Origin of the sequence: Gilliamella sp. B2911, assembly GCF_026536965.1 — a bacterium.
GTDB classification, from domain to species: Bacteria; Pseudomonadota; Gammaproteobacteria; order Enterobacterales; family Orbaceae; genus Gilliamella; species Gilliamella apicola_E.
The window spans coordinates 1-57,671 of sequence record NZ_JAFNNA010000014.1 but is presented as its reverse complement, the minus strand read 5'-3'; the positions used below and the strand labels follow the sequence as shown (position 1 = coordinate 57,671).

The 57,671-nt window shown below is 36.0% G+C and carries 50 protein-coding genes and 1 pseudogene (1 of these 51 running past the window's edge); 35 read left to right on the top strand and 16 right to left on the bottom strand.

What is annotated here, in order from left to right:
- The 8 genes from J3U27_RS10505 to J3U27_RS10470 form a co-directional block, all read left to right on the top strand.
- Positions 1-329, top strand: partial view of a nucleoside permease gene (locus J3U27_RS10505; RefSeq protein ID WP_267330651.1) — the end only. The gene continues 910 nt to the left of window position 1, outside the view; 329 of the gene's 1,239 nt are visible here — the last part of the coding sequence; the start codon falls outside the window, past its left edge; its stop codon occupies positions 327-329.
- Positions 330-588: 259 nt separating this feature from the next.
- On the top strand, positions 589-1,752 hold the full coding sequence (gene add, locus J3U27_RS10500) for an adenosine deaminase (protein ID WP_267330652.1): 1,164 nt from the start codon (positions 589-591) through the stop codon (positions 1,750-1,752).
- Between the two features lie 26 nt (positions 1,753-1,778).
- The gene (locus tag J3U27_RS10495) at positions 1,779-3,740 is read left to right on the top strand and encodes a bifunctional 2',3'-cyclic-nucleotide 2'-phosphodiesterase/3'-nucleotidase (RefSeq protein WP_267377422.1); all 1,962 of its coding nucleotides are present in this window, start codon (positions 1,779-1,781) and stop codon (positions 3,738-3,740) included.
- 25 nt (positions 3,741-3,765) lie between these two features.
- The gene (locus J3U27_RS10490; RefSeq protein WP_176713943.1) at positions 3,766-4,167 is read left to right on the top strand and encodes a cytidine deaminase; all 402 of its coding nucleotides are present in this window, start codon (positions 3,766-3,768) and stop codon (positions 4,165-4,167) included.
- Positions 4,168-4,322: 155 nt separating this feature from the next.
- The gene (locus J3U27_RS10485; protein ID WP_220225801.1) at positions 4,323-5,624 is read left to right on the top strand and encodes a pyrimidine-nucleoside phosphorylase; all 1,302 of its coding nucleotides are present in this window, start codon (positions 4,323-4,325) and stop codon (positions 5,622-5,624) included.
- A gap of 25 nt (positions 5,625-5,649) precedes the next feature.
- A complete protein-coding gene (gene ushA / locus J3U27_RS10480) occupies positions 5,650-7,323 on the top strand; it encodes a bifunctional UDP-sugar hydrolase/5'-nucleotidase UshA (protein ID WP_267337442.1) in 1,674 nt (557 codons plus the stop codon).
- 112 nt (positions 7,324-7,435) lie between these two features.
- Entirely contained in the window at positions 7,436-8,983 is a 1,548-nt protein-coding gene (locus J3U27_RS10475) for a YjjI family glycine radical enzyme (protein ID WP_416380564.1), read from the top strand.
- Positions 8,958-9,827, top strand: a complete 870-nt coding sequence (locus J3U27_RS10470) for a YjjW family glycine radical enzyme activase (RefSeq protein WP_267330656.1) — start codon at positions 8,958-8,960, stop codon at positions 9,825-9,827. The genes J3U27_RS10475 and J3U27_RS10470 overlap by 26 nt, the downstream gene beginning before the upstream one ends.
- A 217-nt stretch (positions 9,828-10,044) precedes the next feature.
- Here J3U27_RS10470 and J3U27_RS10465 read toward each other — a convergent pair whose 3' ends face one another.
- A complete protein-coding gene (locus tag J3U27_RS10465) occupies positions 10,045-11,496 on the bottom strand; it encodes a hypothetical protein (RefSeq protein WP_267377420.1) in 1,452 nt (483 codons plus the stop codon).
- Positions 11,497-12,252: 756 nt separating this feature from the next.
- Positions 12,253-14,421: pseudogene (locus J3U27_RS10460) on the bottom strand (Tex family protein); the annotation flags it as partial.
- Positions 14,422-14,465: 44 nt separating this feature from the next.
- Here J3U27_RS10460 and greB point away from each other — a divergent pair.
- Positions 14,466-14,948, top strand: coding sequence for a transcription elongation factor GreB (gene greB, locus J3U27_RS10455; protein WP_065733801.1), 483 nt, complete (start codon positions 14,466-14,468; stop codon positions 14,946-14,948).
- 15 nt (positions 14,949-14,963) lie between these two features.
- Here the strand turns inward: greB and J3U27_RS10450 are convergent, their stop codons facing one another.
- From J3U27_RS10450 to J3U27_RS10430, 5 genes are all read right to left on the bottom strand, one after another.
- Positions 14,964-15,404, bottom strand: a complete 441-nt coding sequence (locus tag J3U27_RS10450; protein WP_065733800.1) for a PTS sugar transporter subunit IIA — start codon at positions 15,402-15,404, stop codon at positions 14,964-14,966.
- An 87-nt stretch (positions 15,405-15,491) separates the two neighbouring features.
- Complete coding sequence (locus J3U27_RS10445) at positions 15,492-16,415, bottom strand: transketolase family protein (protein ID WP_416380566.1); 924 nt, start codon at positions 16,413-16,415, stop codon at positions 15,492-15,494.
- 5 nt (positions 16,416-16,420) lie between these two features.
- Entirely contained in the window at positions 16,421-17,218 is a 798-nt protein-coding gene (locus J3U27_RS10440; RefSeq protein WP_267377418.1) for a transketolase, read from the bottom strand.
- A gap of 33 nt (positions 17,219-17,251) precedes the next feature.
- The gene (locus tag J3U27_RS10435) at positions 17,252-18,277 is read right to left on the bottom strand and encodes a zinc-dependent alcohol dehydrogenase (protein ID WP_267330660.1); all 1,026 of its coding nucleotides are present in this window, start codon (positions 18,275-18,277) and stop codon (positions 17,252-17,254) included.
- Between the two features lie 57 nt (positions 18,278-18,334).
- Entirely contained in the window at positions 18,335-19,792 is a 1,458-nt protein-coding gene (locus J3U27_RS10430) for a PTS mannitol transporter subunit IICB (protein WP_267338963.1), read from the bottom strand.
- A gap of 345 nt (positions 19,793-20,137) precedes the next feature.
- Between J3U27_RS10430 and J3U27_RS10425 the strand changes: the two genes are divergently transcribed.
- From J3U27_RS10425 to J3U27_RS10415, 3 genes are all read left to right on the top strand, one after another.
- On the top strand, positions 20,138-20,878 hold the full coding sequence (locus J3U27_RS10425) for a GntR family transcriptional regulator (protein WP_065733796.1): 741 nt from the start codon (positions 20,138-20,140) through the stop codon (positions 20,876-20,878).
- Between the two features lie 92 nt (positions 20,879-20,970).
- On the top strand, positions 20,971-22,062 hold the full coding sequence (locus tag J3U27_RS10420; RefSeq protein ID WP_065733795.1) for a YcbX family protein: 1,092 nt from the start codon (positions 20,971-20,973) through the stop codon (positions 22,060-22,062).
- Between the two features lie 75 nt (positions 22,063-22,137).
- The gene (locus J3U27_RS10415; RefSeq protein WP_267377416.1) at positions 22,138-23,823 is read left to right on the top strand and encodes a tetratricopeptide repeat protein; all 1,686 of its coding nucleotides are present in this window, start codon (positions 22,138-22,140) and stop codon (positions 23,821-23,823) included.
- Positions 23,824-23,879: 56 nt separating this feature from the next.
- Here the strand turns inward: J3U27_RS10415 and J3U27_RS10410 are convergent, their stop codons facing one another.
- Together J3U27_RS10410 and ilvC are read right to left on the bottom strand one after the other, a co-directional pair.
- A complete protein-coding gene (locus tag J3U27_RS10410; RefSeq protein WP_141677448.1) occupies positions 23,880-24,461 on the bottom strand; it encodes a cell division protein ZapC in 582 nt (193 codons plus the stop codon).
- Positions 24,462-24,756: 295 nt separating this feature from the next.
- A complete protein-coding gene (gene ilvC / locus J3U27_RS10405; protein ID WP_065733793.1) occupies positions 24,757-26,235 on the bottom strand; it encodes a ketol-acid reductoisomerase in 1,479 nt (492 codons plus the stop codon).
- A 171-nt stretch (positions 26,236-26,406) separates the two neighbouring features.
- Here ilvC and J3U27_RS10400 point away from each other — a divergent pair, with 171 nt between their 5' ends.
- The 7 genes from J3U27_RS10400 to ruvC all read left to right on the top strand — a co-directional run bounded on the left by J3U27_RS10400 (position 26,407) and on the right by ruvC (position 31,888).
- Positions 26,407-26,634 (top strand): YhdT family protein, encoded by a 228-nt coding sequence (locus J3U27_RS10400; protein ID WP_065563416.1) that lies wholly within the window; start codon positions 26,407-26,409, stop codon positions 26,632-26,634.
- A 10-nt stretch (positions 26,635-26,644) separates the two neighbouring features.
- Positions 26,645-28,096, top strand: a complete 1,452-nt coding sequence (panF, locus tag J3U27_RS10395) for a sodium/pantothenate symporter (RefSeq protein WP_267377414.1) — start codon at positions 26,645-26,647, stop codon at positions 28,094-28,096.
- Positions 28,071-28,937: a 50S ribosomal protein L11 methyltransferase gene (gene prmA / locus J3U27_RS10390; RefSeq protein ID WP_267330665.1), complete on the top strand. Its 867-nt coding sequence runs from the start codon at positions 28,071-28,073 to the stop codon at positions 28,935-28,937. Before panF ends, prmA begins: the two co-directional genes overlap by 26 nt.
- A 36-nt stretch (positions 28,938-28,973) precedes the next feature.
- Positions 28,974-29,972, top strand: coding sequence for a tRNA dihydrouridine synthase DusB (gene dusB / locus J3U27_RS10385; protein WP_065563413.1), 999 nt, complete (start codon positions 28,974-28,976; stop codon positions 29,970-29,972).
- Positions 29,973-29,988: 16 nt separating this feature from the next.
- The gene (gene fis / locus J3U27_RS10380; RefSeq protein ID WP_034883623.1) at positions 29,989-30,285 is read left to right on the top strand and encodes a DNA-binding transcriptional regulator Fis; all 297 of its coding nucleotides are present in this window, start codon (positions 29,989-29,991) and stop codon (positions 30,283-30,285) included.
- A gap of 371 nt (positions 30,286-30,656) precedes the next feature.
- Positions 30,657-31,400 carry a YebC/PmpR family DNA-binding transcriptional regulator gene (locus J3U27_RS10375; protein ID WP_065563412.1) on the top strand — a complete coding sequence of 248 codons (744 nt, stop codon included), beginning with the start codon at positions 30,657-30,659 and terminating at the stop codon, positions 31,398-31,400.
- Complete coding sequence (ruvC, locus tag J3U27_RS10370; protein WP_065563411.1) at positions 31,400-31,888, top strand: crossover junction endodeoxyribonuclease RuvC; 489 nt, start codon at positions 31,400-31,402, stop codon at positions 31,886-31,888. The genes J3U27_RS10375 and ruvC overlap by 1 nt, the downstream gene beginning before the upstream one ends.
- A gap of 174 nt (positions 31,889-32,062) precedes the next feature.
- Here ruvC and J3U27_RS10365 read toward each other — a convergent pair whose 3' ends face one another.
- Together J3U27_RS10365 and J3U27_RS10360 are read right to left on the bottom strand one after the other, a co-directional pair.
- On the bottom strand, positions 32,063-35,275 hold the full coding sequence (locus J3U27_RS10365; RefSeq protein ID WP_267377413.1) for an efflux RND transporter permease subunit: 3,213 nt from the start codon (positions 35,273-35,275) through the stop codon (positions 32,063-32,065).
- Between the two features lie 13 nt (positions 35,276-35,288).
- The gene (locus tag J3U27_RS10360; RefSeq protein WP_220225790.1) at positions 35,289-36,479 is read right to left on the bottom strand and encodes an efflux RND transporter periplasmic adaptor subunit; all 1,191 of its coding nucleotides are present in this window, start codon (positions 36,477-36,479) and stop codon (positions 35,289-35,291) included.
- Positions 36,480-36,855: 376 nt separating this feature from the next.
- Between J3U27_RS10360 and zipA the strand changes: the two genes are divergently transcribed.
- From zipA to J3U27_RS10340, 4 genes are all read left to right on the top strand, one after another.
- Positions 36,856-37,764 (top strand): cell division protein ZipA, encoded by a 909-nt coding sequence (zipA, locus tag J3U27_RS10355; RefSeq protein ID WP_416380565.1) that lies wholly within the window; start codon positions 36,856-36,858, stop codon positions 37,762-37,764.
- A 168-nt stretch (positions 37,765-37,932) separates the two neighbouring features.
- Entirely contained in the window at positions 37,933-39,999 is a 2,067-nt protein-coding gene (ligA, locus tag J3U27_RS10350; RefSeq protein ID WP_267337450.1) for an NAD-dependent DNA ligase LigA, read from the top strand.
- Positions 40,000-40,066: 67 nt separating this feature from the next.
- Positions 40,067-40,582 (top strand): S-ribosylhomocysteine lyase, encoded by a 516-nt coding sequence (gene luxS / locus J3U27_RS10345; RefSeq protein ID WP_065563407.1) that lies wholly within the window; start codon positions 40,067-40,069, stop codon positions 40,580-40,582.
- 9 nt (positions 40,583-40,591) lie between these two features.
- Complete coding sequence (locus J3U27_RS10340; protein WP_091347325.1) at positions 40,592-40,780, top strand: 2-hydroxymuconate tautomerase; 189 nt, start codon at positions 40,592-40,594, stop codon at positions 40,778-40,780.
- Between the two features lie 74 nt (positions 40,781-40,854).
- On the opposite strand, the gene ribA is transcribed toward J3U27_RS10340, so the two are convergent.
- On the bottom strand, positions 40,855-41,454 hold the full coding sequence (gene ribA, locus J3U27_RS10335; protein WP_267377411.1) for a GTP cyclohydrolase II: 600 nt from the start codon (positions 41,452-41,454) through the stop codon (positions 40,855-40,857).
- A 102-nt stretch (positions 41,455-41,556) separates the two neighbouring features.
- Here ribA and J3U27_RS10330 point away from each other — a divergent pair, with 102 nt between their 5' ends.
- From J3U27_RS10330 to J3U27_RS10305, 6 genes are all read left to right on the top strand, one after another.
- Positions 41,557-42,270, top strand: a complete 714-nt coding sequence (locus J3U27_RS10330) for a phosphatase PAP2 family protein (protein ID WP_267337451.1) — start codon at positions 41,557-41,559, stop codon at positions 42,268-42,270.
- Between the two features lie 74 nt (positions 42,271-42,344).
- On the top strand, positions 42,345-42,641 hold the full coding sequence (locus tag J3U27_RS10325; protein WP_065563404.1) for a LapA family protein: 297 nt from the start codon (positions 42,345-42,347) through the stop codon (positions 42,639-42,641).
- A gap of 6 nt (positions 42,642-42,647) precedes the next feature.
- The gene (gene lapB, locus J3U27_RS10320) at positions 42,648-43,826 is read left to right on the top strand and encodes a lipopolysaccharide assembly protein LapB (protein WP_065563403.1); all 1,179 of its coding nucleotides are present in this window, start codon (positions 42,648-42,650) and stop codon (positions 43,824-43,826) included.
- Positions 43,827-43,838: 12 nt separating this feature from the next.
- Positions 43,839-44,621 (top strand): YchF/TatD family DNA exonuclease, encoded by a 783-nt coding sequence (locus J3U27_RS10315; protein WP_267377410.1) that lies wholly within the window; start codon positions 43,839-43,841, stop codon positions 44,619-44,621.
- The gene (locus J3U27_RS10310) at positions 44,614-45,726 is read left to right on the top strand and encodes a cupin domain-containing protein (protein ID WP_267342875.1); all 1,113 of its coding nucleotides are present in this window, start codon (positions 44,614-44,616) and stop codon (positions 45,724-45,726) included. Before J3U27_RS10315 ends, J3U27_RS10310 begins: the two co-directional genes overlap by 8 nt.
- A gap of 265 nt (positions 45,727-45,991) precedes the next feature.
- Positions 45,992-47,227, top strand: coding sequence for an MFS transporter (locus J3U27_RS10305; RefSeq protein ID WP_267330670.1), 1,236 nt, complete (start codon positions 45,992-45,994; stop codon positions 47,225-47,227).
- A gap of 54 nt (positions 47,228-47,281) precedes the next feature.
- Here the strand turns inward: J3U27_RS10305 and J3U27_RS10300 are convergent, their stop codons facing one another.
- From J3U27_RS10300 to J3U27_RS10290, 3 genes are all read right to left on the bottom strand, one after another.
- The gene (locus tag J3U27_RS10300) at positions 47,282-48,157 is read right to left on the bottom strand and encodes an SDR family oxidoreductase (RefSeq protein WP_220225784.1); all 876 of its coding nucleotides are present in this window, start codon (positions 48,155-48,157) and stop codon (positions 47,282-47,284) included.
- Positions 48,158-48,453: 296 nt separating this feature from the next.
- Positions 48,454-48,960, bottom strand: coding sequence for a hypothetical protein (locus J3U27_RS10295; RefSeq protein ID WP_267377408.1), 507 nt, complete (start codon positions 48,958-48,960; stop codon positions 48,454-48,456).
- A gap of 27 nt (positions 48,961-48,987) precedes the next feature.
- A complete protein-coding gene (locus tag J3U27_RS10290; RefSeq protein ID WP_065733778.1) occupies positions 48,988-49,431 on the bottom strand; it encodes a hypothetical protein in 444 nt (147 codons plus the stop codon).
- A gap of 34 nt (positions 49,432-49,465) precedes the next feature.
- Here J3U27_RS10290 and J3U27_RS10285 point away from each other — a divergent pair, with 34 nt between their 5' ends.
- The 6 genes from J3U27_RS10285 to ilvA all read left to right on the top strand — a co-directional run bounded on the left by J3U27_RS10285 (position 49,466) and on the right by ilvA (position 56,364).
- Positions 49,466-49,708 carry a hypothetical protein gene (locus J3U27_RS10285; RefSeq protein ID WP_267377406.1) on the top strand — a complete coding sequence of 81 codons (243 nt, stop codon included), beginning with the start codon at positions 49,466-49,468 and terminating at the stop codon, positions 49,706-49,708.
- A gap of 175 nt (positions 49,709-49,883) precedes the next feature.
- A complete protein-coding gene (gene ilvG, locus J3U27_RS10280) occupies positions 49,884-51,560 on the top strand; it encodes an acetolactate synthase 2 catalytic subunit (protein ID WP_267331725.1) in 1,677 nt (558 codons plus the stop codon).
- Positions 51,561-51,563: 3 nt separating this feature from the next.
- Entirely contained in the window at positions 51,564-51,794 is a 231-nt protein-coding gene (gene ilvM, locus J3U27_RS10275; RefSeq protein ID WP_267377404.1) for an acetolactate synthase 2 small subunit, read from the top strand.
- Positions 51,795-51,935: 141 nt separating this feature from the next.
- A complete protein-coding gene (locus tag J3U27_RS10270; protein ID WP_065733775.1) occupies positions 51,936-52,865 on the top strand; it encodes a branched-chain amino acid transaminase in 930 nt (309 codons plus the stop codon).
- Between the two features lie 114 nt (positions 52,866-52,979).
- Entirely contained in the window at positions 52,980-54,830 is a 1,851-nt protein-coding gene (ilvD, locus tag J3U27_RS10265; RefSeq protein ID WP_065733774.1) for a dihydroxy-acid dehydratase, read from the top strand.
- Position 54,831: 1 nt separating this feature from the next.
- Entirely contained in the window at positions 54,832-56,364 is a 1,533-nt protein-coding gene (gene ilvA, locus J3U27_RS10260; RefSeq protein WP_267377402.1) for a threonine ammonia-lyase, biosynthetic, read from the top strand.
- Positions 56,365-56,696: 332 nt separating this feature from the next.
- Here the strand turns inward: ilvA and J3U27_RS10255 are convergent.
- Positions 56,697-57,671 (bottom strand): hypothetical protein (locus J3U27_RS10255; protein WP_267377401.1); only part of this gene is annotated, 975 nt, incomplete at its 5' end.

Sequence of the window (57,671 nt, the reverse complement as noted above, 5' to 3'; positions counted from 1 at the left end):
CATCACCTGTAGGTTTCACGTTACTTCTTCTGTCAATGATTGTTTATGGTTGTGCATTTGATTTCTATAATATTTCGGGCTCTATGTACGTTGATAAAACAGTTTCACCAGATATCCGTAATAGTGCACAAGGTTTATTTATGATTATGACCAATGGTTTTGGGGCTTATTTAGGTTCAACTATCAGTGGTGTTGTTGTGGATCTTTACACTGTAAATGGTGTCATTGACTGGCGTACAATTTGGTTAATTTTTGCAGGATATTCTTTATTACTTGCTATTATTTTTGTCTTTATTTTCAAGAATGATACTCTTGAGAACAGAAATTAATACCAAACTCAAGGCAAGGTTAATATTAAATAGATAGACTAAATTAACCAATTTGGCCACATCAATAGACAGGCATCTAATTTGTTGCCTGTCTATTGTTGCCACTTGATTTCAAAGAAATTGATAAGTCACACAAAATGTATGGAAAATAATTGTCTTATCAAGGTAGAATAAAATGCTTGTAAAAGTTGTATCACTTTAGTCTGATGAATAATTTACAAGTGCCCTATAAGCATATACTTAAACAGATTAGAACTAGATGAATAAGCAAATAATCCCCAAAGTTATACTTCATGAGCATGTGGAAGGTAGTATTACACCATTTATGGCAAAAAAACTAGCCGATAAGAATCATCTGACTTTTCCTGATTCATTGTGCTATCGACCCGGTGAATATGATGCAACCGATTATAAAAATGGTCGATATAATTATGATGAATCCGATTTTGTTTCATTTATCCAAACTTATGATACTGTCTCTAATTTTGTTAAACATCCCGACGATTATTACCTAATTACTTACGATTTTTTAAGCAGAAATGCCAAGCAAGGGTTAATCTATTGCGAGCTATTTTTGTCTCCCTATCATATTTGTGCCATGGAAAGCGAAGGTAAAATAGTTTGGGATCAAGAAAGATTTAAACAAACGCTTAATCAAATGGATAAAGCGATTATTGATGTTCAAAAAGAACATAATATTACGGTAAGATACCATGTGATTGGCGTGCGCCATCTGGGTGCCGATGTGGTATACGATACACTGCAATTTATTGAGAATAACCCCCACCCATTTATTACCGGATTTAATATCGCAGGTAATGAAAAAGCAGGTCATTTTGATGATTTTGAAAAAGCCCATCAACTTGCTTCTAAATTGAATTTAAAAAAATCTTATCATGCTGGTGAAATTGATTCTGCTGAAAGTATTATCCAAGCGCTTAAACATGGCGCGAATCGTATTGGACATGGTATCGCCGCCATTGAAGATGATAAGTTGATTGAGAATTTAATTGATAACAAGATCACTTTAGAAATAGCGCTTACTAGTAATCGTATTTTAGTCAATAAGTTAAATGGTGATATTCTTAATCACCCAATTCGACAACTTTATGATAGAGGGGTCAGAATAACGCTTAATACCGATGACGCAGGCATATTTGGCACCGATATAGAGAAAGAATATCAGCTCGCTGAGCATTTTTTTCATTTTTCTCGATTGGAACTGTTTGATATTACACTTTGTGGAATTGATGCTGCATTTATTGAACCAACCGAAAAATCACGTTTGTTTAATGACGTTTTAGCCTTTTTTACGATTAATGATAAGCAATGTCTACAACAGGCAATCAACGATCAGCAGTATCACCCTGCTATTATTGAACGATTTAAGAATTATCTCGTTTTATTATATGTTAATGATTAACAACATCAGAGAAATAGGAGATTGATATGAATAAAACCCGATTAAGCCTACTAACCCTATTAATATCTGGTTCACTTCAAGCAGCAACAGTAGATTTAAGAATTATCGAAACTACCGATTTGCACGGTAATATGATGAATTATGACTATTTCAAAGATCAGTACATTGATACTTTTGGTTTAGCTAAAACAGCCAATTTAATTCATCAAGCACGAAAAGAGGTAAAAAACAGTGTTTTAGTTGATAACGGCGATTTGATTCAAGGCAGTCCAATGGCTGATTATGCTTTGAATAAAGGTCTAAACAAAGGTGAGACTCATCCTGTTTATAAAGCACTTAATACGCTAGATTATGTAGTTGGTAACATCGGTAATCATGAGTTTAATTTTGGTTTAGATTTTTTACAAAAAAGTCTAGCTGGTGCTAATTTTCCTTATGTTAATGCTAATGTTTTTGATGCGAAAACAAATAAACCTTACTTTAGGCAATATATTATTTTAGATAAACCGGTCGTTGATAGAGAAGGTAAACAACACACTATTAAAATCGGTTATATTGGTTTTGTGCCACCACAAATTATGCAGTGGGATAAACTTAATTTGGAAGGTAAGGTAATTGTTAAAGATATCACTGAAACCGCGAAACAATTAGTGCCTGAAATGAAAAAGCAAGGTGCAAATATCATTGTTGCAATTCCGCATTCAGGTGTTTCTGCCGAACCATATAAGGCTTTAGCTGAAAATTCAGTCTATTATTTAAGCCAAGTTGAAGGTATTAATGCTATTATGTTTGGTCATTCTCATGGGGTCTTTCCTAGCGAGGATTTTAAATCATTGCCTAATACCGATATTAGTACCGGAAATATCAATCATGTGCCCGCGGTAATGCCTGGACAATGGGGAAGTCATTTAGGTGTAGTTGATTTAGTTATTGAAGGTGATAAAGCTAATTGGAAAGTCATTTCTGGTAAATCAGAAGCTCGCCCGATCTTTGATATTAAAAATAAAAAAGCATTAGTTGAGACAGATAAAAATATTACGAATGCGTTAAGAGACGACCACGAAGGTACCCGTGAATTTGTTGGTAAACCAATTGGCAAGGTTTCAACCGATATCAATAGTTATTTAGCATTAGTCGAAGATACTTCTGCTTTGCAAATTATTAGTGATGCGCAAATTGATTATGTGAAACAGTTTGTTCAAGGTGATCCAGATCTGGATGGATTACCCATTTTATCGGCAATTGCACCGTTTAAAGCTGGTGGTCGTAAAAACGATCCTTCAGCTTATGTTGATGTCAAAAAAGGTGATTTAACTTTTAGAAATGCAGCTGATATCTATCTTTATCCTAATATTTTATCTGCGGTAAAAATAACGGGTAAAGATGTTAAAGAGTGGTTGGAATGCTCAGCAGGTGTTTATAATCAAATTGATATCAATTCGCCACAACCACAATATTTGATTAATTGGGATAAATTTAGAACTTATAATTTTGATACCATTGATGGTGTGAGTTATCAAATTGATATCACTAAACCTGCACGTTATGATGGAAATTGTCAGTTAATTAATCCTGATTCAGAACGTATCGTAAACTTAACTTATCAACAAAAACCTATTGCTTCCAATCAAGCATTTTTAATTGCTACCAATAACTATCGTGCTTATACCGGAACATTCCCTGGTACTGGTGGTAAAAATGTTAAATTTAATTCTCCGGATGATTTAAGGGTCATTCTTTCAGCCTATATTACTAATCACACTAAAAAACAAGGTGAAGTGAATGTGAAGGTTGATAATAACTGGCGAATTGCACCAATTACCAGCAAAATTAATTTGGATATTCGCTTTGAATCTTCCCCTACTGAAGAAGCCAAAGCCTATATTGAAAAACATTCATTGTACCCAATTAAGTTTATTGAAAAAGATAATTTAGGCTTTGGTGTATATCAACTTAATTTACAAGCACCAACAAAATCGCAAAACTAAAAATCTATTGATGATAACAAGGATTATGAATATGAAGATTGAAAAACTAATTGAACTAGCTAAAACAGCACGCTCAAAAGCTTATGTACCCTATTCTAAATTTCAAGTAGGTGCAGTATTAATTACCGAAGATGACGAAGCTATTTTAGGATGCAATATTGAAAATGCCTCATATGGCCTAGCCAACTGTGCTGAACGAACTGCGATTTTTAAGGCGGTATCAGAAGGTAAAACAAAATTTAAAAAATTAGTTGTGATTGGCGATACTGATGGACCAATTTCACCTTGTGGAGCTTGTCGCCAAGTCATTAGTGAATTTTGCGCCAAAGATATGCCAGTTATTTTGACAAATATGCATGGTAAAATCCAAGAAACCACTGTCGGTGAATTGTTGCCTTGGTCATTTTCACCTAGTGATTTAGATTAGTATTATTTCTGAATAAGAAAATTTTAACTATCAAAAAATTGATAGAAAATAATAAAAGAGAGTGATGAAGCTAAGATCAGAATTATCATCAATCCATATAATGGATGAAAAAATATAATCCTAATTTGATTTATTGATATTAAGAGAGAAGTGTAATGAGATTTGTAGATATTATTGAAAAAAAACGTGATGGACATGCCTTAACTACCGAAGAAATTCAATTTTTTATTACCAATTATACTAATGGTACAATTCCTGACTACCAAGTAAGTGCTTTACTTATGGCTATTTATTATCAAGGTATGACTTCGAAAGAATGTGCTGATTTAACTAGTGCTATGATGTATTCCGGTGATACTGTTGATCTATCATCAATTAAAGGTATTAAAGTAGATAAACATTCAACCGGAGGTGTGGGTGATACAACCACTTTAGTATTAGCACCATTAGTTGCTGCTTTAGATATTCCTGTTGCCAAGATGTCAGGTCGAGGATTAGGCCATACTGGTGGAACAACCGATAAATTTGAAACTATTCCCGGCTTTAAAATCGAATTAGGTAAGCAAGAGTTTATCGATCAGGTTAACCAAAAAGGTGTTGCGGTTATTGGTCAATCAGGTAACTTAACCCCAGCGGATAAAAAACTTTATTCATTACGTGATGTAACCGGCACGGTTAACTCTATTCCGCTGATTGCCAGTTCAATCATGAGTAAAAAACTGGCTGCGGGTGCTGATGCTATTGTGTTGGATGTCAAAACCGGTGACGGTGCTTTAATGAAAACGATGGAAGACTCTGAGAAATTAGCACATGAAATGGTTAATATTGGTAATCAAATTGGCCGTAGAACCATGGCGATTATCTCAGATATGTCTCAACCTTTAGGTTATGCTATTGGTAATGCCTTAGAAGTTAAAGAGGCCATTGATACATTAAATGGTCACGGTCCTGCTGATTTAACTGAATTAGTTTTAACGCTTGGTAGTCAAATGGTTGTATTAGCCAATAAAGCTAAGACATTAGAGGAAGCAAGAGAAAAACTTCAAGAAGTCATTAAAAATGGTAAAGCGATAGAGAAATTTAAAACGTTAATTGAAGCTCAAGGTGGAGATAGCTCTGTTGTTGATCATCCTGAAAAATTAGCCAATGCCCCTTACCAAATCGATCTACCTGCACAAAAATCAGGTTATGTATCACGCATTATTGCCGACCAAATTGGTATTGCGGCAATGCAATTAGGTGCTGGACGAGCAACTAAAGAAGACGTTATTGATCCAGCAGTTGGTATTGTTTTACATAAAAAAGTGGGTGATAAAGTTGAAGTGGGTGAACCATTATTAACTATTCATTCAAGTAGCGATAAGATTGATGCAATTAAACAAAAATTGTATGACAATATTACTATCAGTGATAGTGCTAAACAACCACAATTGATTTTCAAAGTAATTACGGAATAGCTCTAATAAGGATTTGGGAGATGCCATGTATTGTTTTAAATTTAAACTGTCACTAGTTATTGTTTTAGGTCTGTTCTCAGTTAATTCATTCGCAGCAGTTGCGACCAAGCAATCTACTGCACCTACTTGGGAAAAAGATAAGCCCTATTCTTTTACTATTTTGCATACTAATGACCATCATGGCCATTTTTGGCAAAATGACATTGGTGAATATGGTTTAGCTGCTCAAAAAACTGTAGTTGACCAAATTAGAAAAGAAGTATCCGAAAAAGGTGGGAAATTACTTCTGCTATCTGGCGGTGACATTAATACAGGCGTTCCTGAATCCGATGTTTTACAAGCTAAACCCGATTTTATGGGTATGAACAGTATTGGTTATGATGCAATGGCTGTTGGTAACCATGAGTTTGATCATCCTTTAGCAGTTATTCGTGAACAACAAAAATGGGCTCACTTTCCATTTTTATCAGCAAATACTTACTTCAAAAATACTGATAATCGCGTTTTCGATGCTTATAAAATGTTTGATTTAAATGGCATTAGAGTTGCGGTATTTGGTTTAACTACTGATGATACAATTTTCCTTGCTTCACCTAAAAATACTGACGGTGTCGAGTTTCGCAAAACCTTGCCTGAAGCAGAGAAGGTGATAAGTCAAATTAAAAATAATGAGCGCCCAGATATGATTATTGCGGTTACTCATATGGGACATTATGAAAATGGTGAACATGGTTCAATGGCACCGGGTGATGTTGAGTTAGCACGGGGATTGAAACCAGGTGATTTAAATATGATTGTAGGTGGTCACTCTCAAAACCCTGTATGTATGGCTAGCCCTAACAAACGTATTACTGAGTATGTTCCTGGCACACCATGTGCACCCGATCAACAAAATGGAACTTGGATTGTTCAAGCTCATGAATGGGGTAAATATGTTGGTCGTGCCGACTTTGTCTTTTTAAACGGTAAAATAACACTGGAAAATTATCAGTTAATTCCTATCAACTTGAAAAAAGAAGTCGACAATGGCAACGATACTAAACGTCTTGAATACTACACTAGTGAAATTGAACAAGATAAAAAATTGTTAGAAACGCTTAAACCTTATCAAGATCAAGGTAAACAGCAATTACTCACTAAAACAGGTGAATTAATCGGTCGTTTAGAAGGTGATCGTAGTGTAGTAAGATATCAACAAAGCAATATGGGACAGCTGTTACTCAGTGCCTTTATTGAAAAAACGAATGCTGATGTTGGCATTATGGCTGGCGGTATGATTCGTGATTCACTTATTGAAGGAAATATTACTTATCGTGATATTTTGAAAGTTGAGCCTTTTGGTAATACAGTTGTTTACTTTGAGTTAACCGGACGTGAATTGGTGGAATATCTTAAAGTTGCATTAAGTAAAAAACAAGGTTCTGGTGGTTATACCCACTTAAAAAATATCACGCTAGCAGGCAATACGATTAGCGATATTAAAATTAATAATGAGCCAATTGATTTGCAAAAATCTTATCGTATTACCACGTTAGATTATTTAGCGGCTGGTGGAGATGGTTATCCTGTTACCAACACTTCACCAACTTATGTCGATACAGGTTACCGAGACGCGGATGTGATAAGAGAATATATTGAAGCGCACTCACCAATTAATGCGGCAGATTATGAGCCGGTTAATTTCATTTTGGAAAAATAACGGCTTTAAAAAAGAAATATAGAATATAAATGGCACGGGTAAAATTGGTATTATAAATTAGCCATTAAATTTAATTTTTTGCTTTCAACATATAGGTAATATAGAGGTATTTATGAACATGACAGAATTTCAAAAAAATTGTTACGATATTGTAACCGATCCCAACCTGTCACCTAAACAAAAAGCGAACCTTCTCGCTTTAGCAGCGGAAAATAATTTACCTTATGTTGATTTGGATAGTGAAACTAAGCAAGCTTTAGATGAGCGTGTAATTTGTGACATGTACGAAGGTCATGCACCGTATAAACCTCGTTATGTGTTACCTGATTATGCAAAATTCCTTAAACAAGGATCTGAGTATTTAGAGCTTGAGCCTGCAAAAAATTTTGATGATGCCATAAATATGCTGACAATTGCTTATCATCATGTTCCTTCGGTCACTGGTATGCCCGTTTATTTAGGTTGTTTGGATAAAGTGTTACTACCTTATGTTGGCAATTTAACAGAAGAAGAGCTTTATCAGCGATTAAAACGTTTTTGGATTATGCTTGATCGCAATCTTCCTGATGCATTTATGCACGCCAATATTGGTCCTACTGACAATGTGATCTGTCGAGTAATTTTACGTGTTGATCGTGAACTCAAACAAGTTGCGCCTAATTTAACGTTTATTTATGATGAAGATATCACCCCAGAATCTTTACTAAATACAGCAATTGAGAATATCTGCCAAACAGCAAAACCACATATCGCTAATAATACGATGATCAAAAAAGATTTTGATGATAAAGGCTATGGTGTTGTAAGTTGTTATAACTCTCTCCCTGTTGCGGGTGGTGGTAGCACTTTATCAAGAATCAATTTAAAAGAAGTCGCATTAAAAAGTAACAGTATTACCGACTTTTTACAAAATACCCTGCCTTATTATTGCCAATTGCAATTGAACTTAATCAAAGCGAGATCGGAATTTCTTTATGAAAAATCGAATTTCTTTCAAAATAGTTTTTTAGTCAAAGAAGGACTAATTGACGCAACTCGATTTGCACCAATGTTTGGTATTTATGCTATGGCTGAAGCGGTTAATATTCTACAAGAAAAATCTAACTTAGCTGGTCGCTATGGTGTTGATGAAGATGCTAATGAACTAGCTACAACAATTTCTAAGCAATTAGCCGACTTTATTGATAATCATAAAATTAAACATGCATGGCAAGGTAAAGCGATGTTACATGCGCAGTCAGGTATCAGTACAGACCGCGGTGCAACACCTGGTTTACGTATCCCTTATGGACATGAACCAGATCCTGTTACCCATATAATGGCATTATTTAAACACCATAAATATTATACATCTGGCATTAGTGATATTTTAACTATTGATGAAACGATTAAAAATAATCCATTAGCCTTAGTACAAATTTGTAAAGCAGCATTTAAATTTGGTTTCCGTGAATTTACGGCTAATATCAGTGGTAATGATCTGGTACGTGTAACTGGTTATATGGTGAGATTATCAGATATCAAAAAATATAAAGAAGAAGGTTCGCGGATTAATACCACATTTTTAGGTAGTGAAGCAGCCGAAGATACAGTGAACAATAGTTACTTATGCAGGACCCCTAGGGTAATAAGCCATGAACAAGTCATGGGCAATCGTTAATAAAATTTTACCCTTTTCTTGTGTTGATGGACCGGGAAACCGGTTAGTCATCTTTTTACAAGGCTGCAATTTTAAATGTTTAAATTGCCACAATCCTTATACTATTTCACGGTGTAAGGAGTGTGGTGAATGTGTTGCTACCTGCCCCCATCAATCATTATCATTTATCAACAACAAAGTCATTTGGCAAAGTTCAACTTGCCAGCAGTGCGATACTTGTATAAACACTTGTAACTATCAGTCAACACCGATGACTTATCGATACAGTATCGAAGATATTTTAAAACTTATCCGAAAGTATCTCCCTTTTTTAAATGGAATAACCCTAAGCGGTGGAGAGGCAACACTGCAACTGGCGTTTATTGAACAGCTTTTTAGTGCGATTAAACAAGCTCAGGATTTAAAACACCTAAGCTGTTTTGTTGACAGTAATGGATATTTACCTCAATTGGGTTGGCAAAAAATAGTCAACGTAATGGATGGGGCAATGATTGATCTTAAAGCATGGGATAATCAAGTACATGAAGCATTAACCAGCAAGGGAAATTTAAGAGTTAAAAAGTCAATTGAATATCTTGCAAAAATGAATAAATTATATGAAGTCAGATTTCTAATTATTCCTAAGCATACCGATTTACAACAAAACGCTGAACATTTAGCTAATTTTTTAAAACAATTTGATGCAAATATAAAAATTAGAATCAATGCATTTCATAATCATGGTGTGAGAGGTGAAGCCAAAACATGGCAGAGCGCCTCAAAACAACATATCGAAAATTTTGCTATGGAATTAAAGCAATTTGGTCTGAAAAATATTGTTTTACCAACTGTTTATTTATCATAATAGCGTTTTTTTAATGAGTGTGTGCTTAAAAAAACATAAACAGGCTTATTATAAAAATTCCAAAATAATGGCTTAAATTTTTTACCCCATGATATTATTGAAATAAAAATGAGCAGGTTGAAAACCTGCTCATTTGATTAACAGCAAAATCAAAGATTAATATAAATCATTAATATCTGTTAAGATTTTTTAAAAAATAGCTAATTGTATATCAACGTTAATATTTAACACATAAGGTATATGCTATATCTGGTTCAACAATAATATTACCTTCTACCATCCCTACACTGTAATATCGATAATTACCTAATCCATCTTTTACCGATGATGGTTCACTGGTAAAATAGAAATCATAATTGATTAAACTTCTTAAATTTGGCGCACCAGACATCATATCTCGCCCAATATAATCAAGTGGCGAATAAAAGTAGACTTTACCCCATTCTGGCAATAATCCTTCACCGATTGCTCTTCTATATCCATTATTTTTTACATAATAGAAATCATTATTTGTTGAAACGGTAGCAAAAGGAGAATTGGATAACTCAGCTCGTATTGGTAATCTATCATTATTATTTTGACAATATGTATTTGCGCTTTGCCAATTGCCAGCCAAGTTATTTGTAAAATATAACCAATGTTTTATAGAGAAAGTGTAATAAAACTGTGCTAACGTTCGATTATTGGTAACTAATATTACAAATTTATCATCTTGAGCTGGTACATTTTCGGTAAATTTAAATTCACTTTTAGAATCAGCGCTTGAATCACGAGAAGCACTAATTAGTGAATTATTCGGATTTTTAACCAAGGTATAACTATAATCTGAAATTGGATTTACCGGCACAATTCTAAAACGTGCATCCGGGAAACCATATGTTGGGAAGTAATTGCCGTTTTGATCTTTAGCGGAGGCCTTAAAACCTTTATGCATAGTAAATTGGTCTACGTTATAAGGAACATCAAGATCTATCGTATCAGCACCATAAGGAGCATAGTTATCCCCTTCATCCCATCCATTGTGCATAATCAGAGCCAATACACCAGGCCTAATATAACAGATACCATCATCAGCACTGACTTGAAATGTTTTAGAGACTTCTCTTGGTTCTGACTGATCAGGAGCACCGTACTGGGTTTTAGCAACAAATTGAATCGTTACTTTTACTGATGATTTTGCATTAGCCGTCGATGAATTACACACATCACTACCAAGTTGGGAAGTAGAATCAGAAGGAATTATGTTATTGCTTGAGTCCCGCCATTCAGTATTAATAGACTGAATGATAAAACTGCCGGTAGTAGCTACTTTGTCACCATCTACATCATTTATATCACTATCATTCAAACTTGAAGTATCTACCCCAAATGAATAAATACTTGGTGAAGTGTTGTAAGCAACAGAAATCTTATTATCAGTACCAGGCAAAACAATCACAGGATCAATACCATCAATATTTAATTTAAATTGAATTCCATTTAAGATTTTTGTATCAGCAGATTCTAGAATTTCAGGCGGATTACCGTGAATATATTGCGTAGTGGTTGCAGCAAATGATAATGCGGCTAGAGATGTATGGCAAAAAAGGCAAAAAAAAGAAATAGCTGTAATATTAAATATTAATTGCATCAAATAAAATTTTGGGGAAACAAACATTTTACTATTCATGCTAATTCCTCTACTCATAAACTTTCCTGCAAATTAGAATAAAGTTATTGATTTAAAGTTTTAATAAACTACAGAATTATCAAATGATTGATAAAAATTGTTACCTATTTCAAATTTTAAAAACGCGGATAAGCAATAGAAACCATTAGAAAGTTATTAAATTGCATCCATGTAACGGTATATTTTTATTTAATATCTAGAGCAAAAACGACTATGTCGCTATCGAAAAAGTGTAATATTCAAATGTTGTTAATAAACTAATTTAAGAATATCAAAATAAGAAATGCTATTAAAAAGATCAGCGCAAAGTAGTTTAACTTTACTAACAGGCTGATTAAATAAGATAATTAATTGTATATGTTAAAAATAATCTACACAATTGTGCATAGTATATAATAATATATACAATATGGAATAGCTAAATATCAATTTATTGATATTTAATGGTTCTCAAATGAATATTTATTAAAATAATAATTCTAAATAAAGTGATTGAGCTCCTGATTTGATTTTTAATCACTGGATTTATCATCAATAATTTTATTAAAATATTTTGAAATTAGCGTTAAATAAAAAAGGAGGCATTAACCTCCCTTTACAAATAAAATATAACTGAATTTATTTTCCTTTTTTAAAAGCTGCAGCAAAAGCATTACCCATTGCACTATTTGTAATAGGCGCTGACTGTCCACTTTTAGAAGTACCGGTTGATTTATTCGTTCGAGCTTTGGCCCCTTCTACTTTTGGCGTTGTTGGATCATCAAGTCGCATCGATAAAGCAATACGTTTGCGGGCAATATCCACTTCAATCACTTTAACTTTAACAATATCACCAGCTTTAACTACCGTTCGTGGATCTTCAACAAATTTATCAGATAATGCTGATATATGAACTAAACCATCTTGATGTACACCAATATCAACAAAAGCACCAAAATTGGTAACATTGGTTACCGCACCTTCCATAATCATGCCTATTTTTAAATCTTCCATTGTTTCGATGTTATCAGCAAACTGGGCCGTTTTAAATTCGGGCCTTGGATCTCGTCCGGGTTTATCAAGTTCTTTAATAATGTCAGTGACAGTTGGAACACCAAAATGGTCATCAACGTAATCAACCGCTTTTAATGATTTCAGATAATGAGTATCACCTAAAATTTCTTTTAAAGATTTATGATTTTTCTCTAAAATTCGTTCAACTACCGGATAGGCTTCAGGGTGAACAGCCGATGCATCAAGTGGATTTTTACCCTCCATTATGCGTAAAAAACCAGCACATTGTTCAAACGCTTTAGGGCCTAAACGACTAACTTTTAACAACTGTTTGCGATCGGTAAATTGACCATGTTCATTACGCCAATCTACAATATTTTGGGCAATAACTTTATTCAATCCTGCAATACGGGCAAGTAACATCATTGATGCAGTGTTTAAATTTACCCCTACCGCATTTACTCCATCTTCAACCACCGCATCAAGTTTTTTAGCTAATTGGGTCTGACTAACATCATGCTGATATTGCCCCACCCCAATGGATTTTGGATCGATTTTTACTAGCTCAGCTAATGGATCTTGTAAACGACGAGCAATGGATACCGCACCACGAATTGATACATCCAGATCAGGGAACTCTTGAGCAGCAAGCTCTGATGCAGAATAAACAGAAGCCCCAGCTTCGCTGACAATAACTTTTTGCCCTTTTACTTCCGGATACTTTTTCTGAACATCAAGATAAAAACGTTCAGTTTCACGAGATGCCGTGCCATTACCAATTGCAACTAATTCCACTTGATGTTTAATGCAAAGTGCAGCAACAATCATTGCTGCTTTATCAGCTTGTCCTGTATGAGGATAAATCGTTTCGGTCGCAATAAGTTTACCTGTAGAATCCACAACAGCAATTTTTACACCTGTTCGTAAGCCTGGATCCATTCCCATGGTGACTTTCATACCTGCAGGTGCAGCCATCAACATATCGTGTAAATTTGCTGCAAATACGTTAATTGCTTCCTCTTCAGCACGTTCACGCAAAGTGGTCATAAGCTCGGTTTCCATGTGCATTAAAATCTTAATTCGCCATGTCCAATTAATAACTGCTTTACGCCATTTATCTGCAGGTTGATCATTAAAATGAATCCCTAAATGCTCTGTAATAATTTGCTCGCAATAGCTCTCTTTTGGCGTTTCTTCAAATTGTGGATCGGCATTGAGTGAAAGTTGTAAAAATCCTTCATTTCGCCCTCTAAACATCGCTAAAGCACGATGAGAAGGCACTTTTGAAATAAGTTCACTTTGTGCAAAGTAGTCTCTAAATTTAGCACCTTCTTCCTCTTTACCAGTAATAACTTGAGATACAAGATGCGCGTTATTCCAAAGATAATGACGAACTTTAGCAAGTAAAGCGGCATCTTCAGCAAAACGCTCCATTAAAATATAACGGGCACCATCTAAGGCAGATTTAGTATCAGCAATGCCTTTATCTGCATTGATATATTTTTCAGCTTCAGTTTCTGGATTGAGATCGGGATTTTGCCATAAATCGTCAGCGAGAGATTCAAGCCCTGCCTCGATTGCTATTTGACCGCGGGTACGACGTTTTGGTTTATAAGGAAGATAAAGATCTTCTAATTCCGTTTTACTAAGCGTATCAGTAATTTTTTGGCTTAATTCTGGGGTTAATTTACCCTGTTCCTCAATTGATTTTAAAATTGTTTGTTTACGATCTTCTAGTTCTCGCAAATAACTTAAACGGCTATCTAAGGTACGTAATTGGGTATCATCCAGACCTCCGGTCACCTCTTTACGATATCGAGCAATAAAGGGAACGGTACTACCATCATCTAATAACTGAATGGCAGCTAAAACTTGTTCTGGTTTTACGGTTAATTCACCCGCTATAATATGGCTAATTTGATTATTTATCATGATATCTCTGTATATCTCGTCGATTAACGGAATTTATATTCATTATGCAAAAAGCTAATTATATAACAAGAGAGGGCTACTTGGCACTCGATCGTGAATTGAAATATTTATGGAAAGAAGAAAGGCCTCGTGTTACTCAAGCTGTTTCTGATGCTGCAGCCCTTGGCGACCGTAGTGAAAATGCGGAATATATTTATGGAAAAAGACGTCTTCGAGAGATTGACAGACGTGTTCGCTTTTTAACCAAACGTTTAGAAATATTAACGATTGTCGATCCTGATCCAAGACAAGAAGGAAAAGTATTTTTTGGGGCTTGGGTCAAATTGGAAGATGATTCAGGAAAATTACATATCTACCGTATTGTTGGCAGTGATGAATTCGATCCCAAAAGAAATTGGATATCGATTAATAGCCCTGTTGCCAGAGCTTTAATTGGTCATAAAATTGATGATGAAATAGCAGTCATCACACCAAACGGTAAAACGTTTTATTATATTATTGATATCAGTTACCAAGAATTTGTTTAGATATTATTTTAATAATTACCTAAATAATAGGTTCTCAAATTCAATTTTATTATCAACATTGATTAAATTATCGAGCCGATTGTCTTCTTCTAACCATTCTATGAGTTCTGACATCGCATCAATATGCTTATTATTGTCTGACGCAGCTAACATAATAAGCAAAGATATTTTTTCACCGTCAGGAAAAATAACAGGATGAGTGCATTTCAGTAAAGAAAATTTTGTTTCTTCACATATTACACCATTTTCTGAGCGAGAATGCGGTAAGGCAAAACCATCTGCTATAATAAAGTACGCACCAATTTGATTAACATTATCAATTATAGATGTTATATATCTTTGTTCGATAATATTATTTTCGATTAATGAATTTCCAACTAATTGAATCGCACTTTTCCAATCCAAATTTTCTTCATTAAACTGCCAATATCTTTCAAAAATAGGATGTATGGACATATTTATTACTCTTTTATTACTCATTATTAATTTTTTATATCGATGATTAATATGGTTACAAGCTACCACTTGCAACCATCATCTATTTTAAGATACAACTTTCAAAAATTGGTCACAAATATTTTGACCACTAATTCCGTATTTATCTTTTAGTTGACCACTTTTTCCTGATTCAGTAAATGTATCAGATACACCTATCCTTATCAGTGGTTTTAAAATACCATTTTGCATACTTTGTTCAGCAATTAATCCACCAATACCACCATTGATACTGTGATTTTCAACGGTTATAAGAACATTGACATGTTGGCATAAGGATTTAAATTTTTCTTGATTGAATGGTTTGATACAAGCTAAATGTATAAGCTTTCCTTTATGACCAAGTGAGGTTAATTTTTGATAACCGTCATTAGCTTGTTCATAACTTGCCCCTTCGAAAATAATAGCAAAATCATTTCCTTCATTGATCACAGCATCAATATCATTAACTCGAGGAACCTTGGTTTTATCACGGATTGGCATTGGCTCACGAGCCACTCTAATATAAACAGGGCCTTTAATTTTGGCTGCTTGTTCAAATGCTTCGTAAACTTCATCTGCATCAGCTGGTGATAAAACGGTTAAATTTGGCAAGACTCTCGTTAATGCAATATCTTCTAACGCATGATGAGAGGCACCATCAAATCCACCATCCACACCTGGATGAGTACCAACTATTTTAATGTTTGCATTTGCATAACAAGATTGTCTGAGCTGCGTCCATACCGTTCCTGTTGCAAAAATAGCAAAATCGATAAAAAATGGAATTAATCCTTCAAATGATTGTCCAGCTGCAAAGCTTAATGCTGATGCTTCAGCTATGCCCATCTCAAAAAAACGTTGTGGGTAAGCTTGTGCGAACTGATCAGCACGAGTTGAACTAGCTAAATCACAATCAATAACAGTGATCGGGATGTTATTTTCTGCTAATTGAATTAATGCTTTACCAATTGCATCCCGAGGTGCTTTCATTTCTATCATTGTAAATCCTCCATAGCTTGTTTGTACTCGGCATCAGTTGGTGTTTTAGAATGCCAATCACCATTATTTTCCATAAAACTAACCCCTTTTCCTTTGATGGTATGAGCTAAGATAGCAATTGGTTTACCTTTATAATGGCGAGCTAATGCAAAGCTATCCACTATTTGTTCCATATCATTACCATCGGTTAATTCAATTACGTTCCATCCAAAAACTCGTAATTTGTCAGCCAATGGTTCTAATCTACATACTGAATTAACCTCATCATGAGAAGACAATTTGTTATAATCTATAACCGCAACTAAATTATCCATTTTCATATGAGCGGCTTGCTGAAGTGCTTCCCAAATTTGTCCTTCATGCATTTCACCATCACCAATAATTGCATAGACTTTATTTGGATCATTATTGAGTTTTTTGGCAGCGGCCATTCCTAATGCAATTGATAAACCTTGTCCTAATAACCCTGTATTAGCATCAAGTTGTGGAACTGTTTTAATATTAGGATGTCCCTGTAAACGAGAATTTAAATTACGAAAAGTAATCATTTCTTCATCTTTAATAAAACCTAATTGGTTAAGTAGTGCGTACTGAATTGCAACCGCATGCCCTTTACTCATGACAAGACGAGCTCTAGGACTTTGATTAAAATTAATTTCGTTTTGATAAATATAGGTCATGATATCAGCTATTGATAATGCCCCACCTGGGTGACCAGCTCCAGAACGATATATCATTGAGACAATATCACGTCTTGCTTGTTTAGCTGATTTTTTTAACTGTTCAATATTCATTATTTCCTCACTTATTCTAATCCTTTATTAAACTCAACATTTAATAAGCACTTTGAGTTTGCCATCGAGGTTTCCTGATATAGCTTGTTGAAAGGCTTTATCTGCATCTTCTAATGGAAAGACTTTTTCATAGATTATTTTTGATAAGTCAGTTTGAACTTCCTTTCGACTTAACAATTTTGCCGTATTAATAAGATCTTCTGGTGTATACATATGGCTAGAAATAACAGTTATTTCCGATGATTGTAATTCATGAAGATTAACGCTATTTCCTTTAGCATATTGCGCAATAAGCACTAAATATTCTGGCTTTCTTTGTGAATCAATAATTTCATCAAGTACATTTCGCACTCCTGAACATTCAAAAATAATCGGTCTGATTTTTGAATCTAAAATATGAACTTCACAGATACTATTATTTACTGTAAATCCAAGTTCATTAAGTAATTTAACTCTAGTTTGATTTGTTTCAATAATAATTGGCTTTAAGTTATAAAGATGCTTTAAAACCAATCCGGTCACAACGCCTATAGTGCCACCACCAGTAATAATGATCGGATAATTATTTATATTTATATTCTCTAGAAGTTTAACAGCATGATAACCAACCGCTAAAGGCTCAAATGTGGCAGCTATTTTAAGATCAATGTTGTTATCTAACTTAACCAAATGATCGAGATCTACAGTTATGTATTGAGCTAAAGTTCCATCTAATCTAAATCCCATTACACGACGATTTACTCGACAGATATTGGGATAGCCATTAATACAATTAACACATTCTCCACACCCAACAAGTGGATTTATTGCAACATGATCACCGATTGAAAATCCTTTATTATTAGAGTTTACTTTAGTGATCACCCCAACCGCTTCATGACCTTGAATAAAGTTTGTTGGTGGCTTCAATGAAGGGTGCATTCCTAGGTAAAAATGGGTATCTGAACCACAGATACCACCATATTCAATTTTAACAACAGCATTTCCTTCCTTGAGTAACGGTTCAGGAAGTTCAACAATGTCTGTTTTTTTTATATCAGTTATTTTCACTGCTTTCATATTTTGTCTCTGTTAAAAAAATTATAAAAATTCTTACTTCAATAAGACCGAACAATATTAAGATAAGGCTTCTTTTATCTTATTGATTAATTCATCTAATTTAGGATCACCAATATAGTTTTTAATACTTACTATTGGCTGTTTTACCTTATGGCTAGCTCTTTCAACTAATCGTTCTTGAATAACAACAAGATCAGCTTCTTGCGGTACATTTTCGATGGAAAAATGTTTTACAATAATGTCTTTATCAACACCGTTTTCCTTTAGTTGTTTTTTGAATCTTGATGCACCTAGTGCACTTGAACCAGCTCCAGCGTCACAAGCAAATGCAATGAATTGAATATTTTTTAGATCAACTTCTTGTTCATTTTGTTGAGATTGATTTGATAACTGAATGTCAGCTTTGGCTTTCAAATAAGCTTTATTGCTTCCTTCTAATTTTGTATCAAGCACTTCTTGTTTTGAATTAGAGAAATCTTCATCTTTTTCAGTAATTGGACTGATTTTAAGTAAAAAACTACAACCAATAAATGAAACTATCGCAGCGGCGCCTATACCACATATTGTTGCAAGATGTTTTCCAGGAGGTGTAAGAGCTAAAAAGGCAAAAATTGATCCTGGAGTAGCACCTGCAACCAATCCGGCATTCATTAGTGAAAAGACAATAATCCCAGCTGCCGAGCCTAACATGAGAGGAAAAATCATTAGTGGTCGCATATAAACATATGGAAAATACATTTCATGAATACCGCCAAAGAAATGAATAATAGTTGCTGCCGGTGCAGATTTTTTACTCATACCTTTACCGAAGAAACAGAATGCTAATAGTAGACCTAATCCTGGACCAGGACTGGCAAATACCATGAAGTAAACCGATGATCCATTAACTAAAGCATCTTTCATTCCTAACTGATAAAATATTGCCTGATCAATAGCATTATTGAGGAAAAGTACCCTAGTAGGCTCAATTAATAAGGCGAGAGAAGCTAGATAACCCGTTTGTAATAATCCATCTATTGCTGCAGCGATAATATTAGTGATGGATAGCATAAATGGGCCAATAAAATAATAGCCTAAAATTGCTAATCCCATTCCTAAGAAACCTAATGCAAAATTTTGAATAATATTTTCAAAACCATTAGGTAAACGATTTTCTAATAATTTATCAAGCTGTTTACTACAATAACCACCCAATGGGCCCATAGCCATTGCACCTAATAACATAGGTATGTCTGAACCAACTACAATCCCCATTGTACCTACTGTGCCAATTATTGCTCCGCGTTTACCTCCAATCATGTCACCACCGGTATATCCAACAAGCATTGGTAACATATAAGTAATCATAGGGCTAACTAGGCTGCCTAGTTGTTCATTCGGCAACCATCCTGCTGGAATAAAAAGAGCGGTAATAAATCCCCAAGCCATAAAAGCACCAATATTTGGTATGACCATTGCTGTGAGGAATCCACCAAAACTTTGAATTTTAGCTCTAATTGATATTTTTTTATCCATAGTAAAATTCCTTAAAATTTAAAATACATACGCATATTTAATATGACTAGTCATTATAAATAGCAAGCAAATAATATTTTATAGAAAAATAATGTATATATAATTTTATTCAAAATGTTAAGTTAATCACATTTTAATTTTTAAGTTATTATGAATATACATATTTTAATTTATTTACTATGATTTAGGTTTATTTAAGGCTGATATAAATAAAATTGAGTATGAATAAACTTAAGAAGGAATAAGGTTGAATGGCGTTGAACCTATTTAATATATAGTCAAAATATTGCTATCTGAGGTTATTTGAATGAAAATGATAACTAATAGAAAAATTGAGGAATCAAAATGAGTGGTAACATAACAACAAAACAATTAAAAGTTATCAATTACATTACTAATCTAATAGAAGAAAAAAACTTATCTACTGGTGAGAAAATTGATACTGAAGTTAATATTGCAAAGATTTTGGATGTAACTCGTACCACTGTTAGAGAAGCCACCAGACATTTATTAGAAGAAGGACTAATTTACCGTGTCAGAAAGTCAGGATTACATGTAGGTTCATTTGAGCGAAATATTAATCTAACTGGTAAATTTAATGTAATCTCTCATTTCGATTATCAGGCTAAAAAACAAGGTTATAGGGGAGCTAGGAAAGTTCTTTCTGCAAGTATAATTCCTGTTCCAAGTGAAGAATTGGCCAATTTACTTAAATTAAAGCGAAATGATTTTGTTTATAAAATTGTTAGATTAATGTTTTTTGATAATATTCCTGTATCAATAGAGTTTACGTTAATACCCGCAAATTTATTTCATCAGTTCGAATTTAGTCAATTAGAGATATCAAAATTTGGTTATATTGAAGAGATCACAGGAAAAAAAGTAAAAAAACGAATTCAAAACATTATGGCTGTAAATGTCGATGATGAAAAAATTGAGAATTCATTAAATATAGCTAAAAATACCGCCCTACTAAAACTTGAGGAAGTCACATATCTTGAAGATGATACCCCATGCGAACATAATACCTCTTTTATAAAAGCAGAATATCATCCTATACAAAATATCATTGAACGACGATTGTAAGATAGCTTAGGAATGAATTTATGGCACTTAAATATATAAATCCCTAATAATTAAATATATAATTTGATCAAACTAATTAAATATTTGCCGATATGATTGCCGTTAAACAACTCTTTATCTATCCGATTAAATCAATGCAAGGTATTGCATTGACGCGTGCCAAGAGTATTGATGGTGGCTTTGAATATGACCGTATCTTAATGATAAGTGAACCAGATGGAACATTTATAACTGCCAGACAATATCCAGAGCTGTTAAAACTTAAAACGGTAATAATTGACAACCAAGTGCAGGTGTCATTACCAACTAACGAATCAATCGTGATTAATTTCGATGAGTTTTCACTAAGTAATGAAGCAACCGAAGTTTGGGGAAATCACTTTACATCACATATTGCGCCAATTAAAGTTAATCAATTTTTTAGCCAATTTCTTCAAAAAGATGTGCAATTGCGTTGGATCGGCAAAAAATTGAGTCGAAGAACTAAACGTTATCCAGATGTGCCAGTTAGTTTTGCTGATGGTTATCCTTATTTGTTGTTAAATCTTGCATCATTTAACTATCTTGAACAACAGTGCCCTGAAAAATTAGATATTCGCCAATTTCGTGGCAATATTATTATTAATGGCGCACTCCCTTTTGCAGAGGATGGATGGAAAACCATTAAAATTGGTGAGTTAATATTTGATATCATCAAACCTTGTACTCGTTGTGTATTAACCACGTTCAATGTCAATTCAGCCAAAGCTTTACCTAATAATGAACCTTTAAAAACTTTAAGTTATTTTAGAACTAATTTGGATGGTAAAATTGATTTTGGTATGAATATGATTGCTCGAAATCATGGTACTGTATCGATTGGTGATAAAATTGAGGTACTTGAACGCCAACCAGCTAAAAGCTATATTAAAAACTTTCCTACAGAATCAATAAAAGACTATCAACCTTGTACAATTACTTTCCAAGATAAAAAAATTAAAGGTAATAATCAGCAAACAATTTTAGAACAACTTGAACAACATCATATTTCAATTCCTAACTCTTGTCGGGCTGGTGTATGTGGTCGTTGCTCAGTATTATTAACAAAAGGGGATGTAAAACCTTTAACTCAATCAGCGATTAAACAAAATAAACATATTCTAGCCTGTAGTTGTGTTCCAAAAGGTGATATCACTATAGAATAGAAAAATAATAATTTTTATTATAATACAAAGAATTTAATTTATTAAAATAATGGAATAAATATTAGGCTACAGTGGATGTTAAAAAAATTATTTTTATTTACGCTTCTCGGTTCCCTTTCTACATCTGTATTTTCTTTAGATCATTATAAAATGGTTTTCGACAATATAAAGGAAAAAAAAGAAGAGAAAGTCCTTAAAGAATTAGAAGAAGGCAATACAACAAATCTAACTTATCTTACTCAGCTAGGGATGAGTTATATTGAATTGGCTAATACACTTCACAACAAAAGTTGCAATAAAATTCATAACATTCATGATTTAGTATCAACTTGGAAAGACCAATTTATTTTGACTAATGATATCTATTATGGTGTGTATGGTGAAGAAGATGATCGTAATAATTACTTGTCTTATAGATGTAAAAACCTAGAAATTGACATAATAAACGTTTTCATAAAACCTAAATTAATAGATAAAGGATTATCATTAATTCGAATTGCAATAATGAATGGTGATTTAAACACCATTAAATTAGTAATGACTTTAGAAGATAGTAGAAAAAATCCTAATTACTATTATTTTCATGATTTTATTGAATATATGAAAAAAGAAAATAATCAAAAAGTAAATGGTTATGTATCTTTTTTAATTGGTCAAGCATATCTTACTGGTAAATCTATTGATAGAGCTCCTGGTAGAGCACTTTGGAGATTTTCTGAAGCTAGAGATATTGGTGAACCATCTTTACCCTACTTTATTGCTCTTGCTAAAATTGAAGCTCAAATTGATACTTTATTGAATTCTAAATATCTGTTTGATGAAAAAATTTATAAAGATGAAAACACAGAGGTTGATAAAAGTATCTTGGATGGTATGCAAGATAACGCATTTCGAGGGGATATTCCTTCCTTACTTTATTTGAGTGGCTACTATTTAAATGAAGTTAAAATGAACAAAGCTTTAATGTATTTTAAAAAGGCTTGCGCATTGTCTTCTTCTCCAGCATGTGAAATATATAAGAACAATCTCAAATATTCATACCATAAAGAACTCTATCCGTTATTGGAAAAATTCGACAAGGATAAACCTGATCCTAAAATCGCCATAAAAATAGCTAAATGGTGTGAAAAAAATTACAAATATTTACCCGCTATTTATTTTTACTCTTATGCTGCGGATAATGATCCTAAGTTGTTTCTTCACATAATTGACTTATATTCTAAAACTAGTCTTCATGGAGATGACCAAGATAAAAAAATTATGGAAAATTATATTAAATATTCCAATTATGTTAAAAATCCTCACATTTTAGGATACATTGCTTCGAGGTTCAGTTTTATTACAGAGATAGATAAAAAAATTTATTGGTTAAAAGAAGCAGCTAAGGCAGGGGATTGGAAAGCTAACAGTTCTTTATCTAAGCTATATATGGAAGGTTACTATGTTCCTCAAGATTTTCCTAAAGCAATTTACTGGTTCAAAAAATATTGCTTTCAAGGTGGCTATAGTACTCCAGGTTGTAGACCTTTATATGAATTACGTAAAGATCCTGAATTACAACTTGCGTTAAAAAATAATGATATGGATGCTCAATACAAAGTAGGTTTAATGTTTTTTGATGAAGAACCATTGTGGGAAGCTGGACTGGATTATATAAAAAAAGCAGCTGAACAAGGGCATGAATTCGCAAAAGAGAAGTTATTGGATCATGGTAATCGTACTAAAATGGATTACTTTATAATATATTACATGCCGGGTTGATAAGTTTTAAAAGAATCAATGAGTAGTATCATACTACTCATTTTTAATTAAGATAATTAGGAAATAGCTTTTAATTCCAACTGCTCATTAACCAACGTCATAGAGCTTTCTGTTTTTACAAACTGATTAGCTAATGCTAGTCTATCATTCATCACTTTAATCGCTTCTGAAAAACAGAAGGTTTTGTTCATAGCCACAAACGTCGGTTGAGCAACAATGCAAAGCGATGCGTTTTCACCAGCTTCAACGACCAATAAACATACCCTTTGACCGGATTCTTGTAGGTTTACTTCCACAATATCAGCAACTTTGGGATTATAAAGCATAGGTTGCTGAGAAAAATACCAGCTCTTAGGCATTTGTGGTTTCAAAAAATTTGAAGCAACAATTGCATTAATTGATAATTCAATTTTTTGAGCGTCACTCAAAATCAAAGATTGACAACTATCATAAAATAGATAATAAGCTGTTGCGTCATCGACAGAAAACGAAAACTCACTAAATACATCAGGTATTAGTGTTTTACTTGCATAATTACAACGAAATAACATTTCTGATGAAATTTCAAGCATTAAGCTGTCGTATTCATTATCAAAATACCAACGCCAGCTATCAGTTGGTCGAAAAGCCATTTTCATTGATATTTTATCCTTACAAATTGAACTAAATTTGAACAAAATATACCATAACTAATATAAAAAATAAATAAAAAGTTAAAATAAAAAATTTTTAATTATTTAATTTTTAAAAGTTTTATGAAAATTTTAGAAGGATCCGAATGATCTAAGTTGGATCCTTTTTTTGATCCTTGATCCTTTGTGATCAAATCGTAATTTTACAAAATATTAAATGCGGTTAAAGCTTGATGTTAAGATACTTTAGACATAAAAAAAGGTGCTTATTAGCACCTTTTTCATAACTGATTAAGATCAATTAACTTGCTACATTGATCCTTTTCATATCTGTCATATAGCTACGAAGTTTACGCCCAACGATCTCAATTGGATGGTGACGAATAGCTTCATTAACATCACGTAATTGTGCATTATCAACACTGCCTTCAGGTATAGCTTTACCTAAGTCACCTGCTTGTAACATTGGCATGAATTTCTCTTTTAATAATGGAACAGCTGCATTAGCAAATAGATAGTTACCATATTCAGCGGTATCAGAAATAACGACATTCATTTCATACAAACGTTTACGAGCAATTGTATTTGCAATAAGTGGTAACTCATGTAGTGATTCATAATAAGCTGATTCAGGTAAAATACCAGATTCAAGCATAGTTTCAAATGCAAGTTCAACCCCTGCTTTAACCATTGCTACCATAACAACACCTTGATCAAAATAAGCTTGTTCGTCAATCTTACCTTGATATTCGGCAGCTTTTTCGAATGCAGTTTCACCCGTTTCTTTACGCCATTTCAATAAGTTAACATCATCGTTAGCCCAATCTTTCATCATCGTTGATGAGAATTCGCCTGAAATAATATCATCCATATGTTTACGGTAAAGATCAGTCATGATCACTTTTAATTCTTTAGCTAATGCATTCGCACGTAATTTAGCAGGATTAGATAAACGATCCATCATTAACGTAATACCACCTTGTTTTAATGCTTCAGTGATCGTTTCCCAACCAAATTGTAATAATTTACAAGCATATGCAGGATCAACGCCATCTGCGACAAGTTTGTCAAAGCAAAGTAATGATCCAGTTTGCAACATACCACATAAGATCGTTTGTTCACCCATAAGATCAGATTTAACTTCAGCAACAAAAGAAGACTGTAAAACACCCGCTCTATGACCACCTGTTGCAGCAGCCCATGCTTTAGCAATTGCTAAACCTTCGCCTTTAGGATCATTTTCAGGATGGACAGCGATCAGAGTTGGTACACCAAATCCACGTTTATACTCTTCACGAACTTCTGTTCCTGGACATTTTGGCGCAACCATCACTACTGTGATATCTGGACGAATTTTTTCGCCAACTTCAACGATGTTAAAACCGTGTGAATAACCTAATGCTGCACCCTTTTTCATCAATGGTTGAACAGCTTGTACTACAGCTGAATGTTGCTTATCTGGAGTTAAGTTGATAACTAAATCAGCGGTAGGAATTAATTCCTCATAAGTTCCAACTTTAAAGCCATTTTCTGTTGCTTTTTTCCATGATGCTCTTTTTTCTGCAATAGCTTCTTTACGTAAAGCGTAAGAAATATCTAAACCAGAATCGCGCATATTTAGCCCTTGGTTAAGACCTTGAGCACCACAACCAACGATCACAATCTTTTTGCCTTTTAAAAAATTAGCTTCTGATGCAAATTCATCACGAGCCATAAAACGGCACTGACCTAGTTGTTCTAATTTTTCGCGTAAATTTAATGTATTAAAATAGTTAGACATTATTCTCTCCATGAGTTGAATTATTTTTAATCAGAGCACTATAGCGTAAAATCATAATTGCGAAAATTGATATATTTAGAACATTATATTGCATAAATTGCAATAAACTTGCCAAGTTAAACACTTTCTTTTACTCTAAGTCCCCCCAAATTAATTAACCATTTATTTAATATGGATACTCGTTACAAGCAGGCTAATAAAGAAGCAAAGCTTTCATTGTTACTTACTCTTATCTATTTCGCTGCATGGGTAATTAGCGCTTATAGTTTAAAAGATCAAAAAGGTTTCATAGGTTTACCATTATGGTTTGAGCTGTCATGTATAATGGTACCATTCGGTTTTATCTTGTTATGTTATATTGTGGTAAAAAAACAATTCAAAAATATTCCATTAGAATAGGCCATTAAGCGTGCAATTAGATATTATTCTTCCTCTTATTATTTACCTTATATTTGTATTTGCGTTATCAATTTACGCTTATATAAAAAGAAAGAAAGTAAACCAATTTACTGACTATTTTATTGGTAATCGCACCATGGGCGGTTTTTTACTGGCTATGACCTTGGCTGCAACTTATATTAGTGCTAGTTCATTCATCGGTGGGCCAGGGGCTGCTTATAAATATGGACTTGGCTGGGTGCTTTTATCAATGATCCAAGTCCCTACTGTATTACTTTCACTGGGCATTTTAGGTAAAAAGTTTGCTATTTTAGCCCGTAAATACAATGCAATAACGCTTAGTGATATGCTCTATTCTCATTATAAAAGTAAAATGATTGTATGGTTTGCAAGTATCGCTTTAATTACTGCTTTTGTTGGTGCGATGACAGTACAATTTGTAGGAGGAGCCCGTTTATTAGAATCATCTGTCGGTATTCCTTATGACAATGGATTAATTATTTTTGGATTCGGCACAGTAATATATACGGCTTTTGGTGGTTTTAGAGCCAGCATTTTAAATGATGCTTTCCAAGGCTTAGTTATGATAATCGGTGCCATTTTACTTTTAGTCGCAATTATTTACGCTGGTGGTGGGATTACAAATATTATTGACAGTTTATATACAATCGATCCGGCTTTATTAACACCACAAGGACCAAATAATTTTATGGACTTCCCTTTTATGGCTTCTTTTTGGGTTTTAGTCTGCTTTGGTGTTGTTGGTTTACCACATACTGCTGTTCGTTGCATGGCCTATAAAGATAGTAAAGCGGTACACCAAGGTATTATTATTGGTACTATAGTTGTAACAATCATCATGTTAACTATGCATTTATCTGGAGCACTCGGTCGTGCGATAGTGAGTGATTTAACGATTCCGGATCAAATTGTACCCACATTAATTATAAAAGTTATGCCTCCTTTGGCTGCAGGAATCTTTTTGGCTGCACCACTTTCAGCTATAATGTCCACAATTAATGCCCAACTACTACAAGTATCATCGGTTATTATTAAAGATCTATTCCTAACGATAAGACCAAATACCAAATTTAGTGATAAAATGCTAACTCGATTATCAGTTACCATTACCTATTTCTTTGGTGGATTATTGATATTAGCCGCATGGAAACCACCCGAAATGATCATCTGGCTTAATTTACTAGCATTTGGTGGGCTTGAAGCAGTATTTTTATGGCCATTAGTACTCGGATTATACTGGAAAAAAGCGAATGCAACAGGGGCACTTTGCTCAATGTTAGCTGGTGCAATAAGCTATACTCTTCTCGCTGTTTATAACATTAAGATTTATGCTTTCCATCCAATCATACCATCGTTACTGATCGGATTAGTTGTATTTATTATCGCCAACCTATTTGGCCAAACAGGAAAAAACTATGCCTTGGATTCAACTCAGAATTAACACTACTAATGAATTAGCTGAACAAATCAGCGAGCAACTAGAAGAATCGGGTGCTGTATCAGTCACTTTTCAAGACACTTATGATAACCCTGTTTTTGAACCATTACCTGGTGAAACGAAACTTTGGGGAAACACCGACGTAGTTGGACTTTATGATGCTCAAATAGATATTGATGAATTAAAAGCGATACTAAATCTAGACCAATATTCCTATAAAATTGAACAGCTAGAAGATAAAGATTGGGAAAGAGAGTGGATGGACAACTTTCATCCAATGCAGTTTGGTAAAAGATTATGGATATGCCCTAGCTGGCGAGACATTCCTGATCCTAATGCAGTCAACGTAATGTTAGATCCTGGTCTAGCATTTGGAACGGGGACCCACCCGACAACAGCATTATGTTTAACTTGGTTAGATAGTCTAGATCTAAACAACAAGATTGTGATTGATTATGGTTGCGGTTCAGGCATTTTAGCCATTGCTGCATTAAAATTAGGCGCTAAGCGAGTCATTGGAGTAGATATTGATCCTCAAGCGATCCAAGCAAGTCGTGACAATGCTGAGCGAAATAATGTTAGTGAAAAAATTGAACTATATTTAGCAAAAGATCTTCCAAATAATTTACAAGCAGATGTTGTTGTCGCAAACATATTAGCTGGCCCTTTAAAAGAACTTGAACCACAGATCAATAACCTTGTAAAAACTAATGGAAAACTAGGATTATCAGGTATTTTAGCCACTCAATCTCAAAGTGTATATGAAGCATATCAGACTCATTTTGAACTTGATCCTATTATTGAACAAGAAGAGTGGTGCCGAATTACTGGTAAAAAAAAGTAAAAATGTGACATTACCCCCTTTTAACTTAGAGGAAAAATGCGTAATATAGCCGACCTTAATTTGCTTAGCATTGGCAAGGTCACATTAAAAAACAATTTAATTGCGGCCCCTATGGCAGGAATAAGCGATAAACCATTTAGAAATTTATGTCATCGCTTTGGTGCAGGAATGACTATTTCTGAAATGTTTTTAGCTAATTCAGATGTATGGCATACTGACAAATCAGCATTAAGAATGATTTCAACTGATGATGTTGGTATACGTGCAGTCCAAATTGTTGGCTCAGATCCAGATGAAATGGCTAGAGCTGCTGAATTTAATGTCAAACATGGTGCTCAATTAATTGATATTAATATGGGATGCCCTGCTAAAAAAGTAAATAAAAAATTAGCTGGTTCTGCATTAATGCAGCATCCAGATTTAATAAAAAATATTTTGCAAAAAGTTGTTGGCTCAGTTGATGTGCCAGTAACACTAAAAACTCGGACTGGATGGGATAAAAATAATAGAAATTGCATTGAAATCGCACAAATTGCGCAGGATTGTGGCATAAAGGCTATTACTATTCATGGGCGAAGTCGTGCATGCTTATTCAATGGAGAAGTCGAATATGACTCCATAAAAGCAGTGAAAGAAAAGGTAACGATTCCGGTAATTGCAAATGGTGATATTTGTACACCAGAACAAGCAAAAGATGTTTTCAAATATACGCAAGCTGATGGTATAATGATCGGCCGAGCGGCACAGGGGCGACCTTGGATATTTGAAGAAATTGCATTCTATTTAGCACACGGACAGTTAAAAAAAAATAAAACAATTGATGAAGTCGAACAAATTGTGTTAACACACCTTGAAGATCTTTATCAATTTTATGGAGAATACAAAGGATTAAGGATTGCCAGAAAGCATGTAAATTGGTATACCAAGAGTTATGCTGATAGTGATCAATTCAGGCGCTTATTTAGTGTACTTAGCAATACAAGTGAGCAAGTAAAAACACTAAAAGCATTTTTTAGTCAAATTAGAAACAAATAAAAGAGTTAAAAATACTATGTCAGAACAACGCGTTACAGCTGCAGCACTTAAATTTACAACTGTAAACTCTCAAGACCAAATAACACAAAAGCCTTTACGAGATTCGGTAAAACAAGCTTTAAAAAACTATTTATCACAATTAAATGGTGAAGATCCTACTGATCTATACGAATTAGTGTTAGCTGAAGTTGAACACCCATTCCTTGATATGGTTATGCAATATACTCGTGGCAATCAAACTCGAGCAGCAAATATGCTTGGTATCAACCGTGGTACTTTACGCAAAAAATTAAAACAATATGGAATGAGTTAGTAAAAATTTTAAACCATATTATATTTAACAAATTAAAAGCGCTGCTTGATAGGGCGCTTTTTTTATTTTTTACTAACTAAAAATTTATTCAAGCCTAAGAGCACTAAACAAGTGTTGCACAAAGCTTATAGAGCGATTTTTTAATTATTAATACAATTTAACGTTATATACCTATAAGTACTATTCTTTTCAAACTTTCAGCAATAAATAAGACCAATGTTGTATACCCACATACTCAACTTTGATTGAAATGACTCTAATAAAAACTTTATTATTAACAGCAGAAAAGGAATAAAGAGATTGATAATGAACTTTAGCTAAAAGTTTGTTAAAATAGCTCGATTTTTAAATTATTTAATCTGGAGAATTTTATGGCAGGTCATAGTAAATGGGCCAATACCAAACATCGCAAAGCAGCTCAAGATGCTAAGCGCGGTAAAATCTTTACCAAAATTATTCGCGAACTTGTAACAGCAGCAAAACTTGGTGGTGGCGATCCAGCGTCTAACCCTCGTCTACGAGCTGCTATGGACAAAGCATTATCTAACAACATGACTCGAGATACCATGAACAGAGCAATTGCTCGTGGTGTTGGTGGTGAAGATGATACGAATATGGAAACTATCATCTATGAAGGTTATGGACCAGCAGGTACAGCAGTAATGGTAGAATGCTTAAGTGATAATCGTAACCGCACAGTATCAGAAGTTCGTCATGCTTTTACTAAAACGGGTGGAAACCTAGGTACTGATGGTTCTGTATCTTACTTATTCACCAAAAAAGGCGTTATCTCATATCCAACTGGAACTGACGAAGATCAAGTCATGGATGCTGCGCTTGAAGCTGGTGCTGATGATGTTGTGACATATGACGATGGTGCTATTGATGTATTTACAACACCTGAATCATTCGGTGAAGTTAAAGATGCACTAGATGCAGCAGGCTTAGTCGCTGAATCAGCTGAAGTTTCAATGATTCCAGCCACTAAAGTTGATTTGGATATAGAGTCTGCACCAAAACTACTACGTCTTATTGACATGCTTGAAGATTGTGATGATGTTCAAGAAGTTTATCATAACGGAGAAGTGTCAGACGAAGTTGCAGCAGCACTCTAATGACTATCATTCTGGGGATTGACCCAGGTTCTCGTTTGACGGGTTACGGTGTAATTCGCCAAACGGGACGACAACTAACCTATCTTGGCAGTGGTTGTATCCGTACTGCAGTTGATGACTTACCAACGCGTTTAAAACGTGTCTACGCCGGAGTAAGCGAAATCATCCTCCAATTTCAACCAGACATGTTTGCTATTGAACAAGTGTTTATGGCTCATAATGCCGATTCCGCACTAAAATTAGGTCAAGCACGAGGTTCTGCCATTGTTGCAGCGGTTAACAATGATTTACCCGTTTTTGAATATGCCGCACGATTAGTTAAGCAAAGCGTAGTTGGAACAGGAGCAGCGGATAAAAAGCAAGTACAGCACATGGTTAAGTTATTACTTAAACTACCTGCAAGCCCTCAAGCAGATGCCGCTGATGCGCTCGCAATCGCGATTACCCATGCGCATATGACCCAACACTTAGTTAAATCACATCGATAAAGTCTAATCTTTAAAAAAATCACCTCAATATCTGGTTTATATCACTCAAAAACCCCGTTCCTCAACGCAAAATTTAACTGAATACAAACTCAATTATCGTTTAAAAGATTAATTCCAAAAAGCACATAAAAAAAGCACCAAGATTATTGGTGCTTTTTAAATCTAACCTATTGGTTATTTATTTTCAGTGTTGCCTGTAAAGTTAGTTGGCAATACGACTTTATTCTTATGTTTAGTAAATACTTTAGTTACAAATAAGAAGAATAGCGGAACATAGAATATCGCCAAGAATGTTGCTGTCAACATACCACCGATTACCCCTGTACCTACCGCATTCTGGCTTACAGAACCAGCACCACTACTTGTTGCTAATGGATACACACCAAGAATGAAAGCAAACGAAGTCATTAAGATTGGACGTAAACGTAGACGACAAGCTTCTAACGTTGCATCGATTAATGATTTACCTTCTTTTTCGAGTGCATCTTTAGCAAATTCCACAATCAAAATAGCATTCTTAGCCGATAAGCCCATCGTAGTTAAAAGTCCAACAATAAAGTAAATATCGTTATCAAGACCTCTAAACATCGTCGCATATACGGTACCGATAATACCTAATGGGATCACAAATAGGATCGAAATAGGTACTGTCCAGCTTTCATATAGAGCGGCTAACGACAAGAACACCACGATGATTGAAATATAATAAAGTGTTGTAGTTTGAGAACCTGTTTGACGTTCTTGATAAGAAATATCTGTCCAGTCAAACGAGAAGCCCTTAGGTAAGTTTTTAGATAATTCTTCCATAGTCGCCATAGCCTGACCAGAACTCAACCCAGGTGCAGCCGAACCACTAATACCCATTGCCGCTACACCATCATAACGAACAAGTGACGGTGAACCATAACTTTTTGTTGTGGTTGCAAAAGCATCATAAGGTACCATTTCACCTTTTTGATTTTTCACATGCCAGAAACTAAAATCATCAGGAAGCATTCGATAAGCCGCATCAGATTGTAAATAAACCTTTTTAACACGGTTATTATAAACAAAGTCATCAATATAAGCTGAACCTAATGCAGTTGAAAGCACGGTATTAACACTACTTACCGCAACACCAAGCGCTTGAGCCGTTTCGAAATCCACATTAATTTTATATTGTGGAACATCTAACATACTACCAGGACGAACTTGTTGTAACTTAGGATTTTGAGAAGCTTGTCTCAATAATTGGAAAAATGCCCCCATCAATGCATCATGTCCAAGGCCTGAGGTATCTTTTAACATATATGAGAAACCATTAGCCATACCAAGTGACGGCACTGCTGGTACATTGGTAATAATGACACGACCTTCAGTTATTGTTGAAGCAAATCCCCAACCACTACCAACTAAAGCATCAACTTTTTGGTCTGGACGAGTACGCTCATCCCAATCTTTTAATCGAATAAAGCCAAGCCCCATATTTTGACCACGACCAACCATACTAAAACCAGCAACGGTAAAGATTTCCTTCACTGAGTCAGCCTTTTTCTCCATATAGAAATTAGAGGTTTTATTCAACACACCCATGGTTTGTTCTAATGTAGAACCGGGTGGTAATTCGACCATGACAATTAATACACCCTGATCTTCATTTGGTAAGAAGCCAGTTGGTAAGCGATTAAAGCCAAATATTAAAGCAACAACAATTAACGCATAGCAAATAAATGAAACGAGAGGATATCGAATAAATTTAATTACACCTTTTTCATAGGCATGTAAACTTTTGTTATATACATTATTAAATTTATTGAAGAACCATTTAGTACCAATTGAAAACCAGCTAAATGGAGGCATACTTCCTAATTTTTCACCAATCGTAGCTTTCTTAATTTTGCTTTTTGACGGCGCTTTTAAAATTTGTGCACAAAGTGCTGGTGTTAACACAATTGCCATCACCACTGATAATGACATTGACGTTACAATAGTGATTGAAAATTGACGATAAATCCCCCCTGCTGCACCACCATAAAATGCCATTGGTACGAATACTGCTGAAAGTACCACAGCAATACCAACTAAAGCAGAAGTAATTTGTTCCATCGATTTAACGGTTGCATCATAAGGCGAAAGCCCTTCATCATGCATAATACGTTCAACGTTCTCAATAACCACAATGGCATCATCGACCAGAAGACCGATGGCCAGTACCATAGCAAACATGGATAACGTATTAATGGTAAATCCACAGATATATAGAACCGCAAACGTACCTAACAATACTACTGGTACGGTGATGGTTGGAATAAGTGTAGAACGCAGATTTTGTAAAAACACATACATAACGATAACAACCAAAATGATTGCTTCGATTAAGGTATGTACTACGTTGTTGATCGATAATTTAACAAATGGTGTTGTATCATAAGGATACGCAAATTTAATATCCTCAGGGAAAATATGAGACAACTCTTCAATTTTTTTGTCAACTTTCTCAGATGTATCAAGTTGGTTAGCACCTGTTGCTAAATAAATACCTAAACCGGCTGATGGTTTACCATCATAACGAGAAAGGAAATTATAATCAGCTGCACCAATTTCAACTTTTGCTACATCTTTTAATAAAACATTTGAACCATCTGTATTAACACGAAGTAAAATATTTTGAAATTGCTCTGGTGTTTTTAAACGTGATTGAGCAGTAATGGTGGCATTAAGTTCTTGCCCTTTAGTGGCTGGTAAAGCACCTAATTGCCCTGCAGTAACCTGTGCATTTTGCGCTTGGATAGCACTAATAATTTCTTCAATCGACAGATTAAAATAATTAAGTTTATTTGGATCTAACCAAATACGCATTGCATATTCAGAACCAAATAACTGCGTATCACCTACCCCTTGTACACGACGAATCTGATCTTGTACAGTTGAATAAATAAAGTCAGCTATATCTGCCTGTGTTTTTTGAGGATTGGTTGAGTAGAAGCCGATAACTTTTAAGAAGTTGGTGTTATTTTTAGCAACCGAAACCCCATTTTTTTGAACACTTTCTGGTAAACGAGATTTAATACTTTCTACTTTATTTAATACCTGTACCTGCGCAAAATCAGGGCTAGTACCAGGTGCAAAAGTTAACGTAGTTTGTACCACACCTTGAGCACTACTGGTTGATTTCATATAAATCAAATTATCCAAACCAGTTAAGTTTTGCTCAATTAACTGCGTAACTGTATTTTCAATTGTTTGTGCATCAGCACCTGGATAAACCGCTGAAACCGTAACAGCAGGTGGTGCAATATCAGGATACTGTTCAACAGCAAGTAACTTAATACACAAAGCACCGCCCAGCATCATCATGATAGCAATTACCCATGCAAAAACAGGTCTATCAATAAAAAACTTAGCCATAATTAAATCTACCTTATTTCACGCTGTTTTTGATGAGACTATCTAACTGCTCTTGAGTCAGTTCAGCAGGCTTACCAACTGCAACCGCTTTCATAGCTGTTCCTGTTTCAACCCCAGTTAAATTAAGTAGGCCTGTTGTAATAACTTCTTCACCGATATTAATTCCACTAGTTACCACCCAATAACCACCTATACCGGTATAAATTTTAATATCTTGGCGATATTCAACTGCACCATCTGATTTTAAAATCTTAGCTGTATATTGGCCTTTTTGGTTACTAGTAATACCTTGTTGAGGCACTAACACTGCATTTTTAATAGTACCTAATGTCATTTGTGGTTTAACAAACATACCTGGTAAAATTTTACCTTCACTATTTGAAAATTGTGAACGCAACGTAACAGTACCTGTAGTCTCATTAACTGTCATATCTGAAAATTTAATGCTACCTGATAATGCGTATTTAGAACCATCATTAAAGAACAGATCAACGTTATTGCCTTTAGCGGGTTCATAAACAATATTTTCATCTTGAAGATATTTATTATAGCGAGTCGCCGCTTCAGTCATATCAACATAAATTGGATCAAGTTGTTGAACTAGTGCAAGTGGAGCAGCTTGTCCAGCAGAAACTAGCGCACCTTCAGTCACACTTGATTTACCAATATAACCATCAATTGGCGAATAAACTTTAGTATAATCTAAATTAACTTTAGCAGCGTGTTCTGCTGCTTGAGCAACTAAAACACTTGCTTCAGCTTGTTTAGCATCAGCAGCAGCTTTATCATATTCTTGTTGGCTGATGGATTTAGTATTTAATAGCCCTGCATAACGTTTTAAAGTAAGTTGCGCAATATTAGCATTAGCTTTTGCACTTTCTACACTTGCCACCGCACTATCATAATTAGCTTGATAAATAGCAGGATCGATCTGATAAAGTGATTGCCCAGCTTTAACATTCGAACTTTCTTCAAATTCACGATTTAACACAATTCCACTAACTTGTGGGCGAATTTCAGCTATTTGCGATGCAACAACTCGTCCAGGTAAACTAATTTTAAGGGTATAATCTAAAGGTTGGACTTTAAAAACAGTTACCTTGGGTAATTGGCCATTAGCTGATTGGGATTGATTATTATCACAACCAGTTAATAACAATAGACCAGATAATGCCAGCGTAAGTAATAGCTTATTAAATCTCATATAAAAAAGACCTCGGTAACTTAATAATTATTTTTTAATAAAAAACAATGAAATCATTCAAAAGTGATCGGTGATTTTACAAAAAATATGCATTGATTGTAAGTATCTTAACACCTTAATAGCACAGAGTTCTAAAAATTTACTAAATTTAACCATAACGAAACAATAATAATAAAAAAATTAGGATTGATATTATGATTATTTGGAGAAATAAAGTAATATATGCGAATTGATTTTTAGTGCTGTAATAAGTGAGTATGGATTTAGCTTACGAATAAAAAGTAAAAAAATTTAATTGTGGTATTTTTTAATCCTTTTTTTTCAATTATATTATTGAATAATTTAAATCTATATTTAATTTAATTCTGAGATGGGTATTATGGATAATTTACGTACTGTTCTAATTGTTATTGCGTCCTTAGTCATTATTGCATTATTGATTCATGGGCTCTGGATCAATAAAAAAGAACGTTCTTCTTTATTTAAGTCAGGCAAAAAAGATAAATTCACACCAAATACTCAACAATTTGAAGACATCTACGGCGAAGAAGACGATGTAATATTACTCACGCCTAAAAATAAACAGGATGAAAGTAATAACCCAGTTGAGTCAGTAGTAGTTGAACAAGAGAACGTTAAAGAAAACGTGAAAGAAGAGGAAGAACATTTACCTCTTCAAGAAGATCTATTTTCAAATAATAATGACGAAGAAATTGACGATAAGGCTGATAACGAGCCTACAATCAACTTTCAACAAGAAATTTTTGCTGAAGAACCTGAAACACCAAAGGTTAAAGAAGTCCAAAAAACGGCTCAATCAGTATCTGAAGAACAAAGCAATCAAAAACTAGATGTGGGTGAAGACAACCAAACTGAAATTATTGTCTTAAACGTAACCGGTATAAATGGCAAATCATTACAAGGTGATGTACTGTTAGCTAGCATAATGCAATCAGGATTCCAATTTGGTGATATGCAAATTTTCCATCGCCATGTTGACCCAGCCGGCAATGGCCCAATTTTATTTAGTTTAGCTAACATGATTAGCCCAGGTTATTTAGATCCTGAAACCATGCACGAATTTACCACACCGGGTGTATCAATATTTATGGTTGCGCCAACTCATGGTAACAATCAACAAAACTTCAAACTTATGTTACAAACTGCGCAACGTATCGCTGACGATGTCAATGGTGTAGTACTTGATGATGAACATCACATGATGACACCACAAAAGATTGATAGTTATAAAGAACGCATTAAAAAAGCTTGTAACGAAATTTAATCATAAGAACTCTTTTTTTAAAACTATTCCACTAATGAAAATTGGTGGAATAGTTAGTTTATGTTGGTTTACAAACTATATTTATCAACACCTATTGTACTAAATTTAGTTACGTACTATTTTATTGCTAATTCTCAAACTTTTATTTTAATTTAAGAGTTAAAAATCATGCCAAATATAACTGAAAATTCAGTAAATGATTCTGAATCTCTACACGAGGTAACAGAACAGATAACTGCTTTACGCAATCTGATAAGACATCATGAATACTGTTATTATGTGCTTGATGCACCAGAAATTCCCGACGTAGAATATGATAAATTAATAAAACAACTCCAAAATCTAGAACACAATCACCCTGAACTCATCACATCCGACTCACCAACACAACGTGTAGGAGGCACACCTCTGTCACAATTTGACTCGGTAAAACATGAACTACCGATGCTATCACTTGATAATGTATTTGATGAATTAAGTTTTAACGCCTTTAATAAAAGGGTAAAAGATCGCTTACATCTCACTAGTAGCCAATCAGTTGAATACTGCTGTGAGTTAAAACTTGACGGGTTAGCGGTAAGTTTATTATACGAAAATGGACGATTCGTTCGAGCAGCAACGCGTGGCGATGGCACTACTGGTGAAGATATAACTTCAAATGTAAAAACCATAAGAACTATTCCACTGGTATTAAAAGGTGAAAACATACCTACTCGATTAGAGGTACGTGGCGAAGTCTTTATGACACACAAAGGTTTTGCCAAATTAAATGCAGATGCGGAAAAACGCAAGGAAAGAACATTTGCAAATCCTCGGAATGCCGCCGCAGGTTCCTTAAGGCAATTAGATCCTAAAATCACCGCCAAAAGACCGCTCTCTTTTTTCTGTTATGGAGTTGGTATTAATGAGGGCGCAACTCTACCTGATAACCATTATGACCGTCTAATGCAATTTAAAGCTTGGGGTTTACCAGTGAGCGACAAAGTCCAGATTCGCCAAGGTGTCCAAGAAGCACTTGCCTACTTTCATGAAATTGGTGAGGAAAGAATGTCACTTGATTTTGATATTGACGGTGTAGTTATCAAAGTCAACAGTATTGCACAACAACAAGAGCTTGGTTTTGTTGCCCGTGCACCTCGTTGGGCCACAGCATTCAAATTTCCAGCGCAAGAAGAAGTAACACAGCTTAAAAAAGTCGACTTCCAAGTTGGTCGTACCGGTGCCATAACACCAGTAGCAAGACTAGAGCCGGTATCGGTAGCAGGGGTTATCGTCAGTAATGCAACGCTCCACAACAGTGATGAAATTGAGCGTTTAGGTATTCGAGAAGGTGATTATGTCACTGTACGCCGTGCAGGTGATGTGATTCCACAAATTGTTTCAGTCATCCAAGATCGGCGACCAGCTGACACCAAAGAAATCATCTTCCCAACCCACTGCCCTATTTGTGGCTCCCTTATTGTTCGCGATGAAGGTGAAGCAATCTCTCGTTGTGCCGGTGGATTGATTTGCCCAGCACAGCGCAAAGAAGCCCTAAAACACTTCGTATCTCGCCGGGCAATGAACGTTGATGGACTCGGGGATAGAATAATCGAACAATTAGTAGACAAAGATTATGTCAAAACACCGGCTGATCTTTACAAGCTAACCTTACCAATTTTATGTTCATTAGACAAAGTCGGGCAAAAATTAGCCAACAACCTAATTAACGCATTAAATCAATCTAAAGACACGACCTTAAATCGATTTATATTCGCCTTGGGCATACCAAATGTTGGTGAAGTCACAGCTGAAAATTTAGTTAACCAATTTGGTAACTTAACGGCGATCGAAAACGCTTCATTAGAGCAACTACAAACTGTAAGTGATGTTGGTGAAGTGATCGCTGAAAGTATTATCGACTTTTTTCAAGAACCCCATAATCGTGATGTCATTGACCAACTAACCAGTCCGGAAATCGGAATACATTGGCCTGATGTCGAAGTAGAACCATTAACAATTGACTCACCATTCTCGGGCAAAACCATTGTATTAACCGGAACATTATCACAATTAACCCGTGACGAAGCAAAAGACAAACTAAAAAAACTCGGTGCTAAAGTTACTGGTAGTGTTTCTAAAAAAACCGACTTAGTGATTGCGGGTGAATCAGCAGGTTCAAAGCTTACTAAAGCAGAAGAGCTAGGAATAAAAGTCATTGATGAACAAGAAATGTTAGATTTATTAAATCAATGAATAAAAAAGGTGGAATAAATCGAGCTAATTAATCAAAATAGCTTGATTATAAACTAAGGAGAACATTATGCCTTTATTAGACAGTTTTAAAGTCGATCATACTAAAATGAAAGCACCTTTTGTGCGAATAGCTAAAACCATGGCAACCCCTAAAGGTGATGACATAACTGTATTTGATCTTCGCTTTACCATTCCTAATAAAGCACTATTACCTGAAAAAGGGATTCATACATTAGAACACCTATTTGCTGGCTTTATGCGCGACCATTTAAACAGTGATAATGTCGAAATTATAGATATATCCCCAATGGGATGCCGTACTGGTTTTTATATGAGCTTAATTGGTAAACCTAACGAATCGTTGGTAGTTGATGCTTGGTTAAAATCCATGCATGATGTGCTAAATGTAAAATCACAATCAGAAATTCCAGAATTAAACGAATATCAATGTGGAACCTACACAATGCACTCATTAGAGGAAGCAAAAGCGATTGCTGAAAAAATCATACAATCCGGTATTGGTATTTGCCATAATCAAGACATCGCATTAACTGATGCACAACTTGCCACAATTAATCATTAGGAGATATTTATGCCGAATGTCGTTATCGACTTCTTAGAAGGACGCACCATCGAACAAAAACGTGAAATGGCTAAACGCGTAACAAATGCAATTGTCGAAACACTCAACTGCAAACCTGAAGCAGTACAAATTATCATGCACGAAATCTCTAAAGACCAAATTGCCAACGGTGGAGTGCTTCGTTGCGATAAAGATTAATTAAACGATTAATCGCCCCAAAAAATCAACCTCAATATTAAATATTGAGGTTAAACAATTTAAAATATTAAAAACTAATGACGATGTAAATGCAACAAATGCCCTAACTTATTGGCTTTGGTTGCTAAATAATGCTCATTATTCGGGTTCTCCCCTACTTCTAAAGGAACGCGCTCGGTAACCTTAATTCCTGCTTGTTCAAGCACTTTAATCTTTTCAGGGTTATTCGTTAACAGACGAATTTTTGACACCCCTAACAGCGTCAACATATCGGCACATAAAGTAAAATCACGCTCATCTGCCGCAAACCCTAATTGCTCATTTGCTTCAACCGTGTCTAAACCTTGATCTTGAAGGGCATAGGCTCTGATCTTATTTAATAACCCAATATTACGCCCTTCTTGGCGATGATAAATTAAAATCCCTTTACCTTCTTTAGCGATTTGTTTTAACGCGGCTCCTAACTGAAAACCACAATCACAACGCAAACTAAATAATGCATCACCGGTTAAACACTCTGAATGAACACGCGTCAAAATTGACGTTTCTTCATTGATATCACCAAACACTAATGCCACATGATCCTTACCTGTTGCAATCTCTTCAAAACCAACAATGGTAAAACATCCCCATGGTGTTGGCAGTTTGGCTTGTGCAACATGTTTTAATTGCATTATTATCTCCAAATTTAGTAAACACATAGATAAGATTTTTTAAAAACAAATCGTTCTTCCATGTTAAAATAAATCAAATTTTATGCTTAATTGAGTTTTTAAATGGGGTTAGTAATAAAAAAAACAATAGCGGCATTAGTCTTATTTCTAATTATACCGTTATCTGTAATAGTCGTAAATTGGCATTGGCAACCGTCAGCACTTAATAATTCATCTGAATATTTTTTTTGGATAACCGAAACAGCAAGTTATCCTTGGGCAATAATCACATCAGGACTATTTTTTCTACTGTTCTGTCTACTATTGGCCAATAAAAAAAATATCTTAGTTATATTGTTAATTTTAGTCAGCGCAATGTTGGGTGGACAAATCATTAAAAGTTTAATCAAACAACAAACAGCTGAATCAAGACCATATGTTCTATGGTTAGCTAAAGAGTATCATTTTAGCGACAAACAATTTTATTCCCAAACAAGAGCTGAACGAAAAGCCAACATAGAACAGCTACTGACTAATACAACTACAATACCATCTTGGTTGTCAAAACATTGGCAACAAGAAACAGGCTATGCTTTTCCATCTGGACATACATTATTTGCAGCAACATGGGCTTTTTTAGCAATAACATTACTTAGTTTTAGACGACATTTTATAATTGTGACCGCCATCGTAGTCTGGTCAACACTGATTGAAGCAAGTCGGCTATTATTGGGTATGCATTCGGCTTATGACCTTATATTAGGCGTTGTTCTTGCTTGGTTAATTGCATTAATAAGCTGTTTTTATGCTAGAAAATGGAATATAGTAGTCAGATGATTTTATAAACAACAAATTTTACAAAAAAATTTTAGTTATTTAGAGATTTTTAATAAAATAAAAAGGTTAAAATTATGAAATTAGTGATATCAATTTTATTGATAATTCTTATTTTCGCCATATCGATAACAATAGGTTCAGCTAATAATCAATTAGTCACCTTCAACTATTTAATTGCTAAAACAGAAGTTAGGTTATCGGTATTACTTGCTATTTTATTTGGTTCAGGCTTTTTAGTTGGTTGGATATTAACTGGAATTTACTTCCTAAAATCAAAATTCCAACACTCATCAACAAAACGTAAACTAAATAAATTACAGAAAAAATATGATGAAAATACGCATCAAAATTTAACCAAATTAGAAAAATAGGTAATTATGTTTGAATTGTTATTTCTATTACTCCCCATAGCAGCCGGATACGGCTGGTACATGGGAGATAGAAATGCCAAACAAAAATATTTAAATGAATCTAACCGACTATCTCGAGAATATGTAGATGGCCTAAACTTTCTTTTGTCAAACCAAAAAGATAAGGCTGTTGACCTCTTCCTTGACATGTTAAAAGAAGATGAAGGCACACTTGAAGCCCATCTTACCTTAGGTAACTTATTCCGTTCACGAGGCGAAGTAGACCGCGCAATACGTATTCACCAAGCATTAATGGAAAGCGCCTCATTAACCTTTGAACAAAGACTATTAGCTATTCAACAGCTTGGTCGAGATTACATGGTGGCAGGTTTTTACGATCGCGCAGAAGAGATGTTTTTACAGCTAATCGACGAAGAAGACTTTCAACAACATGCCCTACAACAACTGCTAATCATATATCAATCAACTAGCGAATGGAATAACGCAATTAACGCTGCCACCAGACTGGTCAAACTTGGCAATGTAAAATACAAAATCGAAATAGCCCAATTTTATTGTGAGCTTGCTGCCATCGCTATTGCTAATAATGATTTGGATCAAGCTTACACTTTACTAAAAAAATCAGCGGCTGCGGACGCTAATTGTGCACGAACATCATTAATGCTTGGGCGAGTATTTATGGCGCAAGATAAAGCTGAACAAGCAATCGAGTCTTTCCAACAAATATTAAATCAAGATAAAGCATTAATCGGTGAAGCGTTACCATTATTAAAAGCATGTTACGCAAAACTTAATCAACCTCAGCTATTTAAACAATTCCTCGAAATTTGTGTCAAACAAGATACTGGCAATGTTGCCGAATTGATGCTAGCCGACATTGTTGAAAAAGACAATGGACTCGATGCAGCGCAATATTACCTTTATCGTGAATTATTAAAACACCCAAATCTAAAAGGATTCTATCGCTTAATGGATTACCATGTTGCCGATGCTGAACAAGGAAAAGCTAAAGAGAGCTTATTACTACTTCGCAACATGGTTGGTGAACAAATAAAATCAGTTCCCAATTACCGTTGCCAAAAATGTGGATTTACGGTTAACACCCTCTATTGGCTATGTCCGAGCTGTCGCTCATGGTCAACCATAAAACCAGTTCGAGATTTCGAACATCATTCAGATAATTAAAAAGAGTAAAATATGTTTCTAATTGATTCGCACTGTCATCTAGACAGTTTGGACTATACAAACAAATCGATTGATAGCGTATTGCAAGAAGCACAAAACAACGAGGTGAAACATTGCCTAAGCGTGGCAACCACACTTTCAGGCTATGAATCGATGAAAACAATGCTCATGCCATACCAAAAACAGTGCTCATTTTCATGTGGAATTCACCCACTCAATTTGGATGATGAGCCCTACGATGCCGAACGTTTTGCTCGCCTTGCTCAAGAAGACAATGTTATCGCTTTAGGTGAAACAGGTTTGGATTATTACTACCAACAAGATAATATTGAATTGCAACAAGCCAACTTTATTGAACATATAAAATTAGGCAAGCAACTAAAAAAACCGATCATTGTTCACACTCGGAATGCCAAGCAAGACACACTAAAACTCCTAAAAGAAGAGCAAGCTTATTCCGGTGTACTACATTGCTTTACTGAAGATATTGATACGGCCAAAGCCTTATTAGATATTGGCTTTTATATCTCATTTTCTGGCATCATTACCTTTAAAAATGCCGAACCGTTACGAGATGTAGCAAGATATGTTCCATTAGATCGCATATTGATTGAAACTGATTCGCCTTATTTAGCCCCCGTTCCTTATCGCGGGAAAGAAAACCAACCCGCTTATGTTCGGGAAGTGGCTAATTACTTGGCGGCATTAAAAGGCGTATCTCTAGAAACAATTGCAAAACAAACAACCACTAACTTTTGTCAATTATTTAATTTACAAGGGGCATTCAATGAGTAACAAATTAACTATCGATTGGGATGATTTTTTAACCAATTATTGGCAAAAAAAGCCGGTCATCTTGCGTGATGCTTTTAGCAACTTTATCGACCCAATCACCCCAGAAGAACTAGCTGGCCTTGCCATGGAAGAAGAAATTGAAAGCCGAATCGTTACCAACAAAAACGGCATATGGGACGCCGCCTACGGTCCATTTATCGATTATAGTCACCTAGGTCAAGACCATTGGAGCCTCCTTGTACAAGCAGTTGACCATTGGCATGAACAAGCAGCCACATTAGTTGAACCATTCAAATGTATTCCTCAATGGCAATTTGAAGACCTAATGATCTCCTACGCCACACAAGGTGCAGGTGTTGGACCTCATATTGATAATTATGATGTCTTTATTATCCAAGGCAAAGGTTGCCGTCGTTGGCAGGTTGGTGATCGTAATCCTAATTACAAACAGTTCAGTGCTCACAAAGCGCTACTGCATGTAGAAGATTATGAGCCAATTATTGATGAAGAAATCACTGCGGGTGATATTTTATATATTCCAATTGGCTTTCCACATAATGGGGTATCAATTGGAGAATCGCTCAGTTACTCCGTAGGATTTAGAACTCAAACATCACAAGAACTACTCAGTGGTTTTGCTGATTATGTGATTGATAACTTACCCAATGGCATCTTCTATCAAGACCCAGACTTAAAATTACCAAATGATCCTTATCGAATCCAACCATATGAATTAAAAAAACTACAAGGACAAATGATCGACCTTATCAAAAACCCAGACTTATTCAATGACTGGTTTGGTAAACACATCACTATTCCTATGCATGATCTCAACATCATCCCAGTTGATCCCTCATATGAGCTAGATGAATTTGAAGAAATCCTAAAATCTGGCGCTGAACTCTATCGTGTACCAAGTATACGTATTGTAAAAATAGAGGATACGGCTTATATCAACGGTAAAAAAATACCACTACCCATGGAAACCATCGACCTATTATGTGAAACCGATGTACTTTACTACGAACAATTACAAGATGAACAAACCCTAAATGTCATGTTGAAATTTGTTAATCTTGGTTACTGGTATTTTGACGAAGAATAAATTTCGCTCAAAAACTATTGACTAAAAAAGTCATCGAAAAAACCACAAAATGGTGAAATTATCGGCTAATTTGTCTCAAAAATTAGATATTTATCAGAATTAGTCGAATAATTTCGCCAAAATAGAAATAAACAGAATAAAACCCGCCAATTTCAGCTTTTCATTTGGATTTTTATCATTTTTAAGTATATACTTGCCCCCGTTTTAAATTCCCGCCTTCATTTAATAATAAATGCTTATCCATTATAAATAACTTGAGGTAAACATGAACACGAACGTAAACCAGGCCGAGCACGCTGAAAGTGAACAAACTACCCCCTATCAAAAACGAACCCTATTTGCATCAACAGTAGGTTATGCATTAGATGGCTTAGATATGATGATTTTAGGTGTCTGTTTTAGCCTAATTGCCGTCACCTTCAACCTAACTAAAGCTGACCTTGGCACCTTGACGTCAGGCACATTATTAGGGGCCGTATTAGGCGGAATCTTTTTTGGAATTCTTGCTGATAAATATGGACGAGTCAGAGTATTTTCATGGACAATCCTAATCTTCTCATTATTCACCGGTCTTTGTGCTATCTCACCTAATTATGAATGTTTCCTCATTTTTCGTTTTCTAAGTGGACTGGGTCTAGGTGGTGAATTTGGTATCGGCATGACGCTAGTTTCGGAAAGCTGGCCAAAGCACAAGCGCTCAAGGGCAACCTCAATTGTCGCACTAGGCTTCCAAGCCGGTATCATCCTTGCAACACTAACTGTCAATTTTATTGGTGAAGCACACGGATGGCGCTGGGCATTTGCGATGGGAGTATTACCAGCGCTATTTGTTGCTTGGACGCGTAAAGGCCTTAAAGAGCCTGAAATCTGGCAAAATCTAAAAGACCAAAATAAAAACAAAATTGCCATAGGCAAACTATTTAAAAACCCGAGAATCACCGCAACAACTATCGGATTAACCATTGCCTGTGCAGTACAAAATTTTGGCTTTTATGGCATAATGGTTTGGATGCCAAACATGATCGCTTCTGAATATCACTTACCTTTCAAAAACACCATGTTTTGGACTATCTCAACAACTATCGGCATGTCATTAGGGATCTTAATTTTTGGTTGGTTATGTGACAAATTTGGACGCCGACCTTCATACATCGTATTTTTATTGATTTCCGCCGTATCAATCTGGTTCTACTTCCAACAAAAAGAGGTTGCCATTTTAATTCTATTTGGCTCAGTGATTGGCTTTTTTGTGAACGGCATGATGGGTGGATATGGTGCATTACTAGCTGAACACTACACGACTGATGCGCGCTCAAGTGCTGAAAACATTATTTTTAACGTCGGTCGTGGGATTGCTGGCGTATCGCAAGTACTGATTGCTTACTTAGCAACCATCTACTCAATCAGTTATGCATTAGCACTACTATCAGGCGCTTACTTATTATCCGCTGCCGCCTTTATATTCTTAATACCAGAAACCAAAGGCAAAGCATTAGAATAGCGATATATAAAAAAAGGGCTTAAAAAGCCCTTTCTAAATCATGTTTACCTCAAATTAATTGATATGCATACCGCCAGTAACACCATAAACTTCACCAGTGGTATAGCTTGACTCTTCCGATGCCAAATGCACATAAACACCCGCAAGCTCAACCGGTTGTCCTGCACGTTGTAATGGAGTCTGTTTACCAAACTCAGGAATCGCCTCGCTTGGCTGGCCACCACAAATTTGTAACGGTGTCCAAACCGGACCTGGCGCCACACTATTTACCCGAATACCTTTACTACCTAATTGAGCAGATAAGCCACGAGTAAATGCAATAATCGCTGTCTTGGTTGAAGCATAATCCAACAAATTGCCACTTGGTTGATAAGCTTGCACAGAAGAAGTGGTAATAATTGTCGAGCCAGATTTTAAATAACCTAATGCCGCTTTAGTTACCCAAAATAGTGAAAACACATTAATTTCAAACGTTTTTTTGATTTGCTCAGTAGACAAATGCATAATATCTTCTACCGCAGTTTGCTTACCAGCCACCAAGGTTAAATTATCAAGTCCACCTAATTTTTTATGCGCTTCTTCAACTAATTTTTTACAAAATGACTCATCGCTTAAATCACCAGGGATAAGCACAGCCTTTCGACCCGCAGACTCAATGATTTTAGCCACATCTTCGGCATCTTTTTGTTCTGCTGGTAAATAATTAATTGCAACATCAGCACCTTCTCTTGCATACGCAATAGCTGCTGCGCGTCCAATACCTGAATCACCACCGGTCACCAACATTTTTAGACCTTCTAAACGTTGATGACCTTGATAACTTTCCTCACCACAATCAGGAACTGGTTTCATCTCATATTGCAAACCAGGAGGATTTTGTTTTTGTTTAGGAAATTTATCATGAAAATATTTTGGATTATGCTTACTCATATAATATTCTCCTAAGTTAAACATGCATTTAAATTCAAATTTAACATAATAGAATCAATTAATAATCACAAAATCCTATTGTCGAGTATATTTTATATCTTTAAAATACTTAATTAATTCAATTAATTATACTGTGAAAAATAAAAATCATTGATAACGAGAAAAATAACTTACTTGGATGGTTTAGCGAGGACAAAAACAACAAATGCTAAAACCATTATGGGTGAAAAATTAAACACCAAACACAGTGTAACAAATAAATATACATTAAGCTAGTAATGCAGAATTAATGATAGCTATTTTTTGAAAGAACAATCAGTCGTAACATCCACAATAAGAATCCTTTTACCATCAATGTAATACGTATATTTAGCCCCCTCATTAAAATATTTCTTCATTTTACGTATTTGAGGTGAATCGGAACAATAAGATTCAACAATAGCCTTTGTAACCAATTCCCTATTATCGGGTAAAAGAAATTCGTCTGGAGTGATCCCATTAATTTCATATTGATAAACGACAACATTACCTTCAGCGTTAACATCGGATAAAGTTGTGTATTCATCTAAAGTGATGGGTAAGATTTTTTTAACTACGCTGATGGCTGCCTCTCTATAATAATCGGACTCATCAATCTTATTATCGAAATCTAGGTCCTTTTTATCAGGATAGTCATCGATGAGTTGTATTAATCTCTGGGTTTTTTCAGTACCAATAGTGTCCACAAGCTTAACAATCCCATCATTGCTATACTGTGAATACTCAAAACATAATTGCAGCAATAAAAAAATAATTTTTATCATTCTTTACTCATCCATAACCAATAGAAGCTATTGCCGACTACCTTTTGTCTGACAATCGGCTGGCGTTAATTCAACCACAACAATCTCTTTATTATCAATAAAATAATGATAGTATGCCCCATCCGGGAACGCTGTTTTCAATTGTTGCATATCCTCCGTATTTTCACAATAAGCAGTAAAAAGTGCTTGGCGAATCGTATCAAGCGTACTGGGTAACAACATCGTATGCTCTGGCGTATTTTTAACATCATATTGATAATTGATGATATTACGATCCTTATCCTTCTCAACGCCAACTAAAGTCGTTAACTCATCAACCTCAATAGGTAAGGCTTTTTTCATAGGCTCAATCATCGAATTTTGTATTGCTGCAAGGGAATCATTTTCAACTGGGGTATTTTTTTTAGCATTATCACAACTTAACAGCAAAAAACTCACTACAAAAAACGCTAGCAATTTAAATATTTTCATAATGATATCTCACATAACGTAATAAATAGTAATTATGAATAAAGAGTTAAAAAATGCTCAAAGCAATTTAGGGAAGATGAAGAATAGTTATACACCAACCTTCATTAAAAAGCCAAAACAATCCTATTTAAATCATCAAAAACCCCGCTCCTCAACTTTTTTTAACGAACATATAAATGAATTGATGATGCTTTTAAAAAAATCAACAAAAAAATTGTTGCACTTTTTTTTAAAACGAGTATTTTGGATAAATATTTTTAAAAAATTAACGAAATAATTACAAATGAACTTTTCACTCATCGTCGTCGTCCTCATTAACATTAGCGTGGTCATTATTCCAACGCGGGGGCGTCTTTTGAGTTAAATATATGGTCATCATATTTCAAAACCCCCGCCACAAAAAAGCGGGGGTTTTTTTTTGAACAAATGGCTAAGCAAAAAGTGAGGAATGAATGTTAGGAACACAGTGGATTGTAAAAACCTTAAAAGAAAAAGGCATTACTACCGTTTTTGGATATCCTGGTGGTCAAATTATGCCTCTATACGATGCGCTTTATGATGGCGGAATTGAACACGTACTTTGCCGTCACGAACAAGGCGCAGCCATGGCAGCCATTGGTTATGCCCGTGCCACCGGCAAAATTGGCGTTTGCATTGCCACATCAGGCCCCGGTGCAACCAATATAATTACCGGCCTTGCCGATGCATTAATTGATTCTGTACCAATTATCGCACTAACCGGCCAAGTTCCAACGACACTTATAGGCACTGATGCCTTCCAAGAAGTTGACGTTTTAGGATTATCTTTAGCGTGCACCAAACATAGTTATTTAATAGATGATGCCACCCAATTGCCAAATACCTTACAAGAGGCCTTCAACTTAGCCAATTCGGGCAGGCCGGGACCAATATTAATTGACATCCCGAAAGATATCCAGCTTGCCGACCATGATTACCAAACCTATTTAACGCCAACATCCATAAAAACGCCTTCTGATAATGCTCAACTCTATCCAATCTCACCTGACGAGATAAAACAAGCCAAACAAATGATCAGCCAAGCCAAAAAACCGATGCTCTATATTGGTGGCGGTGTTGGGCTTTCTGGTGCTATCAATGAACTACGCGAATTTATGACGCTAACCCAAATCCCTAGCGTATCGACTTTAAAAGGACTTGGCGTTGCTGACCTGAACAACCCTTATTACTTAGGGCTTATCGGGATGCACGGCGCCAAAGCGGCTAACTTAGCCGTACAAGAGTGTGACTTACTGATCGCTTTAGGGGTTAGATTTGACGACCGCGTTACTGGCAAACTTAACGAATTTGCTAAACATGCAAAAGTGATCCATGTCGATATTGATCAGTCCGAAATCAACAAACTACGCCAAACCCATTTAGGTTTACAAGGTGATATTAAACACGTATTACCGATGCTTAACCAAACGGTCTCAATTGATGACTGGCATAACAAAATAAAACAACTGAAAGCCCAGCATCCAACACGTTATGATCATCCGGGTGACGCCATTTATGCACCAGCACTGCTCAAACGCATTTCTGAGCGCAAACCAGCTAACACCGTCATCACCACCGACGTAGGTCAGCACCAAATGTGGACAGCGCAACACATGTCCTTTACCCACCCACAAAACTTTATTACCTCAAGTGGGCTTGGCACTATGGGCTTTGGATTACCAGCGGCAGTTGGCGCACAAATGTCTAGACCAAACGACATGGTAATTTGCGTATCGGGTGACGGCTCATTCATGATGAATGTACAAGAATTAACAACGATTAAACGCAAAAAATTACCCGTCAAAATCGTTCTTATTGATAACCAACGCCTAGGCATGGTAAGGCAATGGCAAGAGCTATTTTTTAATGAAAGATATAGCGAAACCAACTTATCAGATAACCCCGACTTTTTAATGCTAGCCAAAGCCTTTGATATACCAGGGCAAACCATCAGCAAAAAATCGGAAATCGAAGGCGCACTCGATAACTTATTCAATTCGAAAGGTGCTTATCTACTGCACGTATGTATCGATGAGCTAGAAAACGTATGGCCACTGGTACCACCGGGCGCGGCAAACGAAAACATGTTAGATAAAAGTAACAAGGAGTAAGTGATGAATCAAAAAGCGACACATCAATTTACCATAACTGCCAATGATAAATTGGGTTCACTTGAACGCATTTTACGCGTTGTTCGCCACCGTGGAGGCCATATCGAACAGATGCAAATGCAATCAATTGACAATCAATTATTCACCTTGACACTGACATTAACAACCGAACGAACGCTATCGTCACTGCAAAACCAAATTACTAAATTGGAGGATGTGATAACGATAGCGTAGTAAAGAACAAATAGATTCTTTTGTAAAAAAGACAAATTAAATTAATAAACTATAGCAGTTAAACAAAGTTATGTATAATGCACAAATTAATAAAAGCAAAATACATGCTTAATAAAAGTAAATTTAAGAGGAAAACAAAAAATGGGTACTACAGCAAAATCTGATTATATTTGGCTAAATGGCGAAATGGTTCCATGGGCTGATGCAAAAATACACGTAATGTCACACGCCCTACACTATGGAACTTCAGTATTTGAAGGTGTTCGTTGTTATGAAACTCACAACGGCCCAGCAATTTTTCGCCATAAAGAACACGCACAACGCTTACTAAACTCAGCCAAAATTTATCGTTTTCCTGTCCCTTATTCTCTTGAAGAGATCATGGAAGCAACTCGCCAAGTCATCAAAAAAAATAACCTAAAAAGTGCATACATTCGCCCATTAGTCTTTATTGGTGATGTGGGTATGGGCGTCATTCCTCCTGCTGGTTACAAAACTGATGTCATGATTGCAGCATTCCCATGGGGAGCCTACCTTGGTGAAGATGCGTTAGAACAAGGTATTGACGCAATGGTATCATCATGGAACCGTTTTGCACCAAACACTATCCCAGCAGCAGCTAAAGCGGGTGGTAACTACTTATCATCACTTCTTATCGGATCAGAAGCGCGAGCTAATGGCTTCCAAGAAGGCATCGCATTAGACGTAAACGGTCAGCTTTCTGAAGGTTCTGGCGAAAACCTATTTATCGTCAAAGATGGCATATTATTTACCCCATTACTATCATCATCAGCACTACCAGGTATCACCCGTGATGCAATCATCAAACTTGCACATGATCTAGGCATTGAAGTACGTGAACAAACTCTATCACGTGAATCACTCTATCTAGCTGATGAAGTATTTATGACTGGTACCGCTGCCGAAATCACACCAGTACGTAGTGTTGACCGAATCCAAGTTGGTATTGGTCGTTGTGGCCCAATCACGAAGAAAATCCAACAAACCTTCTTCGGATTATTCAATGGCAAAACTGAAGACAAATACGGTTGGTTAGATCCAATTAAATAAAATAAATACACCGCAGCAAAAACTGCGGTGTCGTCATTATTTAACGATTTATTAATCATAGAAATACGTACCGAAAGAAATCGGTCGCTTGCATAAAAAAATTGGGAGCAACAAATGCCTAGATATCGTTCAGCAACCTCGGTTGAAGGTCGCAACATGGCGGGCGCCCGCGCTTTATGGCGTGCAACAGGCGTAAAAAATGAAGACTTTGGTAAACCCATTATCGCGGTGGTTAACTCATTCACACAATTTGTACCGGGTCATGTTCACTTAAAAGATATTGGTCAACTGGTAGCAAAAGAAATTGAAGCATGTGGTGGCATTGCCAAAGAATTTAACACAATTGCTGTCGATGACGGTATCGCCATGGGGCATGGCGGTATGCTTTACTCACTACCCTCACGAGAACTGATTGCCGATTCCGTTGAATACATGGTTAACGCCCATTGCGCCGATGCCATGATCTGCATATCAAACTGTGACAAAATCACCCCCGGCATGTTAATGGCGTCACTACGTCTAAACATCCCAACTATATTTGTATCAGGCGGACCGATGGAAGCGGGTAAAACCAAACTATCTGACAAAATCATCAAACTCGACTTGGTTGATGCCATGATCCAAAGTGCCAATCCAAATGTTAGTGATGCTGATAGTGAAGCAATTGAACAATCGGCTTGTCCAACTTGCGGATCATGCTCAGGCATGTTTACTGCTAACTCAATGAACTGCTTAACCGAAGCATTAGGTTTATCATTGCCGGGGAATGGTTCACTGGTTGCGACACACAAACAACGTGAAAAACTCTTCTTAAATGCCGCTAAACGCATTGTTGAAATCACCAAAAGTTATTACGAACAGGATGATGATTCGTACTTACCGCGATCAATAGCCACCAAAGCGGCTTACGAAAATGCCATGTCGCTCGATATTGCCATGGGGGGTTCAACCAATACCGTATTGCACTTACTTGCTACTGCACAAGAAGGTGAAATCGACTTCACCATGTCAGACATTGACCGACTATCACGCAAAGTCCCTCACCTATGTAAAGTAGCGCCAAGTACAGCTATTTATCATATGGAAGATGTGCATCGCGCTGGTGGTGTCGTCTCCATATTATCAGAGCTGGACAAAGCCGGATTACTTAACCGCAATGTCCACAACGTGCTTGGTCTAAACTTACAAGAAACGTTTGCAAAATACGACATCACCCAAACCACTGACGAAGAAGTCAAAAAAATGTATCGCAGTGGCCCAGCAGGTATTCGCACTACCAAAGCTTTCTCACAAGATTGTTACTGGGATACGCTTGATGACGATCGCCAAAACGGCTGTATCCGCGACAAAGCTCATGCCTACAGCCAAGATGGCGGACTAGCAACCCTATACGGTAACGTAGCCGAAGATGGCGCAATCGTAAAAACAGCAAGTGTTGCTGCTGAAAACTTAGTCTTCCGTGGCCCAGCAAAAGTCTATGAAAGCCAAGAAGATGCGGTTGATGCAATCTTAGGTGGACGAGTCGTTGAAGGTGATGTAGTCGTCATCATCTATGAAGGACCAAAAGGTGGACCAGGGATGCAAGAGATGCTCTACCCAACCAGCTACCTAAAATCAATGGGTCTTGGCAAAGCTTGTGCATTAATTACCGATGGTCGATTCTCTGGTGGTTCATCAGGCTTATCCATTGGTCACATATCGCCAGAAGCCGCCAACGGTGGCGTGATTGGTTTAGTTCGAGATGGTGATATTGTTGATATTGATATCCCAAATCGAAAATTAAACATCCTCGTACCTGAAGATGAATTAGAACGTCGTCGCGTAGCTGAACTTACTCGCGGTGATAAAGCCTTTACACCTCATAATCGTAACCGTTATGTCTCATACGCACTAAAAGCTTATGCAAGCTTAGCAACCAGTGCTGACAAAGGTGCGGTGCGTGATAAAAGTAAATTAGGTGGTTAACGTGAATAATAACAAACTAACCGGCGCTGATTATCTAAAAGCCACGCTATGTAGTGCGGTATACGATGTCGCTCAAGTGACACCACTAGAACATATGGAAAAACTCTCCTCTCGCCTAAAAAACCAAGTGTTTGTTAAGCGAGAAGATCGCCAACTCGTTCACAGCTTCAAAATACGAGGCGCGCAAGCCATGATTGCCAGCCTAACGCCGGAAGAACGTAAATGTGGCGTAATTGCTGCATCAGCCGGCAACCATGCGCAAGGTGTCGCGTTTTCAGCTACAAAATTAGGCATCAATTCCCTCATTGTCATGCCATTAACAACAGCAGATATTAAAGTCGAAGCTGTGAAAGGATTTGGTGGAGAAGTGCTACTTTATGGAGCCAACTTTGATGAAGCCAAAGCCAAAGCAATGGAATTAGCCAAAGAACAAAACCGTATATTTATTCCCCCTTTCGACCATCCCCTTGTCATAGCAGGGCAAGGCAGTATCGCCATGGAACTACTGCAACAAAATGCCAAACTTGACCGCATCTTTGTCCCAGTTGGGGGTGGAGGGCTTGCAGCCGGTATTGCCGTATTAATCAAACAAATCATGCCATCAATTAAAGTCATTGCGGTTGAACCTGAAGATGATGCCTGCTTAAAAGCAGCACTCATTGCCGGTCATCCCGTTGACCTTGATCGAGTGGGCTTATTTGCTGAAGGTGTCGCGGTAAAACGAATTGGCGACGAAACATTTAGACTTTGTCAGCAATATATCGATGACATAATCACTGTCGATAGTGACGAAATTTGTGCCGCCGTTAAAGATCTATTTGACGATGTGCGCGCCATTGCTGAACCGTCTGGCGCGGTGGCGTTAGCGGGAATGAAAAAATATGTTGAACAAAACAACATCTGTGGCGAAAACTTAGCCCATATTCTATCCGGCGCTAACTTGAACTTCCACAATCTACGTTATGTATCAGAACGTTGCGAGCTAGGCGAAAAACGCGAAGTCCTGTTAGCGGTCACTATTCCAGAACAAAAAGGCAGCTTCCTCAAATTCTGCCAACTGCTCGGTGGTCGTGCTGTGACCGAATTCAACTACCGCTATCATGACGACCAATCAGCTTGCGTGTTTGTTGGCGTTAAAATTGCCAAAAGCAACGAAAAAGACGAAATCATGCAAGAACTGACCGCAGCCGGTTATCAAGTTGTTGATCTAACTGATGACGAAATGGCAAAACTGCATGTCCGTTACATGATTGGTGGCAAACCGTGCCAACCGATTAATGAACAAGTCTACAGCTTTGAATTCCCTGAATCACAAGGCGCACTACTCAAATTCTTACAAACCTTGGGTACCAATTGGAATATCTCAATGTTCCATTACCGTAGCCACGGCACCGATTATGGACGCGTGCTAGCCGCCTTTGAAATCGACAACGCCAGCCATAGCACCTTTACCAAACATTTAACTGAATTGGATTACGGTTTTAATAACGAAACAGAAAATCCTTCACTTAAACTATTCTTAACCGGTAAATAATTCAACCGCCCCAATCAGGGGCGGATTTTGTCTCAACACATTATAGATTAACGATTAACTAATTATTAACCATGCTATTTTAGTATTGATAAAAAGATTGGATTAATTTTAGCCATATCAATAAAAACCCCGTTCCTCAATTTTTTTTGCGATTAAACATCATAAAAATAAACCCACCGAGGTGGGTAATTCAAACGTCGCTTAGCCGCAAAATCGCTTTTTTTTATGGCTAAACGACGTTGACTCTTAGCTTACTTTTAATGACTTAATATTATCTTTAATTACTCCCAGCCCAGCCTAAGGATTATAGATTAAGGACGAAGGAATAAGACTTAAGGATAATACTTACAAAGCCCGTAATTGAGGCTGGGATTGTCGTTCCAACGCACATGACCCTCGAATACGCTCACGGTAAACTGGTAACTACCAGTGAAGTCACTAGTCCAGTAAAGCTGTTTGTTGTAGCCAACGCCAGAGTAATTGGCCATATTCCCCCACTCAGTGAAAAAACCAGAACCTATATGACGCATATAATAATTACCCGACGAGGAAGGGGTGGCAGAAATAAAAGGAGGTTCTGAACCAACTGCATTGGTTAAATCCTTTAGGCGAAGCATTTGATAACCAATACGATTACACCAAGATAAGGTTTGAGGATACCTGTCCTTTTTAGAACCACGGTTGACGAACCACCGCATCAAAGTAAAACCATATTTAACAACAGGAGCACCATTATTGTCTCGACCGACCAACTCGAAGGTCTGAGGTAAAGTAGGTTTGGAAATACGACCAGGATTGTCTGAAAGTTGTTGGGATTCGGTAGCGTAAGGACCAGTTAAAGTAACGCGTATGCTTGTAGCAGTAGGATTAGACATTATGACTGTGATACCACCCTGAGAAACAGAAGACCAAGACAATGGCTGACTAACACCACTAATGAGTAAATCAAAGTACAATCCATTAGCGCCAGTTGTAGGAAAGTTTCTACGGTAAGATGATGGACCAGTTGACTGAGGGATAAAACCATTAGCTGGGTCCCACATCGAAGCTGGGCCATCTTGTCGCCTTCTATAACGGTTATACGTATCTGGTCTGGCAAAACAAACCACAGGCGCAGCCTTAGGATTGACGTAATAAGTCACATTACTAGCACGGAAATCACTACGATTAGGAATACCGTAACGAGTAGATAATGTACCGTCAGTACTGGATAACGTAACACTATAAGGTGCCTTACAAATTGTTGGAACGGTACTACGTGATACCGTTTGACCGCTTTTATCGACGATAGATAAACTTAAAGAACC

Coding starts and splice junctions, on each gene's coding strand:
- add (WP_267330652.1), top strand. CDS start 589: ATGAATAAGCAAATAATCCCCAAAGTTATACTTCATGAGCATGTGGAA.
- J3U27_RS10495 (WP_267377422.1), top strand. CDS start 1,779: ATGAATAAAACCCGATTAAGCCTACTAACCCTATTAATATCTGGTTCA.
- J3U27_RS10490 (WP_176713943.1), top strand. CDS start 3,766: ATGAATATGAAGATTGAAAAACTAATTGAACTAGCTAAAACAGCACGC.
- J3U27_RS10485 (WP_220225801.1), top strand. CDS start 4,323: ATGAGATTTGTAGATATTATTGAAAAAAAACGTGATGGACATGCCTTA.
- ushA (WP_267337442.1), top strand. CDS start 5,650: ATGTATTGTTTTAAATTTAAACTGTCACTAGTTATTGTTTTAGGTCTG.
- J3U27_RS10475 (WP_416380564.1), top strand. CDS start 7,436: ATGAACATGACAGAATTTCAAAAAAATTGTTACGATATTGTAACCGAT.
- J3U27_RS10470 (WP_267330656.1), top strand. CDS start 8,958: ATGAACAAGTCATGGGCAATCGTTAATAAAATTTTACCCTTTTCTTGT.
- J3U27_RS10465 (WP_267377420.1), bottom strand. CDS start 11,496: ATGAATAGTAAAATGTTTGTTTCCCCAAAATTTTATTTGATGCAATTA.
- greB (WP_065733801.1), top strand. CDS start 14,466: ATGCAAAAAGCTAATTATATAACAAGAGAGGGCTACTTGGCACTCGAT.
- J3U27_RS10450 (WP_065733800.1), bottom strand. CDS start 15,404: ATGTCCATACATCCTATTTTTGAAAGATATTGGCAGTTTAATGAAGAA.
- J3U27_RS10445 (WP_416380566.1), bottom strand. CDS start 16,415: ATGAAAGCACCTCGGGATGCAATTGGTAAAGCATTAATTCAATTAGCA.
- J3U27_RS10440 (WP_267377418.1), bottom strand. CDS start 17,218: ATGAATATTGAACAGTTAAAAAAATCAGCTAAACAAGCAAGACGTGAT.
- J3U27_RS10435 (WP_267330660.1), bottom strand. CDS start 18,277: ATGAAAGCAGTGAAAATAACTGATATAAAAAAAACAGACATTGTTGAA.
- J3U27_RS10430 (WP_267338963.1), bottom strand. CDS start 19,792: ATGGATAAAAAAATATCAATTAGAGCTAAAATTCAAAGTTTTGGTGGA.
- J3U27_RS10425 (WP_065733796.1), top strand. CDS start 20,138: ATGAGTGGTAACATAACAACAAAACAATTAAAAGTTATCAATTACATT.
- J3U27_RS10420 (WP_065733795.1), top strand. CDS start 20,971: ATGATTGCCGTTAAACAACTCTTTATCTATCCGATTAAATCAATGCAA.
- J3U27_RS10415 (WP_267377416.1), top strand. CDS start 22,138: ATGTTAAAAAAATTATTTTTATTTACGCTTCTCGGTTCCCTTTCTACA.
- J3U27_RS10410 (WP_141677448.1), bottom strand. CDS start 24,461: ATGAAAATGGCTTTTCGACCAACTGATAGCTGGCGTTGGTATTTTGAT.
- ilvC (WP_065733793.1), bottom strand. CDS start 26,235: ATGTCTAACTATTTTAATACATTAAATTTACGCGAAAAATTAGAACAA.
- J3U27_RS10400 (WP_065563416.1), top strand. CDS start 26,407: ATGGATACTCGTTACAAGCAGGCTAATAAAGAAGCAAAGCTTTCATTG.
- prmA (WP_267330665.1), top strand. CDS start 28,071: ATGCCTTGGATTCAACTCAGAATTAACACTACTAATGAATTAGCTGAA.
- dusB (WP_065563413.1), top strand. CDS start 28,974: ATGCGTAATATAGCCGACCTTAATTTGCTTAGCATTGGCAAGGTCACA.
- fis (WP_034883623.1), top strand. CDS start 29,989: ATGTCAGAACAACGCGTTACAGCTGCAGCACTTAAATTTACAACTGTA.
- J3U27_RS10375 (WP_065563412.1), top strand. CDS start 30,657: ATGGCAGGTCATAGTAAATGGGCCAATACCAAACATCGCAAAGCAGCT.
- ruvC (WP_065563411.1), top strand. CDS start 31,400: ATGACTATCATTCTGGGGATTGACCCAGGTTCTCGTTTGACGGGTTAC.
- J3U27_RS10365 (WP_267377413.1), bottom strand. CDS start 35,275: ATGGCTAAGTTTTTTATTGATAGACCTGTTTTTGCATGGGTAATTGCT.
- J3U27_RS10360 (WP_220225790.1), bottom strand. CDS start 36,479: ATGAGATTTAATAAGCTATTACTTACGCTGGCATTATCTGGTCTATTG.
- ligA (WP_267337450.1), top strand. CDS start 37,933: ATGCCAAATATAACTGAAAATTCAGTAAATGATTCTGAATCTCTACAC.
- luxS (WP_065563407.1), top strand. CDS start 40,067: ATGCCTTTATTAGACAGTTTTAAAGTCGATCATACTAAAATGAAAGCA.
- J3U27_RS10340 (WP_091347325.1), top strand. CDS start 40,592: ATGCCGAATGTCGTTATCGACTTCTTAGAAGGACGCACCATCGAACAA.
- ribA (WP_267377411.1), bottom strand. CDS start 41,454: ATGCAATTAAAACATGTTGCACAAGCCAAACTGCCAACACCATGGGGA.
- J3U27_RS10330 (WP_267337451.1), top strand. CDS start 41,557: ATGGGGTTAGTAATAAAAAAAACAATAGCGGCATTAGTCTTATTTCTA.
- J3U27_RS10325 (WP_065563404.1), top strand. CDS start 42,345: ATGAAATTAGTGATATCAATTTTATTGATAATTCTTATTTTCGCCATA.
- lapB (WP_065563403.1), top strand. CDS start 42,648: ATGTTTGAATTGTTATTTCTATTACTCCCCATAGCAGCCGGATACGGC.
- J3U27_RS10315 (WP_267377410.1), top strand. CDS start 43,839: ATGTTTCTAATTGATTCGCACTGTCATCTAGACAGTTTGGACTATACA.
- J3U27_RS10310 (WP_267342875.1), top strand. CDS start 44,614: ATGAGTAACAAATTAACTATCGATTGGGATGATTTTTTAACCAATTAT.
- J3U27_RS10305 (WP_267330670.1), top strand. CDS start 45,992: ATGAACACGAACGTAAACCAGGCCGAGCACGCTGAAAGTGAACAAACT.
- J3U27_RS10300 (WP_220225784.1), bottom strand. CDS start 48,157: ATGAGTAAGCATAATCCAAAATATTTTCATGATAAATTTCCTAAACAA.
- J3U27_RS10295 (WP_267377408.1), bottom strand. CDS start 48,960: ATGATAAAAATTATTTTTTTATTGCTGCAATTATGTTTTGAGTATTCA.
- J3U27_RS10290 (WP_065733778.1), bottom strand. CDS start 49,431: ATGAAAATATTTAAATTGCTAGCGTTTTTTGTAGTGAGTTTTTTGCTG.
- J3U27_RS10285 (WP_267377406.1), top strand. CDS start 49,466: ATGAATAAAGAGTTAAAAAATGCTCAAAGCAATTTAGGGAAGATGAAG.
- ilvG (WP_267331725.1), top strand. CDS start 49,884: ATGTTAGGAACACAGTGGATTGTAAAAACCTTAAAAGAAAAAGGCATT.
- ilvM (WP_267377404.1), top strand. CDS start 51,564: ATGAATCAAAAAGCGACACATCAATTTACCATAACTGCCAATGATAAA.
- J3U27_RS10270 (WP_065733775.1), top strand. CDS start 51,936: ATGGGTACTACAGCAAAATCTGATTATATTTGGCTAAATGGCGAAATG.
- ilvD (WP_065733774.1), top strand. CDS start 52,980: ATGCCTAGATATCGTTCAGCAACCTCGGTTGAAGGTCGCAACATGGCG.